Source organism: Microbispora sp. NPDC004025 (assembly GCF_053604425.1).
Map to the genome: position 1 here is coordinate 54,996 of NZ_JBSGHN010000004.1, position 54,398 is coordinate 109,393.

A 54,398-nucleotide genomic window follows, 5' to 3' on the forward strand; every position below is an offset into this window, starting at 1 on the left:
GTCGATCGTCACCCCGGCATCCTGCCATCGCCGGGCGAACAGCGGCACCAGCATCAGGTTGCACAGCTTGGTGTCGGCGTACGTCCTGACGGGGTGGAAGTCCAGTCCGGTCACCGTCCGGCCGGGGTCGGACCGGCCCTTGACGTACAGGCCCGCGCTGACCTGCACCACCCGCGCGCCGCTCGCCCGCAGCCGCTCCTCCAGCAGGTGGTTCAGCAGGAACGGCGCGAGATGGTTGACCGCGAACGCCCGCTCGACGCCGTCCCCGGTGATCTCACGCCGGACCGGCCAGATCCCCGCGTTGTGCACCAGCACGTCGAGCCGCGGGCAGGCCTCCAGCAGCGCGCCGGCCGCCGCGCGCACCGACGCGGTCTCCGCCAGATCGGCGGTCACGAGCACCGCGTCGCCCGGGAGGGCGGCCCGCGCCGCCTCCCCGCGTACGGGATCGCGGGCCACGATCACCACCCGGAACCCCTCGCGGGCGAGACGGGACGCGACCGCCTGCCCGATGCCGCGCGAGCCGCCCGTCACCACAGCGGTGGGTGTCATGCGGCGACTCTAATTAGAGCAACTCTCTAGATCAAGTCTCTAATTCTTCCCCGCCCGTTGCGCGCTACAGGTCGCGCAGCGCGGGGAGGAGCTCCTTCTCCGACCACTCGAAGAACTCCCGCTGCCGCTCCCGCCCGACCTGCACGAGCGCGAGGTGGGTGAATCCGGCGTCGGTGTACTGCCGCACGGCCTCGACCACGGCGTCCACGTCCGCGCCGCAGGGCACCTTCTCCGCCACGTCCTGCGGCCGTACGGTCTCGGTCGCGGCGGCGAAGTTGACCGGCGCGGGCAGCTCCGACATGACCTTCCAGCCGGTCACCGCCCAGCGCCACATGCGGTGCGCCCGCTCGATCGCGGCGTCCCTGTCGGGGTCGTAGCAGACGGCGAGCTGGCCGTAGACGGGCTTGGCCTCGCCGCCGGACGCGGCGAACTTCTCCACCAGCGACCCGTCCGGGTCGGTCGCCACGAGACCGTCGCCGAGCTCGGCCGCGATGTCCACCGACTGCTCGCCGGACGCGGCCACCGCGATGGGCACCGGCCGCTCGGGCAGGTCGAACAGCCGGGCCGAGTCGAGGTCGAAGTACTCGCCGCGGTAGTTGCGGTAGCCGCCCTGGAAGAGCTCCTTGATGACCTCGATGGCCTCGCGGAACATCTCGTGCCGGGTGTTGACCGGCGGCCAGCCGTGCCCGACCACGTGCTCGTTGAGGTTCTCGCCCGCGCCCACGCCGAGGGTGAACCTGCCGTCGCTGAGCGCCCCCATCGTGGCCGCCTTCTGCGCCACCACGGCCGGGTGGTACCGCATGATCGGGCACGTCACGTACGTCATCAGCGGCAGCCGTTCGGTGGCCTGCGCCACCGCGCCCAGCACCGACCAGGCGTACGGAGAGTGGCCCATCTCCTCCAGCCACGGGAAGTAGTGGTCGGAGATGACCGCGTAGTCGAAACCGGTCCGTTCGGCCGCGACCGCGTCCTCCACCAGCTCCTTCGCGGGCGTCTGCTCGCACATAAGGGTGAAACCGATCTCTGCCATACGGCCACCCCTACCCACGTCCGGGCGTTCAGACCGCCCAGCCGTACTGGTCGGGCCGGCGCACGGCCGCCCCCAGCTCGCGCGCCGCGTTGTGCGGCCAGTACGGGTCGCGCAGCAGCTCACGGCCGAGCATCACCGCGTCGGCCTGCCCGGAGGCGACGATCTCCTCGGCCTGGCGCGGCTCGGTGATGAGGCCGACGGCCGACGTGGGCAGGTCGGTCTCCGCCTTCACCCGGGCCGCGAACGGCGCCTGGTATCCCGGCCCCACGGGGATCCGGGCCTTCGGCGCGTTGCCGCCCGTCGAGACGTCGAGCAGGTCCACCCCGTGGGCGAGCAGCTCCTTGGCCAGCCGCACGGTGTCGTCGGCGGTCCAGCCCTCGCGGGGGTCCTCGGGGTTCTCGCTCAGCCAGTCGGTGGCCGAGATCCGGAAGAACACCGGCAGCTCGTCCGGCCACTCGGCGCGCACCGCGTCGACCACCTCCAGGGCGAAGCGAGCCCGGTTCTCGAAGCTGCCGCCGTACGCGTCGGTGCGCCGGTTGCTGAACGGCGACAGGAACTCGTGGATCAGGTAGCCGTGGGCGCCGTGGATGTCCACCACCTTGAAGCCGGCCGCGAGCGCGCGCCGCGCGGCCGCCGCGAAGCCTTCCACCAGCCGCCGGATGTCGGCCTCGCTCAGCTCGTCGGGCACCGGGTGGCCCTCCGCGAACGGGATCGGGCTGGGCGCGACCGGCCGCCAGCCGTGGTCCTCCGGGCCGACCGGCGCGCCGCCCCGCCACGGGCGGTCGGTGGACGCCTTACGCCCGGCGTGCGCGAGCTGGATGCCGGGCACCGCGCCCTGGTCCGCGAGGAACCGGGCGAGGCGACCGAACTGTGCTTGTTGGCGCTCGTTCCACAGCCCGAGGTCGGCGGGGCTGATCCGGCCCTCGGGGGACACGGCGGTGGCCTCGACCACGATCAGACCGGCCCCGCCCACCGCCCGGGACCCGAGATGGGTCAGGTGCCAGTCGGTCGGGACGCCCTGCTCCGGGCCCTCGACGGCCGCGCAGTACTGGCACATCGGCGACATCCAGACGCGGTTGGGGATGGTCAGGTTCCGCAGGGTCAGGGGCTCGAACAACGCGCTCACGCCGCGCTCCTCTCGTCGTCGGGACTCTTGTACGATAGCTCTCGTAGTACGCCATCTGTCAAACTACGAAGACCTTCGTACAAGGGAGGCCCGATGACCCCTCGGACGCTCGACCATCCGGACCGGTCCGAGATCCGGCTCGAGGACGTGCTGCACGCGCTGTCCGATCCCGTACGGCTCCAGGTGGTGTGCTATCTCGCCGGCAGCGGCGAGTCGTCCTGCTCGGCGATCGACCTCGCGGTCAGCAAGTCGACGAGCACCCACCACTTCCGCGTGCTCCGCGAGGCGGGCGTGATCAGGCAGGTCTACCGGGGGACCGCGAAGATGAGCTCCCTGCGCCGCGAGGATCTCGACGCCCTCTTCCCCGGCCTGCTCGACACCGTGATCCGGGCGTACGACACGCGGCGGGCGGCGACCCTGTAACTGTCCAAATTAGCTTGACCAGTTACGCTCCTTTGCCGTACCTTTGTAACTGACTAAGACAATTAGGACAGTTACAACGACCACCGGGGCGGCAATGATGTTCTACGACTATTCCCTGGCCACCGAGCGCATCACCGAGTTGCACCGCGAGGCCGACAACGCGCGCGTCGCCAGCCGACTGGTCGCGGCCCGGCGCTGGTCGCGTCTCGCGTCCTGGGCCCAGCGGCAGGCCCGGCGAGCGAGCCAGGACCTGGGCTGACGGGCCCGTCACCGCGTCGGCCCGGAGAGGAAGGGCCGATGCGCACGACACCCGGCAGCCGCACGGCGGTGGTGAAGCCGGCGACCGCCGACCTCATGGAGGACGCGGGCACCGGACTCGACTACGGCAGCCGGCCCGACCGCCTGCCCGGCCTGCTCACTCCGACCGACCGGTTCTTCGTCCGCAACCACGCCCCGACCCCCCGACTCGACGCGCGAACCTGGACGCTGCGCGTCGAGGGCGGCGGCGTACGCCGGACCGTCCGCTACACCTACGACGACCTGTGGCGCCGCTTCCCGCTCGTGTCCGTCGTCCGGACCCTCGAGTGCGCGGGCAACCGGCGCGCCCTCTTCGGCGCCGAGCACGGCCACCACTTCGGCGGAGTGCAGTGGGGCCGCGGCGCGATCGGCACCGCCGAGTGGACCGGTATCCCGCTGCGCGACCTGCTCGAACCGGCGGGGCTCACGGACGCCGCCGTCGAGGTCATGCCGGAAGGGCTCGACGCAGCGCGCGGACGCCGCCCGATGCCCCTCGCCAAGGCCCTGGCGCCCGACACCCTGCTCGCGCTCGCCATGAACGGCGAGATCCTGCCGCCCGACCACGGCTTTCCCGCCCGCGTGGTCGTCTCCGGCTGGCTCGGCGCGGCGAGCATCAAGTGGGCGGGCCGCATCGAGGTGTCCGACCGGCCGCTGCGCGAGCCGTGGAACACCGAGGACTACGTGATCACCGCACCCGGCCGACCGGCCGTGCCGATCACCTCCACGCCGGTCGCGAGCCTGGTCGAACTGCCCTGGCCCGCGCGCCTGGGCCCCGGCCCGCAGATGATCCGCGGCCGCGCGTACGCCGGGGAGGACCGCGTCACGGCCGTCGACTACCGGATCGACGACGGCCCCTGGCGATCGGCCGCCCTCGACGGACCGGACCTCCCCGGCGTCTGGACCCGCTGGCGGTTCCCCTGGGATCCCGCCCCGGGCGCGCACGTCGTGCGGGTGCGGGCCACCGACGAGCACGGCCGATCCCAGCCGGACGCCACCCCCTGGAACGACCTCGGCTACTGCCACAACTCGGTGCTCCCCCACCCCGTGCTCGTGGCCTGACGGGCTCAGGGCACGAGGACGACCTTGCCCGTGGTCGCGCGGCTCTCCAGCGCGGCGTGCGCGGCGGCGGCGTCCTTGAGCGGGAAGCTCTGCACCAGCGGGACCAGCGCGCCCGACCCCGCGGCCGCGAGCGCCCGCTCCTCCAGGCCCCGCAGGCCGCCCGGCCGCTTCAGCACCCGGGGGCCGACCGCCACCGCCGCCGTGATGCCCCGGGCGTACAGGTCCTCCGTGGTCAGCGCGGTCGGGCCGCCCTGCGCGTCCGCCCAGCCGAACAGCACGATCCTGCCGCCGACGCCGAGCAACTCCAGGGTCGCGCGCCCGAGGTCCCCGCCGACGCCGTCGAGCGCCAGCGTGACCTCCCGGTCGCCGAGAAGCGCCCGCACCTCGTCGGGCCAGCCGGAAGCGGTGTAGTCCACGGCGTGGTGCGCACCCAGCGCGAGCACCCGGCTCAGCTTCGCCGCGCCGCCGGCGAGCCCGACGACCGTGGCGCCGGCCCGCACCGCCGCCTGCACGAGCAGGTTGCCGATGCCTCCGGCCGCCGCCGTCACCAGCACGACGTCGTCCGCCCGGATCTCCGCGACGTCGAGGATCCCCATCGTGGTCCGGCCCGTGCCGATCATCGCCACCGCCTCGCCGTACCCGAGGCCGTCCGGGATCTCGTGGATCGCCGGCGCGTCCCGTACGGCCAGCTCGGCGTAGCCGCCGGGAGCCATGCCGAGATGAGTCACCACCCGCCTGCCGACCAAACCGGGATCGACCTCGGGACCGACCGCGTCGACGACCCCGGCGACCTCCCGGCCGGGGATCGTGGGCAGGTCGGGGACGGGGATCGGGCCGCCCGCGTACTTCCCTGCCCGCAACGTGGTGTCGACCAGGTGCACCCCGGCCGCCCGTACGGCGACGCGGACCTGGCCCGGCCCGGGCTCGGGATCCTCGACCTCCTCGTAGACGAGATTCTCGGCGGGACCGAAAGCATGCAATCTGATGGCGTACATATGCCCGTTATAGATTTCCGGGCCGCGCCTCCACATCGGGCGATGGTCCTAGGTCCCCATGAACCGTTCGGAGTAGACGGCGCGATAGACGAGACATGCGCCCCTTCCCCCTGCGGCTCCCCCGTGGACGTCCGCATCCGCCGCCCGTGGGCCCGTCGAGCGACGACCACGATCTGATCGCGGCGGTGGCGGCGGAACGCGTCGAGGCGCTGCGGCTGCTGCACGACCGGCACGCCCCCTGGCTGCGCGCCCGCCTGCTGCGCAGGTGCGCCGACTCCGACATCGTGGACGACGCGATACAGGACACGTTCGTGGCGGTCTGGCGTGGGGCGGGGCGCTACTCACCACAGGGCGAGGATGCCGCCGCGTGGATCTGGACGATCGCCGCCCGGCGCCTGGCGTCCGCGCTCAGACGCCCCGGCGGACGCTGGATCACCGGAACCGCGCTCGCCGGTACCGACGCCCGCCTGGCCTCCGCGGAAGACAGTGTGCTGCTCGGGATCGAGCACGGCGACCTCGGCGGCGCTCTGGCCCGACTGTCGCCCGAACTGCGCGCCGTGATCCAGGCGACCGTCCTCGACGGCCTGACCGTCCGCGAGGCGTCCCGGCTGCTCGGCATCCCGGAGGGCACCGTGAAGACCCGGCTCATGCGGGCCAAGGCCCGGCTGAGAGAGGAGCTGGCATGACGGCCGGCGACTGGCACATCCCGCCCGACCTGCTGGAACGCTATCTGGGCGGCACGCTCGACCCGGTGAACGTCATGTCGCTGGAGACCCACCTCGTCGGCTGTGGCCGGTGCCGTACGGCGGTGCCCGCCGACGAGGGGTGGCTCGCCGCGTCGTGGGAGCGGATCGCGGCGGAGGTCGCGGCGCCCAGGCCGCCGGTGACGGAGCACCTGCTGCGCCGCGCGGGGGTTCCCGGGCATCTGGCCCGGCTGCTCGCCGCGACGCCCGCCCTGAGCCGCGCGTGGGCCGCGGGCGTCACGGCGGCGCTCGCGTTCGCGGTGGCGGCCGCGCACCTGGCCGAGCACGGCTTCCTCGCGTTCCTGACGCTGGCACCCGTGCTGCCGACGGCGGGCATCGCGCTCGCGTACGGCCGGCGGGCCGACCCCGCCCACGAGATGTACGCGGCCACGCCCATGGCGGGGGCGCCGCTGCTCCTGGTGCGCTCCGTCGCCGTGCTCCTGACGGCCGTCGTGCTGACCGCCCTGGCCGTCCCGCTGCTGCCCGCCGCGGCCATGCCGTCCGTCGCCTGGGCCTGGTTGCTGCCCGCGCTGGCGGTGACCTCGGGCTGTCTGGCGCTGGCCACGCGGGTGCCGCTGTCCCTCGCCGCCGTGGCCCTGGGCGGCGGATGGCTCGGGGTCGTGACCGCGGTGGGAGCGATGACGGGTGACCATGCGCTGCCGTTCCGGCCCGCCGCGCAGGTGCTCTACCTCTGTGCCGCGGCACTGCTCGCCCTCGTCCTGTACGTCCGGCGCCACCGCCTCGATCCCGCCCTGGAGCCCGGATGACCCCCATCGTCACCGTGCGCGGCCTGCGCAGACGCTTCGGCCGCAGACCCGTGCTCGACGGCCTCGACATCGAGTTCGGCGCGGGCGTGACCGGCCTGCTCGGCCCGAACGGCGCGGGTAAGACGACATTGCTGCGCTGCCTGGCCACCACGCTCGCGCCCGACGCCGGGGAACTGCGCGTCCTCGGTCTCGACCCGGCCACGCCGTCGGGCCGGACGGCCGTGCGCCGCCGGCTCGGCTACCTGCCGCAGGACCCCGGGTTCTACCCTCATTTCACCGCCTTCGAGACGCTCGACTACGTCGCGATCCTCAAGGAGATGACCGACCGGCGCGCGCGGCACCGGGAGGTGACGCGGGTGCTCGACGAGGTCGGCCTCGGCGACCGGGCGCGCACGAAGACGCGCAAGCTGTCGGGCGGCATGCGGCAGCGGCTCGCGCTCGCGCAGGCCCTGCTGGGCGGGCCGGATCTGCTGGTCCTCGACGAGCCCACGGTCGGCCTCGACCCGGAGCAGCGGCTGCGGCTGCGCGCCCTGGTCTCCCGGCTGGGCGAGAGCCGTACGGTGCTGCTGTCCACGCACCAGACGGAGGACGTCGCGGCGCTGTGCGAGCGGGTGGTCGTGATGCACGGCGGGCGGATCCTGTTCGACGGCACCCCCGCCGGGCTCGCCGCCGTCGCCACCGGCCGCGTCGGCCTCACCGGCGAGCGCCCCGGCCCCGGCGTGCTGTTCTGGCGTACGGCCGACGGGCGCTACCGCACGATCGGCGAGGCCCCGGCGGGAGCCGCCCCGGCCGAGCCGACGGTGGAGGACGGCTATCTGCTCCTCGTCGGCCGGACCGAGGAGGCGGCGTGAACCTTGTGCGCCTCGAGGCCGCCCGGCTGCTGCGCAGCCCGCTGATCTGGGGAGCGGCGGTGCTCATGGTCGCGCTGCGCGTCTGGCAGACCTGGTCCCGCGCGCCCGCCTGGCCCGAAGTGACGATCGACACCGCGTACGGCTGCCTGCTCGTGGGGGCGGGGGTGCTGCTGGCGGCGAACCTCGCGGTGAACCGGGAGCGGCGTCACGGCATGCCGGAGACCATCCGGGCGCTGCCGGTCCGGGCCCCGGCCAGGACCAGGGCGCTGCTGGTCGCCGCTCCCGCCGTCGCCGCGGCGGTGGCCTGCGCGGCCACGGCGGTCCACCTGATGAGCCTGCTCCCCGCGCATCCGGCGGCCCGGTTCGATCCGTGGGAGGCCCTGACCGGGCCGGCCGGCGCGGCGCTCTGCGGTGTCCTCGGCGTCGCGGCGGGGCGGTGGCTCCCCGGGCCGGCGACGGGGCCCGTCGTGCTCTTCGCGGTCGCGGTGCCCGTGGAGTTGTCCAGGTCGGGCGGTTCGTGGGCGGCGCTGCTCCCGGTGATCCTGCACCACGACCTGCCCGTGGAGATCAACCCTCGGCCCTCGGGGGCCCATCTCGTCTACCTCCTCGCGCTGATCCCGCTGGTCGCCGCCCTGGGGATGGGCCGGTACGGCCTGCGTCCCCGGCGCTCGATCGCGGCACTGGCCGGGCTGGCGGTCGCGGTGCCCACGGGGGCCGTCGCGATCGGCGGCGTGCACGACGCGGTGCCCGAGGAGAGGCTGGCCCGGTGGATGACCCCCGAGGCGCAGCGCTGCCGGGAGGCCGAGGGGGTGCGTTACTGCGCCTATCCGGGCTACGAGGCGTGGATCCCTCTGTGGGCACGCGCCGTACGGCCCGTGGTCGCCGCGGTCCCGCCCGCCGAGCGGGACCTCGTGCCCGAGATCCGGCAGCGGGTCGGCGACGTCTCCCTCGGCCAGGGGCGAGGGACGATCATGAAGCCGGGGTGGCCGCACCCCACCGGGCCGTTCTTCCTGTGGGGCAGGAACGGGACCGCGGAGCTCTCGGAGGCCTGGCTCGGCGGTCAGGTGGCCGCCCGTGTCGCCGGCCTACCGGACCCCGACTACTGGTTCGTGTCGGTCACCGACCCGCTGTTCGGCGCCGAAGACCTCGGTTTCCAGCAGACCCGGCCCGACTGCGCCGATTGGGGACGGGCGCGCACGCTCGTCGCCCTGTGGCTGGGCGGCCAGGCCGGGCCGGTGCGCACCGCCGCCTCCTCCTGGGCCCAGACCAAGGACTCCGAGCGACCCGCCGCCGAGCGCCTCTACCGGTACGCCGAGCGGCTGGTCGCGCGTCAGGACGCTCGTTCGCGCGTGTGGACCCACTGGACGACGCTCATGGACCCGAAGACCACGATCGAGCGGGCGCTCCCGCTGCTCGGCCTCACACCGGACCCCGACGACAGGAAGGACTGCTCGTGATCCGTACGGCACTGCTCCTCGTGCGCCCGACCCTCCGGGGCGTCGCCTGGGCGCCGCTCGCCTGGACCTGGCTGGCGTCCACAGTCGTGATCGTCGCCGCCGCCCTCACCCGGGGCGCGGTGGTGAGCTGCGACGCCGTGGTCCTGTCGCGGCTGTCCGCCGGGGCGATGGGCGCGACGGCGGGGTTCGCCCTCGTCGATCCCATGGCGTACGACGCGCTGGCGACGCCCGTTCCGAGGTGGCTGCGGATGTGGCTGCGCACCGCCCTCGCCGCCGGGGCCGCGCTCGGGGCCTGGGGGACGGCTGTCGCCCTGATCGTCGTCTTCCTGCCCCAGGGCTCCCCACTGCTCACCGGCGATCTGGCGCTGGAGGCCGCCACCTGCGTCCTCACCGGGCTGTCCGGCGCCGCCGTCGCCGTACGGCTGCGGCCCCGGCACGGCCGTTCGGCGGCCCTCGCGGGCACGGCGGCCCAGTTCACGCTGCTCGCGCTCACGCTCTTCCTCACCGCCGAGCTGTGGCTGTGGCCGCTGCAGGACGACCCGCAGTGGCCCGTGGCCCATCGGCTGTGGCTCGTCCTCCTGCCGCTGCCGGTGGCGTGCCTCGTGTGGGCGAACGGCAATCCCGCGACAAGGTGGAGTCACAGAGTTATGGCGTTCTTCGTTGGGTTTCTCCCGCGCGGCCCTTATGCTCGCAGCACGTCCTCTTTACTGCCGTGAGTGAGGAGATGTTGCGTGGCCGATGACGCGCCGCCACCCCCTGGTATCGATTCGCGCGTCCCCAATCCCGCGCGCATGTACAACTACTTCCTGGGCGGGAAGGACAACTTCGCCGCCGACCGGGAGGCCGCGGAGCGGGTTCTGCGGGTCGCGCCCGAGGCCCGTGCGCTGGCCCGCCGCAACCGGGCCTTCATGCGCCGGGCCGTACGCCACCTGGTGGCCGAGGCCGGGATCCGGCAGTTCGTGGACATCGGCACCGGGCTGCCGGCCGAGGGCAGCGTCCACGAGGTGGCGCACGAGATGGACCCCGGCGTCCGGGTGGCGTACGTGGACAACGACCCGGTGGTGCTCGCGCACTCCCGGGCCCTGTTGTCGGGCACCGCGGCCACCACCGTGACCGTGCAGGGGGACCTGCGGCGGCCCGAGGAGATTCTGGACCACCCGGAGCTGCGGTCGCTGATCGACCCCGCCGAGCCGGTCGCGATCCTGCTCGTGGCCGTGCTGCACTTCCTCACCGACGACGACAAGCCGGCCGAGCTCGTGTCCCGGCTCAGGGAGTCCGTCGCGCCCGGAAGCCACCTCGTGCTGTCCCATGTCACCGACGAGGAGCGGTCCGGCGACGCCCACGACGGGGCGGCCGTCTACCGGCAGGCCAGCAGCGGCGTCACCCTGCGCAGCCGCGAGCAGATCCACGAGCTGTTCGACGGCTTCCGCCTCGTCGAACCGGGCCTGGTCCCGCTGGACGACTGGCGGCCCGACGACGAGAACCTGCTCGCGCGGCAGGCCCGGCGGCACCTGCCCACCTGGTTCCTCTGCGGGGTCGGACACGCGCCCTGAAAAGGCCGTGAATATTGTGTTACGTCCTGCCTGTACTGGTTTCTTCCTTTACATGCGATACGCCAGGCTATGCGGCATGCTCAAGCGCACCCGGCTGTTCGGGCAGAAGACCCGCGTCACCTTCACCCTGCCCGTTGACGACCCCACGGGGACGGTCAGCGTGGTCGGCGACTTCAACGACTGGCTGCCCGGCCGCCACGAACTGCTGCGGCGCCGGAACGGCACCCGCACCGTGTCGGTGATCCTTCCGCCCGGCGCGCACCGGTTCCGCTACCTCGCGACGGGCGGCGTCTGGTTCGACGACGACAGCGCCGACCACGTGGACGAGCAGGGCAGCGTGCTGCACCTCTGACCACCAGAAGGGCCGTTTCTCCCGGCAGAAGTAGGGCATACGGGAACGATCGCGACACCCCGGCCCTTTTCTGGAGGGGAAACCATGAAGGCAGTTACCTGGCACGGCAAGCGCGACGTACGGGTGGACGAGGTCCCGGACCCGGCCATCAAGGAACCCACCGACGCGATCATCCGCGTCACCACGACCGCGATCTGCGGGTCCGACCTGCACCTGTACGAGGTGCTCGGCCCGTTCATCGGCGAGGGCGACATCCTGGGCCACGAGCCGATGGGCATCGTCGAGGAGGTCGGCGCGGAGGTCACCCACATCAAGCCCGGTGACCGGGTGGTGATCCCGTTCAACATCTCGTGCGGCCACTGCTACATGTGCGACCGCGAGTTGTACGCCCAGTGCGAGACCACCCAGGTCCGCGAGTACGACACGGGCGCCGCCCTGTTCGGCTACACCAAGCTGTACGGCGAGGTGCCCGGCGGCCAGGCGGAGTACCTGCGCGTCCCGCAGGCGCAGTTCGGGCCGATCAAGGTGCCGGACGGGCCGCCGGACGAGAGGTTCGTCTACCTCTCCGACGTGCTGCCCACCTCCTGGCAGGCCGTCGAGTGGGCCGAGGTGCCCGACGGCGGCAGCGTCACCGTCTTCGGTCTCGGCCCGATCGGGCAGATGTCGGCCCGCATCGCGCGCCACCGCGGCTACCGCGTCATCGGCGTGGACATCGTCCCCGAGCGCCTGGAGATGGCCCGCAGGCACGGCATCGAGGTGATCGACGGCAACGAGACCGACGACGTGCCCGAGGCGGTCCGCTCGATGACCGGAGGCCGGGGCACCGACTCGGTCATCGACGCCGTGGGCATGGAGGCGCACGGCTACACCGTCGGCAAGTTCGCCCAGACGGTCACCGGGATGCTGCCCGACAAGGCCGCCGCCGCCATGATGACCCGCGCCGGCCTCGACCGACTCGCCGCCCTGCAGGACGCCATCGAGACCGTGCGCCGCGGCGGCACGATCTCGATCAGCGGCGTCTACGGCGGGATGACCGACCCCATGCCCATGCTGCGGATGTTCGACAAGGGCATCGCACTCAGGATGGGCCAGGCCCACGTCAAGCGGTGGATCGGCGACATCATGCCGCTCCTGACCGGCGACGGCGACCCCCTGGGCGTCGCGGACCTGGCGACCCACCGCCTGCCGCTCGAGCAGGCGCCGCACGGCTACGAGATCTTCCAGAAGAAGGAGGACGGCGCGATCAAGGTCCTGCTCAAGCCCTGACGGCCACTCTCCTCGCCAGGGCCCGTCTGACCCTGCCGTGTACGGCGGTCCCGAGGAAGACCGTCCCGAACACCAGGCCCACGAACAAGGCGATGGAGGCCCCGGTCGCGACGTTCCACTGCGTGGAGACCCACACGCCCGCCAGCGCGCAGGCGACCCCGATCGCCGCGGCGAGCGGGAACAGCGGCGCGAGCCTGTCGGTGAGCAGGCGGGCGGTCGCGGCCGGGCCCACGATCAGCGCCACGGCGAGGATCGTCCCCAGCGCGGGCACGGTGGCGACGACGGTCACCTCGACGACCGCGAGCAGGGCGAAGTCCAGCAGCAGGGTGGGCAGTCCGAGCGCCGCCGCCCCCACCGGGTCGAACGCCGCGAGCAGCAGTTCCTTGCCCACCAGGGCGAGCAGGAGCAGCACCCCCACGGCGACGGCGGCGGTCACCACCAGGTCGCCCGTGCCCACGGCCAGGACGTCGCCCACGGTGTACGCCGCCAGGTCCTTGGTGAAGCCGTCCTGCGCCGACACCAGCACCACACCGAGCGCGAAGCCGCCCGACAGCGCGATGCCGGTGGCCGTGCCGAAGTCCTGCCCGCGGCCCCGGCCGAACAGGAGGACCGCGGCGACCACCAGCAGCCCGAACAGCCCGCCGCCGAGGTAGAGGTTCACCCCGAGCAGGGCGGCGACGACGATGCCGGGGAACGTCGCGTGCGTGAGGGCCATCGTGAAGAACGGCAGCCGCCGCGCGACCACGAACACCCCGACCACCCCGCCGAGCGCGCCGACCAGGACGGCCTCGACCAGGGCCCGGTGCACGGTGGAGTCGAGCCAACTCATGCCGCGCTCTCCACTACCGTGCGGCGGCGGGCGCGGCTCAGGCCCGCCTTCCTGCGTACGGCCCCGGCGGCGTGGGCCAGGCCGTACAACGCGACCAGGACGAGCACCACGGTGGCACCGGAGGCGAGCCGCACTCCGTGCCCCACCGACGCCTCGTAGCTCACGACGAGCCCGAGCCATCCGCCGGCCGCCCCGACGAGGCAGGCCAGCGGCACGATGACGGCGAGCCGGTCGGACAGGCACCGGGCCGCCGCGGCCGGCACGATGAGCAGCGCGATCACGAGGATCGTGCCGACCGCCTTCACCGCGGCCACGACGACCAGCGCGACCGCGATGTTCAGCACGAGGTCGAGCAGGCCCACGCGTACGCCGGCCGCGCGGGCGCCCTCGGGGTCGAAGGCCCGCAGCAGCAGCGGCCGCCGCAGCACCGCCAGCAACGCCACGACCACGACCGTCACGACGGCGGTCTGCGCGAGTTGCTCCTCGCTGACCGTCAGCACCCGTCCGAAAAGGAACGCCGTGAGATCGGAGGTGAAGCCCGTCTGCCGCGACACCACCACGACGCCGACGGCGAACAACGTGGTCAGCAGCATGGCGAGCGCGGCGTCCTCGCTCACGCGGCGGCGGTGCGTCAGCAGCGTGAGCAGGACGGCCGTGAGGACCCCGGCGGCCAGCGCCCCCCAGAAGATGCCGCCGTCCCCGGCCATGAGGTGGCCGATGACCACGCCGGGGAAGACGGTGTGCGTCAGGGTGTCGCTGACGAAGGCGAGCCGGCGCAGCAGCACCAGCACGCCGACCGTGCCCGCGAGCGCGCCGAGGATGACCAGTTCGACCAGCGCCCGCGCCATGAAGGGCAACTGGAACGGCTCGAAGAACATCATGTCTGGGTCACGATCACCCGGTCGCCGCGCAGTTCGAGCGCGTGCCCGCCGTACGTCGCGCGCAGCCGCTCGGGCGTCAGCACGTCGCCGGTCGGACCGAAGCCGAACTGGTGCCGGTTGAGCAGGCACACCTCGTCGCAGGCCAGATGCGCGATGGCGAGGTCGTGGGTGCTGACGACGACGGAGGCGCCCTGCTCCTTCAGCGAGCCGATCGCCTCGAGCAGCGCGTGCTGGCTGACCGCGTCCACACCGTTGAACGGCTCGTCGAGCAGCAGCATCCGGGGCTTGGCGGCGATGGCACGGGCCAGCAGCACCCGCTGGCGCTGCCCGCCCGACAGCGTGCCGAACCGCTCCCGCGCCCGGTGGGCCAGCCCGACCCGCTCCAGGGCCTCGGCGGTCTCGGCCCGGTCGGCCGCGGAGGGGCGGCGCAGCCAGCCGATCCGCCGGTAGCGGCCCATCATCACCACCTGCTCGACCGACACCGGGAAGTCGGGATCGAGCGTGTCGGCCTGCGGCACGTAGGCGACGTCGCGGCGGGCCTGCGCCGGGGGCCTGCCCAGCACCTCGATCCGGCCGCGCACCACTGGCACCAGGCCGAGCAGCGCCCTGATCAGCGTCGACTTGCCCGCGCCGTTCGGGCCGATCAGCGCGACGGCCTCGCCCTCGTGGACGACGCCGTGCAGTTCCTCCAGGACCGGGACGTCGCCGTAGGCCACGCTCGCCCGGTCGAGCACCAGGGTGGGCGTGCGCTCGCTCATGCGGCGGTCCCCCTCAACGCGTTGACAATGGTGTCCGTATTGTGCTCCTCCATCTGGAGGTAGGTCGCACCGGCCGAGCCCTCGGGGCCGAGCGAGTCGCCGTACAGCGCGTCCTCGCCGGCCACGACCTTCACCCCGGCCTCGCGGCCGATCGCCTCGGCCGTCTTGGGCGGCAGCGACGCCTCCGAGAAGACGGCCGCCACCCCGGTCGTCCTGATCTCGGCGACGAGATCGGACACCTGCTTGGCCGACAGCTCCGCGGAGGTGTCGAAGCTCGGGATGATCGACCCGACGAACGTCAGCTTGTATCGGTCGAGGTAGTAGCCGAAGGCGTCGTGGTTGGTCACGAGCTTGCGCCGGTCGGGGGGCACGGACTCGATCTTCCTCGCGATGTCGGCGTCGAGCGCGTCCAGCTTCGCGTCGTACGCCACCCGGTTGGCCTGGTAGACCGCGGCGTCGGGCGGATCGGCGGCGGCGAAGGCGGTCTCGATCGTGGCGACCATCGTCTTGACGTTGAGCGGGTTGTGCCAGATGTGCGGGTCGCCCTCGGACTCGTCGTGATCGTGCCCCTCCTCGCCGTGTCCCTCCTCGTGCCCCTCCCCGGAGCCCATGCGGATCTGGACGCCCCGGGAAGCGTCGACGACGGTCCCGTCGAAGCCGGCGGCCGAGATCGTCTCGTCCAGCCACTTCTCCAGGCCCACGCCGTTCTTGACGAGCACGTCGGCCTCACCGATGGCCCGCATGTCGGCCGGGGACGGCTCGTAGTCGTGGGGATCGACGTTGGGCTTCAGCAGCTGGTGGACGGTGACCCGGTCGCCGCCGACGTTGCGGGCGAAATCGGCCACCTGCGTGGTGGTCGCCACCACCTTCAACGGCTGTGCCGGTCCCAGGGCGGGATCGGAGGAATCAGAAGGCTTCTGCGCGCCGCCGCACGCGGCTGCGAACAGCACCAGCAGCGCGGCGGACGAGAGCGTACGGGCAAGTGGCGAGAGCACGACGATTCCTCAAGTCGGTATCAGGGGAAACATCCCTTCCAAATGTCCCGCAAATGAAAATCATTGTCAACTTGCGGCGATCCGCCGGGAACGCCCCGAGAGCACGGCCCGGGCCGTGCCGGGATTGTCGGCGAAGACGCCGTCCACGCCGAGGTCGTAGAGCATCGCCAGCCAGCCCATCACGTCTCCCGTCGCCCGCGCGTACGCCGGGCCGGCCGGGTCTCCGCGCCGGAAGTCGGCCGGGAGCTGGGCGTTCTCGTCGCGGACGGTCCACACGTGCACGTCGAGCCCCACCCTGTGGGCGTCCCGCACGAGTGTCGTGGGGGCGAGGAGGCGACCGCCGGAACCGGTGGGAACGACCCGAGAGGTCGCCACACCGATGCCGTCCGCGTACGTCGCGATCTCCTCGAGCCCGGCGGACGTGACCATCCGGTCGTACGCCGCGCCGGAGCCGCCGATCAGCTGGATCAGCGGCAGCCGGGTCCTTCCGCGCAGCTCGCGCAGGTTGGCCGCCTCGAACGACTGGATGAAGACCGGGTCGTGCCGGTCGCGCCAGCCGTGCCGGCCCAGCACGTCGAGCAGCGGCTCCTCCAGCGGCAGGCCGACGGAGTCGAAATAGGAAGGGTGCTTGGTCTCGGGATAGACACCCACGCCGTGCCGTACGGCCAGCTCCACGACCTCGTCGAACGTCGGGATCGGGGCCAGCCCGTCGAAGGCGGCGTTGCCCGGGCGCAGGTCCGGGATGCGCTCGGTGGCCCGCAACGTGCGCAGCTCTGCCAGCGTGAAGTCCTCGGTGAACCAGCCGGTGACGGCCACGCCGTCGATGCTCTTGGTGGTGCGGCGGGCGGCGAACTCGGGATGGTCCGCCACGTCCGTGGTCCCCGAGATCTCGTTCTCGTGGCGGGCCACCAGGACGTGGTCACCGGTGGAGACCAGGTCGGGCTCGATGTAGTCGGCCCCGAGCGCGATCGCCGTCTCGTACGACGGCAGCGTGTGCTCGGGCCGCAGGGCGCTGGCGCCCCGGTGGCCGATGACGAGGGGTTCTGGCTGGTGCGGCACAGCGGCCACCGTACATGCACGACAAACGCGTACGGCTCCCGCGCCGGACGCGGGAGCCGTACGAGGACGGGGGAACCGTCAGACCTGGCCGGCCTTCTCCAGAGCCGTGCAGCAGGTGTCGACGATCAGGCGGGTGACGACGTAGGGGTCGACGTTGGCGTTAGGGCGCCGGTCCTCGATGTAGCCCTTCTTGTCCACCTCGACCTGCCACGGGATGCGGACGGAGGCGCCGCGGTCGGAGACGCCGTAGCTGAACTTGTCCCACCGGGCGGTCTCGTGGTGGCCGGTGAGGCGGTCCTCGACGCCGTGGCCGTAGTTCTTGACGTGCTCCATGGCGTTGTCGCCCAGGGCCTCGCAGGCGGTGATGATCGGCTCGTAGCCCTCGCGCATCGCCTTCGTGGAGAAGTTGGTGTGCGCGCCGGCGCCGTTCCAGTCGCCCTTCACCGGCTTGGGGTCGAGCGTGGCGGCGACGTCGAACTCCTCGGCGGTGCGGTAGAGCAGCCAGCGGGCGACCCACATGTGGTCGGAGACCTCCAGCGGACCGGCGGGGCCGACCTGGAACTCCCACTGACCGGGCATGACCTCGGCGTTGATGCCGGAGATCTTCAGGCCGGCGGCCAGGCAGCGGTCGAGGTGCAGCTCGACGATGTCGCGGCCGAAGACCTCGTCGGCGCCGACACCGCAGTAGTAGCCGCCCTGCGGAGCGGGGAAACCGCCCAGCGGGAAGCCGAGCGGGCGGCTGTCCTTGAAGAAGGTGTACTCCTGCTCGATGCCGAACCACGACTCCTGGTCGGCGAACCGCTCGGCCACCTCCGCGAGCGGGGAGCGGGTGTTGGTGGCGTGCGGCGTCATGTCGGTGTGCAGGACCTCGCACAGGACCAGCACGTTGTCGCCGCCCCGGATCGGGTCGGGGCAGGTGAACACCGGCCGCAGCACCAGGTCGGAGGAGTGACCGGTGGCCTGGTTGGTGCTGGACCCGTCGAAGCCCCACAGCGGCGGCTCGGCGCCGTCGGCAAGGATCTTGGTCTTGGAGCGGAGCTTCGCGGTCGGCTCCGTGCCGTCGATCCAGATGTACTCGGCCTTGTAGGTCACGTCGATCCCTTCGAACGAGGCGGCCTGGCGTTCGTCCGCCACGCCCAACAGTGCCGTTTCGGGATTTCGTAGCTTTTGCCCGTTTGTAACCAGAGTGTTAACGCGCATTCTTTGCCTTGGCGGTGCTGTGACCCGTGGCACATGATCTCCGCTCTCCTGGGCAGTCGGAGGGCGTCCACCAATCGCAACCGCACTGGGAGTGAGGGCAGATGGTCTTACTGGGCCTGCTTCTGGTCCTGATCGCGGCGGCGGCTGTGATCGAGGTGTCGGTCAACGACACCGCGAACACCCTGCCGATCACGGTCCTGGACCGCACGTTCAACCTCAGCCCGTTCGAGCTGTTCATCGCCGGTGTCGTGACCGCCGCCGTCTTCATCGTCGGCCTGCTGCTCATCACCGGCGGCATGCGCCGCGCCGCCGTGAAGCGCCGCCGGCTGCGTGAGGCCCGCCTGGCGGAGCGGGACCGCGTGTCCCGCCTGGAGGCCGAGAAGCGCGACCTGGAGCGCCGCCTGGAGACGACTCCGACGGCCTCCACGACCGCCTCCACGACGGCCCCCTCGGCGTCCTCGACGGCCGAGCGGCCGAAGGTCGACCGGGACCGCGACGGCGTCGACGACCGGGCCGAGCGCGCCGAGCGTCCCACCGCGCCGCACAACCGCGTGTCGGTGCCCTCGCAGCAGTCGTCCCCCGACCAGCTGGTGGCCGGCGGACGTCACGCGGCCGACGAGCGCCGCGTCTGATCCATGATGCCGGGGGTGACACTCGCCCGTCCGGTCATGGCCGGACGGGCTCGGGGGACCGCTCGGGAAGCCGTGCCCTGCTCACGTCCCTCCCCTGGGCGCGTGCCAGCTCCGCGAAGGTGATCGCGTTGCGTACGGCGGCGCCGCCGGGATCGTTGTTGAAGTAGACGTAGGCGTCCGGCACCTCGCCCAGGCGGTCCACCCAGCTGCGCAACGCATGTGACCCGTAGCTGGGCCAGGGCTCGGCCCGCCCTTCGTGGAAGCGCAGATAGACCCAGTCGGCCGTACGCCACAGGGGCCCGGCCGGCCGGCCGAGACGGTCCGCCCAGCACAACGCGGCCCCGAACTCCGTCAGCAGGGCGCGGATCTCGTCGGTCCACCACGAGGCGTGCCGCGGCTCGACCGCGACCCGTACGGCACGCGGGAACCGGCCCAGGCAGGCCCTCAGCCGGCCGGCGTCCACCTGCAGGGTCGGCGGCAGTTGCAGCAGGACGGGGCCCAGCTTCGGGCCGAGCCCCTCGGCCACGCCCATCAGCCGCTCGACCGGCTCCTCCGGGTCCTTCAGCCGCTTGATGTGCGTGAGGAAGCGGCTGGCCTTGACCGCCATGACGAAGTCGGGCGGCGTACGCTCCCGCCACGACTCGAACGTCTCGCGCTTCGGCAACCGGTAGAAGGCGTTGTTGTTCTCGACGGTGGCGAAGATCTCGCCGTAGCTCTCCAGCCACAGTCTCTGGGGCACGCCCCCGTAGACGAGGTCGCGCCAGTCGGCGTACTGCCAGCCGGAGGTCCCCACGAGCACGGGCATATCCGTCCCCTACCCAGCGGACGGCATAGATCGCATCCCTCCGGGCACGCGACGTCAAGAACGAGCAAAAGAGGGGAGCAACGATGATCCAGGGTAAGACGATCGCGTTCCTCGTCGCCCCCGAGGGGGTCGAGCAGGTCGAGCTCACCGAGCCGTGGAAGGCCGTCGAGCAGGCGGGTGGCACGCCGAGACTCGTCTCGGTGGAACGCGGGGAGATCCAGGCGTTCAACCACCTCGACAAGGCCGGCACCTTCCCGGTGGACGCCGTGGCGGGAGAGGTCTCCGCGGCCGACTTCGACGGGCTGGTCCTTCCCGGCGGGGTCGCCAACCCGGACTTCCTGCGGATGCGGCCGGAGGCCGTACGGTTCGTCAAGGAGTTCTTCGACGCGGGCAAGCCGGTCGCGGCGATCTGCCACGCGCCGTGGACCCTCGTGGAGGCCGACGTGGTGCGCGGGCGCACGCTGACCTCGTGGCCCAGCCTCCAGACCGACCTGCGCAACGCGGGAGCGACCTGGGTGGACCAGGAGGTCATGGTCTGCACCGGCGGCCCGAACACGCTGGTGACCAGCCGGAAGCCGGACGACCTGAAGGCCTTCTGCCAGGCCTCCGTGGACGCGTTCGGCGCCTGAGGGAGGGCTTTCCCCTGCGGATCAGGGTCTGTCATGCTTTCCGGGTGCAATTCCGCGGACTCACGGCATGACCGAGGTTTTCACGCTCGGAGAGGCATTGGGCGTCGTCTCCGGCGACCGGCTGCGGCATGACACGACCATCCGCCTCGACGTGGAGGGGCCCGAGCTGACGACGGCGGTCGGCCTGGCCCGGCTCGGCCACACGGTGAGCTGGCTGGGCCGGGTCAGCGCCGACGAACTCGGCACCCGCACGCTGACCGTCCTGCGCGGCGAGGGCGTGGACGTCTCCCACGTACGGGTGGACGAGACGGCGGCCACCGGGCTGATCCTCCGTCAGCGGCGCATCGGCCGCTCGTCACACGCCGTCCACTACCGGGAGGGCTCGGCCGGGTCCCACCTGTCGACCGGCGACGTACCCGGCGAGGCGGTGCAGTCGGCGCGGATCCTGCACGTCACGGGCGTCACCCTCGGCCTCAGCGGCCTCGCGTGGAGCGCCGTCCACCACGCCGTCAAGCTCGCCAGGGACGCCGGGGTGCTCGTCTCGGTGGACGTCAACCACCGCGCGAACCTCTGGGAGAGCGCGGAGGAGGCCCGCCAGGGTCTCACCGAACTCGCCGCCTCCGCCGACGTGCTGTTCGCGACCCAGGACGAGCTCATGCTCGTGGAGCACGTGCTCGCGTCCACGCCCGAACTGGTCGTGACCCGGGGCGCCAAGGGAGCCAGCGCCACCGTCGAGGGCCTGCGCTACGACACCCAGGCCGCCCCCGTGACCACGGTCGACCCCGCCGAGGTCGGCGGGGCGTTCGTCGCGGGCTACCTCAGCGCGATCCTCGACGGGCTCCATCCGTCGGACCGCCTCAAGCGCGGCATCTCGGTGGCCGCCTTCGCCGTCGCCAGCCACAGCTCCTGGCAGGGTTTGCCCACCCGCGGCGAACTGCCTCCGTGACGCTTGGAACTCCAGCATCGCGATTTACCTGTGAGGCGAGTCGTTTGCGGAGGTTTCAAAGTTGACGGAAGCGTAGCTACTCACCAGTAGAGATACTTGGATGTGAGTGGGGTGACCCACGGCATCCGGCGTCCAACTCGTCAGGCCCATACCGAGGCCGACACAACCGGATCTGCCCACACAGGCCCTGTGGCTCCGCCGTCTTCCTAGGCACGAACGGCCGATCCCGGCCTGCAAACCCTAGATCTCCGTCGTTCTGGAGGCAGAGCCATGAAGAAGAGGGTCCTTGTCGCGTCCACCTTCAGCGCGGTCACCTTCACCTTCGGCGTGATGCCGCAATCCGTCAGCGCGGCCCGGTGGTTCGCCAATCCCGCGCCTCCCTCTCCACCCGCCGAACGGGAGGCACCTCAGGCTCCGGACACAACGCCCCAGCCCTTACCGCCGCGTGATTCGGCTCCGCCGGCTCAAAGCCCGCTGGGGCCACCGACCAGCCCGCCCACGTCACCGACCAGCCCGCTCACGCCACCCTCCACCTTGCCAACCCCGTCTCCCTGTCCGTATCAGCCGTCCAGGTGTCAGGGCCCGCATCCGTCGTCCGACTGTCCGGTCCGGCATCCTTATTGCGGGAGGCCGGGCGACGGCGCGACACCACAAGGCCGCTGGGATAGGGCGCGGTCCGCGCCGTCCGGCTCCGACTGCTCGGCCGTGACCGGCACCGAGGCCATGGGCGAGCGGCCGGTGGCCACCGCGATCGCCGGCGTTCCCGACCTGTCGAAGATGGCGTCGGCCCTATCGCGAGGCAACCTGGCCCAGTACCTCGATTCGGCCAAGGACATCACGGTGTTCGTGCCGGTCAACGACGCGTTCGTCAAACTGCCGAAGTTCGAGCTGGACCGGATGTTCTCGGACGAAGACAAGGACTGGACGCGCCAGGTCCTCACCTACCACGTGACCGAAGGGCGCAAGACCAGGGACGAGTTGAGCAACGCCAAGCTCACCACCAAGGAGGGCCACGAGCTCACCACTCGCCTGTCCGGTCAGGACCTCATAATCAACAACGACGCCAAGGTCCTCTGCGGAGAGATCCAGACGGCCAACGCCACGGTTTACCTCATCGACAAAGTGCTGATCCCGTAGCGGTGACCACACCCACCGCTCGTGACGTGGGAGATCGGGCGACCGTCCAGCCGGACGGGCTCACCGGCCGAGGCAGACGCCGCGATCGTCATCGAGCACAAGGCAGCGCGGGCGTCTGCGGGAAGTTGCGACATCGGTACCGCCCTGTAACACCCGGCCCGGAAAATCTGATCAATGGTCTGAAGGCAGACCAAAGGAGCCGGGCATGCCAGATCCCGCCGCAGACGCGATGGCTCTCGTCACGGCCTGGGCCGGGCGGTCCCTCACCTTCCTGACGATCAAGGGCGGGTTCAGCCATCACGTTGGCCCGGATTCGACTATTCCGCCGAGGTCGCCGACACGTTCGCCCAACCCGTACGCGACCGAGGATCCATGCTTCGGCCGCCCGATCGACAAGATCGGCGGCTGGATACCCCGCACCAGTTAGAGCCGGTTAGAGGAGGCCTCAGTGGCGCAAGCCCTCGACGACGACGCCAAACGACTAGCGGAACTCGGCTACAAGCAGGAACTGGCCCGCACCTGGAGCGGGTTCTCCAACTTCGCCATCTCCTTCTCCATCATCTCGATCCTGGCCGGCTGCTTCACGACCTTCGGACAGGCGTGGAACAACGGCGGACCGCTGGCGATCTCCGTCGGCTGGCCGCTGATCTCGGCGTTCATCCTGATCATCGGCTTCTGCATGGCGGAGCTGGTCTCGGCGTTCCCCACGGCGGGCGGCATCTACTGGTGGGCCGCCAAGCTGGGCCGGCCCGTGCACGGCTGGTTCACGGGCTGGCTGAACCTGATCGGGCTGATCGCGGTGACCGCGTCCGTCGACTACGGCTGCGCGACGTTCCTGAACATCACGATCGGGCGCTTCAGCGACTCCTGGGCGAACGGCAACGCGCTGCACCAGACCTTCCTGCTGTTCGCCGTGGTCCTGGTGCTGCACGCGTTGATCAACATCTTCAGTCACCGGCTGATCTCGCTGTTGCAGAACGTCTCGGTGTGGTGGCACGTGTTCGGCGCCGCGGCCGTCGTGCTGATCCTGATCTTCGGTCCGACGGAGCACCAGAGTGTGGGCTTCCTGTTCGAGACGTTCAACAACTCCGGGTTCGGCGACGGCGACTCGGGCCCGGCGTTCTGGCTGTACGTGCTGCCGCTGGGCTTCCTGCTCACGCAGTACACGATCACCGGCTTCGACGCCTGCGCGCACGTGTCGGAGGAGACCCACGGCGCGGCCCGCACGGCGGCCAAGGGCCTGTGGCAGTCGATCTTCTACTCCGCGATCGGCGGCTGGATCCTGCTGCTGTCGTTCCTGTTCGCGGCCACGAACGTGGACGCCGTCAACGCCGAGGGCGGCTTCGTCGGCGCCATCTTCACCTCGTCGCTGTCGTCCACGCTCGCCACCGTCATCTTCGGCATCTCCACGATCGGGCAGTTCTTCTGCGGCATGAGCTGCGTGACCTCGATGTCGCGGATGACGTACGCGTTCTCCCGGGACGGCGCGGTGCCGGGCTGGAGGCTGTGGTCGAAGGTGGACCGCAACCGCACGCCGGTCAACGCGATCATCGCCGGCTGCGGGGTCGCGCTGTTGATCACGCTGCCCGCGCTCTACGCGCCCGAGGGGACGACGACTCCCGTCGCGTTCCTCGCCGTGGTGTCCATCGCCGTGATCGGGCTCTACCTCGCGTTCCTCATCCCGATCTGGCTGCGCCTGCGCGCCGGGGACTCGTTCCAGCCGGGGCCGTGGACCCTGGGCCGCAAGTACAAGGCGTTGTCCTGGATCGCCGTGGTCGAGATCGCGATCATCTCCGTCTACTTCGTCCTGCCCATCGCCCCGGCGGGCGTGCCGGGCAACGCGGACTTCACCTGGACCTCGGTGAACTACGCCCCCATCGCGGTCGGCGCCGTGCTCGTCGGCATCGCCCTGTGGTGGCACCTGTCGGCCAAGCACTGGTTCACCGGTCCCCGCCGTACCGTGGACGACCTTGGCGACGGCGTCGGTGACGACGTCGGCCGGCCCGAGCCCGTGACCTGATCTCCCGGTGTACGGCCCGCCCGCCCCGGCGGGCCGTACGCTCGTCTGATGATCGACGACACTCGGCGCAGGCGCCACCTGGCCGCGCTCGCCCGCACGGCCCTGACGGCCTACGACGTGCCGGTGGCCCGCCTGACCGCGATGGCGAAGGGCTTCAACACCACGTTCCGGGTGGACGGCGCGGACGGCCGGCGTTATGTGCTCCGCGTCCAGCGTCCGGACGGCCCGAGCCCGGAGATGGTCAGGTCGGAGGCTCTGTGGCTGCGGGCCCTGCGCCGCGACACCGCGCTGGCCGTCCCCGAACCGGTGCCCACCCGTACGGGTGACCTGCTGACCGTGGCCGAGCACGCGGAGGTGCCGGCGGCGCGCAGCTGCGTGCTGTACCACTGGGTGGACGGCCGGTTCCTGGACACCACGCTCACCACCGCGCACCTGCGCCGGGTGGGCGCCTTCACCGCGCACCTGCACCTGCACAGCGCGGAATGGACGGCGCCGGCCGGCTTCGCCCGGGGGCGCGTCGACGCCGTCACCGAGTCTGGCCGTCGCACCGCGACCCCGCCGCAGGAGGAGGCCGAGCAGGCGGCACACCTGGTGGAGCGGGTGCATTCGGCGGCGGGCGCCGAGATCGTGCGGACGGTGACGGAGCGCGTCCGGCGCATCCGGGACACCCTGGGCCAGGGCCCGGACGCCTACGGGCTGATCCACGGCGACCTGCACCAGGAGAACTATCTCTTCCACCGCGGCGAGGTCCGCGCCATCGACTTCGACGACTGCGGGTACGGCCACTTCGTCTACGACCTGGCCGTGACCACGGGCGAACTCGCCCACCTGCCACACGCCGCGGATCTGCGTGCCGCGCTGCTCGCGGGATACCGCGCCGTACGGCCGCTGCCCCCGAGCCACGAGGACGCGATCGGAGACTTCATGGCGTTGCGGCGTCTCCAGCTCACGCTGTGGGTGCTGCAGGAACGGGCACAGCCGATGTTCCGCGACGACTGGCGGGACCGGGTGACCCGCGGCCTGGAGAGCGCGGCCCGGGCCCTGTGACCGCCGGCGTCAGGAGGCCTCGAACGCCTCCGCGACGACCGGGCGGGTCTCCTCCATGGAGGCCCGTCCGAGCTCGCGGGCGATCGAGGTCATGTCCACGTCGGGCATGCCGCAGGGGATGGCGAGGTTCCACGGCGTGAGGTCGCCGTCCACGTTGAGCGCGAAGCCGTGACTGGTGACGGACCGGCTCGACCGCATGCCGATCGAGACGATCTTCCGCCCGGTGTCCCGCGTCCACACTCCGGTCAGCAGCTCCGACCCGGGCGGGGTGTCGCGGCGCTCGGCCGGGACACCCATCCGGGCCAGCGCCTCGACCAGTCGCAGCTCCACCTCGCGGATGTAGTCGACCACGCCCTCGCCGTCCCGCAGCTTCACGATGAGATAGCCCACCAGCTGCCCGGGGCCGTGATAGGTGAGCTGCCCGCCGCGGCCGGTCGGCACCACGGGGATGCCGGCCGACGGGTCGGGCAGGTGGGTCTCCAGCGTCCGCTTGCCGACCGTGAAGACCGGCGGGTGGCTGAGCAGCCACAATGTGTCGGGCCGCGCGTCGTCCTGCCGTTCCTCGACCAGCGCGGCCATCCGCTCCATGGCCTTCTCGTAGTCGACCAGCTCGTCCTGGATCAGCGTCAGGGGCCGTTGCCGCATCATCGCTCACCTCTTCCGATGTGAGCATAAACGCGCCCGCGCCGTGCGGCGCAGCCGCCTACCTGCGTCCGTACGAGTAGTCGTAGTCCGCCGACGTGGGGGCCGGGGCCTTGGGGAAGAGCACCCACATGATGATGTAGGCCACGAACTGCGGGCCCGGCAAGATGCACGACAGCAGGAACAGCAGGCGTACGACCGTCGGCGACATGCCGTACCGGTCCGCGATACCCCCGCAGACGCCAGCGATGATCTTGTGCTGCCTCGATCGGTACATCGATCGGCTCCTTTCGTCATCCTGTTCAACGGACGGCCTCACAAGTCACGTTCCGCGAGGAACCCTGAGAAAACCCCGATCCCCCGACCCTGAGGTGACAGGGACCTATCCGCACTGCCAGGGCGCGCCCGGCACGACCAGCGGACCGCCCGTGACCGGGTCGGACACCACGACGGACGTGAGCCCGAAGACCTCGTGGACCAGATCGGCGGTGATGACATCGCCCGGCGCACCCCGCGCGACGATCCGTCCCGCCTTCATGGCGATGAGGTGGTCGGCGTAGCGGGCGGCCTGGTTGAGGTCGTGCAGGACGGCGACGACCGTCCGGCCACGCTCCCGGTTGAGCCGCCGGACCAGGTCGAGCACCTCGACCTGATGCGCGATGTCGAGGTAGGTCGTCGGCTCGTCCAGCAGCAGGAGGTCGGTGTCCTGGGCGAGGGCCATCGCGATCCAGGCCCGCTGCCGCTGGCCGCCGGACAGCTCGTCGACCGGCCGCTCCGCGAGATCGCCGGTCGCGGTGCGCTCCATGGCCTCGCCGACGGCCTTCTCGTCCGCCTCCGTCCACTGCTGCCACCATCTGTGGTGTGGCTGCCGCCCGCGCGTGACCAGTTCGGAGACCGTGATCCCCTCCGGCGGCACCGGGGTCTGCGGCAGCAGCCCGATCTTCTGCGCGACCCGCTTGGTGGGGATGCGGGACAGCTCGGTGCCGTCCAGCAGGACCGCGCCGCGTCGCGGCTTGAGCAGCCGGCCCAGCGCGCGCAGGAGGGTGGACTTGCCGCAGGCGTTGGGCCCGATGATGACGGTGACCTGCCCGTCCGGGATCTCCAGGTCGAGGCCGTCGACCACCGTGCGGTCCTCGTAGGTGAGCACGAGCCCTTCGGCCCTCAGACGGTTGCCGGTCATGCGGCGCCTCCGGAACGGCTGCGAGTGCGGACGATCAGCCACATCAGATACGGTGCGCCCACCGCGGCGGTGAACACGCCGACCGGCAGCTCGATCGGGGAGAACAGCGTGCGGGCCAGCAGATCCGCGACGGCCATGATCAGGGCGCCGGTCAGGGCGGAGCCGGCCAGCGGGATCTGAGCGGTGCGGGTGAGGCGGCGGGCGATCTGCGGGGCGAGCAGCGCGACGAAGTCGACCGGGCCGACCGCGGCCGTCGCCACCGACGCCAGGGCGACGCCGAGGACGATCAGGCACAGACGGACCCGGCCGAGCCGTACGCCGAGAGCGGTCGCCGTATCGTCGTCGAACGACACGGTGCGCTGCGCCCGGGCCGCCCAGAGCAGCGCCGGCATCAGCACGAGCCCGATCAAGGCGAGCGGCACGGCGTGGTCGTAGCCGCGGCCGTTGAGCGATCCGGTGAGCCAGACCTTGGCCTGCTGGGCCACCAGGTAGTCGCCCTTGGTCACGAACAGCTGCGTCAGGGAGCCGAGGGCGACCGAGATGCCGATGCCGATGAGCACGAAGCGGGCGGCGTGCAGGCCCTTGCGCCAGGCGAAGACGTAGACCAGCCCGGCGGCGGCCATGCCGCCGAGGATCGCGACGTACGGCAGGGTGGTGTGCGCGGTGAGGCCGAAGGTCATCGCGGCGACGGTCGCCGCGCCCGCGCCCTGTGTCACACCGATCACGTCCGGGCTGGCGAGCGGGTTGCGGGCCACGGTCTGGATGAAGCCTCCGGCGAGGCCGAAGGCGGCGCCGGCCAGAAGACCGACCACGAGGCGGGGCATCCGCAGGGTGCCGACCACGAACTCGTCGGGGCTCGGCCGCCCCCCTCCGCCGGCAGAGGAGAGCACGCGCACGACCTCCGCGGGACTGACGAAGGACTCGCCGACGCACAGATAGACGACGGCGGTCACCGCGAGCGCCGCGCCGAGCACGGAGGCGACGAGGGTCGCCCTGCGGTGCAGCAGGAAGCTGCCCCGCCCCGCGCGCAGGACGGAGAAGCCCGTGGGGCGCACCCTCACGCCGCCACCACCGCCTTCCTCCGTACCAGCGCGATCAGGAACGGCACACCGAGCAGTGCGGTCATGACGGCCACCGGCACCTCCGAGGGCGGGAAGACGACGCGGCCGAGGACGTCCGCGACCAGGATCATCACGGGACCGAGCAGGGCCGCCGCGGGAAGCACCCAGCGGTGGTCGGTGCCCACGAGCGCTCGCGCGATGTGCGGGACGGCCAGGCCGGTGAAGGCGATCGGACCGGCGGCGGCGACCGCGACGCCGGTGAGGACGGTCGCGCCAAGCCCTCCGAGGATCCGCAGCAGAGGGACGTTGTGGCCGAGCCCTCTGGCCACGTCCTCACCCAGCGCGAGCGCGTCCAGTCCCCGGGCCGTCGCGGCGACCAGCAGCAGTCCGGCGAGCAGGAACGGCCAGGTCTGACCGGCGATCTCGACGCTCCGGCCGCTGATCGAGCCGACTTGCCAGAACCGGAACTCGTCCAGGGCCCTGGCGTCGGTCGTCACGATGCCGGAGACCACGGAGGCGAGCAGGGCGTTCATCGCGGTGCCGGCCAGAGCGAGCTTGACCGGGGTGGCGCCGCCGCGCCCGCCGGCGGCGATGATGTGGACCGCGACCGCCGCGATCCCGCCGCCCGCGAAGGCGAACCACACATAGCCGCTGAGCGAGTGCACTCCGAAGAACGTGATCGCGCACACCACGCCCACCGAGGCGCCCTGGCTGACGCCCAGGATGCCGGGCTCGGCGATGGGGTTACGGGTGACGCCCTGCATGACCGTACCGGCCACGGCGAGGGCGACGCCGACCATCACCCCGATGAGGGTGCGAGGCGCCCGCAACGACCGTACGACCTGGGCGTCGTCGCCCGCGCCGCCGTGCAGCAGGGCGTCCACCACCACGCTCGGCGCGATCTGACGGCTGCCCAGCGCGAGGCTGAGCAGTACGGCGAGGACCAGCAGCCCGGCGAGGAGCAGCAGGAGCGCGGCCCCGGCCGTCCGGCCGACGCGCCGTCGGGTGGCACGCGACATTCGTTCGCTTTCTGGGAGTACGGGACCACGTGCGCCTATCGGGCGAGGTACCTGTCCAGATCCGCGACGACCTCCATGGCGGCGGTGACACCGAGGCCGAGGTACCAGGTCTCGTCCGGAACCTCGTAGGCGTGGCCGGCCTTGACCGCCTTGAGGTTCTTCCACAGCGGGTTGCCCTGGACCGCCGACTTGTCGGTGGCCTTCGGATCGCCGTAGACACCGGTGAAGATGACGTCCGCGTCCGCCTGGTCGATGTTCTCCGCGCTGACCTCGGCAGCGAGGTCGGGGATGTTCTGGTTGTCCGGGCGCGGGATGCCGGCGTCGTCGAGGATGGTGCCGATGAAGGAGGCCTTGGCGTAGAGGCGGATCAGGCCGTCGGGCAGGAAACGCACCATCGAGACGACGGGCTTGTCGTCGCCGAGCTTCGCGCCGAGGTCCTTCACCGCGCGGTCGTAGTCGGCGAGTTTCGCCCTGGCCTCCTCCGTCTTGTCGAAGGCGGCCGCGTTCAGCAGGTAGTTCTCCTTCCAGGTGAAGCCGGGGCGGATGGAGAAGACGGTCGGGGCGATCTTCGACAGCTCGTCGTACTGGTCGGCGGCGCGCAACTGGCTGCCGAGGATCAGGTCCGGGCGCAGCCCGGCGATCGCCTCCAGATTGAGGTTGTTGATGGTGCCGACGTTCTTGGGGATGCCGGCGTCCTGCTTCAGGTAGGACGGCAGTTCGGGTGACCCCTCGCTGGGCGCGAAGCCGACCGGCTTGACGCCCAGGGACACGACGTTGTCGAGCTCTCCGACGTCCAGGACGACGACCCGCGTGGGCGGGGCCTTGATCTCGGTCGTGCCCATGGCGTGGGTGAGGGTGCGCGGCCACTCGCCCGGCTTCGCGTCGGTGCCCATCGCAGCGGTCTTGGCGGCGGCGGTGCCGAAGTCCGCGCCGCCCTTGGCGACGGCCTTCTTGGCGGCCTCGCCGGCGGGCTTGCCCGCGTCCGCGCTCGTGCCGGAGGAGGTGCCGCAGGCGGCCAGGGAGAGCGCGACCGCGACGGCGCCGATACCGAGACCGATACCGCGGTGCCGGAGAAACATACAGGGGCCCCCTGCTCGACAGTAAAGATTAGGTAAGGCTTACCTTATAGGCATTATCCCTGTTTTCATCAAGCCCGAAAACTGTGGCCATGGTCACCAGCGGGTCGATTGAGGGGTGTCCGGCTGGTGATCTTCCGCCGGAAGAGGGCATATAGGGAGGCAACAGACCGTCTTTGGAGACTCATATGGATATAGCGACCTTGCAGGCGCAGAGCCGCCTGTACCTGCGCCAGAAGATCACCATGATGGTGAACAGGTACGTCGTCCATGTGGCTCTCCCCGACGGGTCGGAGGGCGAGGCCGTGGCGTTCGCCGAGCAGAAGCGGATGGCCCTCAAGGAGCAGGTGACTCTCTACACCGACGAGTCCCGGCAGGCGACTCTGGCCGGTTTCAAGGCGCGCAAGGTCCTCGACCTCGCCGGCGAGTACGACGTCGTCGACCACGGCGGGGCGTCGATCGGCATGTTCCGCAAGGACTTCGGCCGGTCGCTGCTCCGCTCGACCTGGCATGTCCAGCAGCCGGGGCTGCCGACGCTGACCGGCCAGGAGCGGAACCTGGCGGTCGCCCTGCTGCGCCGGTTCTCCGACTCTCTGGAGTGGCTGCCGTACCACTTCGACTTCAGCATCGGCGCCTCGATCGCGTTCTCCGTCGACCGCAGGTGGGGGCTGCGCGACCGGTACGCCATCGAGATCCGCGATCCGCGCATCGACCGCCGCCTGGTCATCGCCATGGCCGTGGCGCTCGACGCCCTCCAGTCCCGATAGATCTCGAGGAATCGCCGCGACAGGTGAGACTGTTATAGTCGAGGAAAGCCGTATGGTTCTGGCTCCATCTCGAGCCCATACGCGCACAGCATGCCTGGTCGACTGCCTGGTCAACCGTCATCGTCCAGCTGAACGAGACGCCGCGCCGGGAGCCCCACGCTTCACTCCAGCCGGATGAACGCGCCACGCGCGAACTCCCCCAGACCTTTCTCAGCCTAGGAGTCCCATGACCACCACCACTCTCAGCGTTCCCAAGCCGCGCAGCGTCTCCCGCGCCACGTCGGCCCGTACGAAGAACACCCGGACCACCGAGGTCACCGGCCTGCTCGACCGGGCCGGCCGGAACACGGTCATCCGTACCAACGGCTACCTGCCCGGCCCGAAGGACGTGGCCGTCCCGGCCGCCCTCGCGGACGCGCTCGACCTGCGCCGCGGCGACCACGTCCGCGGCATCGCCCAGAACGGCACGCTCACCTCCGTCACGACCGTCAACGGCGGGCCGGCGGGCGCGGCGCGGCCGGACTTCGCCGACCTCGTGCCGATCCACCCCGACGAGCGGCTGCGCCTGGAGACGGCGCGAAACGTCCTGGCCACGCGCGTCATCGACCTGTTCGCCCCGATCGGCAAGGGCCAGCGCGGCCTCATCGTCGCCCCGCCGAAGGCCGGCAAGACCACGCTGCTCAAGGCCGTCGCGAACGCGATCGCGACCAATCACCCCGAATGCCACCTCATGGTCGTCCTGGTGGACGAGCGGCCCGAGGAGGTGACCGACATGCGCGAGTCGGTCCGGGCCGAGGTGATCGCCTCGACCTTCGACCGGGCGCCGCAGGACCACATCACCGCGGCCGAACTGGCCGTCGAGCGGGCCAAGCGAATGGTGGAGACGGGCCGTGACGTGGTCGTGCTCATGGACTCGATCACCCGCCTCGGCCGGGCGTACAACATGGCCGCGCCGAGCGGCGGGCGCGTGCTCACGGGCGGCATGGACGCCCGTGCCCTGCACCTGCCCAAGAAGGTGCTCGGCGCCGCCCGCAACATCTCCGGCGGCGGCTCGCTCACGATCCTCGCCACCGCGCTCGTCGAGACGGGCTCGAAGATGGACGACATCGTCTTCGAGGAGTTCAAGAGCACCGGCAACATGGAGCTGAAGCTGAGCCGGAGCCTGGCCGACCGCCGTGTCTTCCCCGCCGTCGACGTCGTCGCCTCCGGCACCCGCCGCGAGGAACTGCTGCTCCACCCCGGCGAACTGCCGCTGGTGTGGCGGCTGCGCCGGGCGCTGCAGGACCAGGAGGCGTTCGACCGCTTCCTCACCACGCTGAAGAACACGGGCACGAACGCCGAACTCCTCCTGGCCCTGGCGAAGGGCTAGATCCCGATCGGATGCCAGACGGTCTTGGTCTCCAGGAACGCCGTCATCCGCTCGATGCCGGGGTCCGCGAGCCAGTCCACGGGACCGGCCGGCGGCCGGAGCACCCGCTTGAGGTTCTCCGCGGCCAGTTCCTCACACGTGACGGCCAACTCGGCGTCGGCGCCCGTCAGGTCGATGCCGTTGACGTCCATGTGGCCAGCCAGCCAGGGGGCGATCTCGGCGGCCGAGCCGGTGAGGATGTTCACCACCCCGCCCGGCAGGTCGGAGGTCGCCAGCACCTCGGCCAGCGTGATCGCCGGCAGCGGCGCCCGCTCGGAGGCGATCACCACGCAGGTGTTGCCCGTCACGATCACCGGGGCGAGCACGCTGACCAGCCCGAGCAGCGGTCCCCCCTGCGGGGCGACCACGGCCACCACGCCGGTCGGCTCCGAACTCGACAGGTTGAAGTACGGCCCGGCCACCGGGTTCGCCGACCCGAGCACCGCCCCGATCTTGTCGGACCAGCCCGCGTACCAGACCAGCCGGTCGACCGCCGCGTCCACCATCCCGCCCGCCTGCTTGGCCCCCACGCCGCCTACAGCGGTGATCTCCGCGACGAACTGCGCGCGGCGGCCCTCCAGCATCTCGGCGATCCGGTACAGGATCTGACCCCTGTTGTACGCCGTGGCGCCCGACCAGCCGGGGAACGCCTTCCGCGCGGCGCCGACCGCGTCCCTGGCGTCCTTGCGCGAGGCCCTGGCCGCGTTGGCGAGGAAGTCGCCCTTGGAGGAGGTCACCTCATACGACCTTCCGCTCTCCGAACGCGGGAACGCGCCCCCGATGAACAGCTTGTACGTCTTGCGCACGGCCAGCCGCTCACTCATCGAAACTTCCAATCTCCAGTGGACGGGCCGGCTGGTAGGTCTGACCGCACCGGCACACGCCGCCGCGGTGCGCGAACCAGCCGTGCCGTACGGCGAAGCGGCCGGAGCGGCGGCCCCGGGAGAAGCCCTCACCCGCCCCCGCGCGGACACGGCGGACGAGACGGCGGCGACGCCCGGAGTCGCACCTGCAGGCCGGGCGGCCGGCTGGATGATCACACCGCAAGGTAGGCCTCCAGACCGTGCCGCCCGCCCTCGCGGCCGTAGCCCGACTCCTTGTAGCCGCCGAACGGCGAGGTGGGGTCGAACCGGTTGAACGTGTTGGACCAGACGACGCCGGCCCGCAGCCGGGACGCCATCCACAGCATGCGCGAGCCCTTCTCGGTCCACACGCCCGCCGACAGCCCGTACGGCGTGTTGTTGGCCTTCTCCACCGCCTCGGCGGGGGTGCGGAAGGTCAGCACCGACAGAACCGGCCCGAAGATCTCCTCCCGGGCGATGCGGTGCGACTGGGCCACGCCGGTGAAGAGGGTGGGCGGGAACCAGTAGCCGCGGTCGGGGATCGGGCAGGCGGGCGACCACCGCTCGGCGCCCTCGGCCTCCCCGGCCTCCGACAGCTCGCGGATCTTGGCGAGCTGCTCGGCCGAGTTGATCGCGCCGATGTCGGTGTTCTTGTCCAGCGGGTCGCCGAGCCGCAGCGTGCCGAGACGCCGCTTGAGCGCCTCCAGCAGGTCGGCCGCGACCGACTCCTGCACCAGCAGCCGGGATCCGGCGCAGCAGACGTGGCCCTGGTTGAAGAAGATCCCGTTGACGATGCCCTCGACGGCCTGGTCGAGCGGCGCGTCCTCGAACACGATGTTGGCGGCCTTGCCGCCCAGCTCCAGCGTGAGCTTCTTGCGGGTGCCCGCCAGGCTCCTGGCGATGAGGCGGCCGACCTCGGTCGAGCCGGTGAAGGCGACCTTGTCCACGCCGGGGTGGTCGACGAGCGCGGCGCCCGTCCCGCCCGCGCCGGTGACGATGTTGACGACCCCCGGCGGCAGGTCGGCCTGACGGCAGATCTCGGCGAACGCCAGCGCGGTCAGCGGAGTGGTCTCGGCCGGCTTGAGCACGACCGTGTTGCCGCAGGCCAGCGCGGGAGCGATCTTCCAGGCCAGCATGAGCAGCGGGAAGTTCCACGGGATGACCTGCCCGGCCACGCCCAGTGGACGGGGATCGGGGCCGAACCCGGCGTACGACAGCTTGTCGGCCCAGCCCGCGTAGTAGAAGAAGTGGGCCGCGACCAGCGGAAGGTCCACGTCGCGGGACTCCCGGATCGGCTTGCCGTTGTCGAGCGTCTCCAGGACGGCCAGCTCACGCGCTCGCTCCTGGATGATCCGGGCGATCCGGAACAGGTACTTGGCCCGCTCCGCGCCCGGCATGGCCGACCACACGGGGAACGCCTTGGCGGCGGCCTGGACCGCGCGGTCGACGTCGGCCTCCCCCGCCCACGCGACCTCCGCCAGCACCTCCTCGGTCGCCGGGTTGACGGTCTTGTGGCGCTCCTCGCCCTGCGGCTCGACCCACTCGCCGTTGATGAACAGGCCGTACGACGGCCGGATGTCGACGATGTCCCGCGACTCGGGCGCGGGTGCGTATTCGAACATGCCTCAGTCCAGCCCTCAGTCCAGCGTGAAGTAGTCGGGACCGGCGTACCGGCCGGTGGCCATCTTCTGTCGCTGCATGAGCAGGTCGTTCAGCAGCGAGGAGGCGCCGAGGCGGAACCAGTCGGGGTCCAGCCAGTCCGGCCCGGCGGTCTCGTTGACCAGCACCAGATACTTGATCGCGTCCTTGGTGGTGCGGATGCCGCCGGCGGGCTTCACGCCCACCTTTCGGCCGGTCGCGGCCAGGAAGTCGCGCACGGCCTCCAGCATGACGAGCGTCACCGGGAGGGTCGCGGCCGGCGACACCTTGCCGGTCGAGGTCTTGATGAAGTCCGCTCCGGCGATCATCGCCAGCCAGGAGGCCCGCCGCACGTTGTCGTACGTCGCGAGCTCGCCGGTCTCGAGGATCACCTTCAGATGAGCACCCTGCCCTTCCTGCGCGCCTCCGGCACGACCGCAAGCCTCCTTGGTGGCGACGATCTCCTCGTACACCTTGAGGTAGTCGCCGGCGAGGAACGCGCCGCGGTCGATGACCATGTCGATCTCGGCGGCTCCGGCGGCCACGGCGAGGCGGGTCTCGGCGACCTTCACCTCCAGCGACGACCGGCCGCTGGGGAAGGACGTGGCGACGGACGCCACCTTCACCCCCGACCCGGCCAGCGCCTCGACGGCGGTCGCGACCAGGTCGGGGTACACGCAGACCGCGGCGACGGGCGGCACGGAGGAGTCGGCGGGGTCGGGCCGCATCGCCTTGGCGCACATGGCCCTGACCTTGCCGCGGGTGTCCGCGCCTTCGAGGGTGGTGAGGTCGACCATCCCGATGGCCATGTCGATGGCCTGCTTCTTGGCGGTCGTCTTGATGGATCGCGTGCCCAGCATCGCGGCCCGGGCGTCGGCGCCGACCCGGTCGACCCCGGGAAGTCCGTGCAGGAACGCCCGCAACGTCGAGGGTGAGGAGGCGACCTCCGCGAGCGGAGTAGTCATAGTTGGCACGGAACCAGCATCCCCGACCAGCCGGATTGATTCCAAACCCGGAGACCCCCGGCGCTCCTAAGGCATCGCCTTAGAAGCCTTAGAAGTCCTACGCCGCCGGCCCATGCCAGAGATAGGGCATCCGCCCGATGTGCCGCACCACGCCTTAGACCGAACCTTGAGGAGTACGGAAAGAGACCCGAACAAGGAGACACGAGATGGGTCCGGAACTGCAGTACCAGGTAATCCTCAACCGGGCGGCCGAGCTCCAGGAGGAGGCCGCCGGCCACCGGCGCGCCCGCGAGGCGCAGGCGGCGCTGAAGGGCCGGCAGCGCTCCGGCCAGCGCCGGCTGCGTGCGGCCTTCGGCAAGCTCCGCACCTCATGAGACGCGTACGAAGGCCCGGCCGGACCCTCCCTCCCGGCCGGGCCTTTGCGCCCCCTTGAGCCGTCGTGAGCCCCGCCAGTCAGTCAGATCTGACCGTAAAACCAGGCGAACCGACGTAAAGGGTCATGACATGCTTGACGACATGACACGCCGGGCGGTGAGCCCCGTTTTCGTCGGGCGGGGCGCGGAGTTGGAGACCCTGGGCGAGGCCTACGACCAGGCCCGCAAGCAGGCCACCGCGGCGGTTCTCATCGGTGGCGAGGCGGGCGTGGGGAAGACCCGCCTCGCCGTCCGGTTCGCCGAGCAGGCCGCGCAGGACGGCGCCCACGTGCTCGTCGGGGGCTGCGTGGAACTGTCCGCCGAGGGCCTGGCGTACGCGCCGTTCACCGCCGCGCTGCGGCAGCTCGTCCGGGAGTGCGGGGCGGCCGAGGTCGCCGCCCTGCTGCCCGACGGCGCCGCCCGCGACCTGGCGAGGTTGCTGCCCGAGTTCGGCGAGCCGAGCGGCGACGGGGAGACCGAGTCGGCCCGCGCCCGGCTGTTCGAGCTGATCCTCGCCCTGCTGGAACGTCTCGCCGAGCGGCGGCCGGTGGTGCTCGTCATCGAGGACGTCCACTGGGCCGACCGCTCCAGCCGCGACCTCATCGCCTTCCTCAGCCGCAACCTCAGGTCGGCTCCCGTTCTGATGGTCATGACGTACCGCTCGGACGAGTTGCACCGCACCCATCCCCTGCGGCCGGTGCTGGCCGAGCTGGGGCGGGTCGACGGCGTGGTCCGGGTGGAACTGCCCCGCTTCACCCAGGACGAGGTCGCCGAGCAGATGGCCGGCATCCTCGGGGTGACCCCCGAGTTCGCCAAGGTGGACCGGGTCTTCGAGCGCAGCGGCGGCATCCCGCTGTTCGTGGAGGCGCTGCTCGACTGCGGCGACGAGTGCTCGTTCCCCGACTCGCTGCACGACCTGATCATCGGCTCGGTCGAGCGGCTGCCCGAGGAGACCCAGCGGGTGCTGCGGATCGCCGCCGCCGGGGGCGTGCGCGTCGGGCACGACCTGCTCGCGGCGGTCGGCGGGCTGTCCGACGTGGACCTGGAGAACGCGCTGCGGCCGGCCATCGCCGCCAACGTGCTGCAGGTGGCCGACGGCGGGGCGTACGCGTTCCGGCACGCCCTGATCCGCGAGGCGGTCCACGACGAGCTGCTGCCCGGCGAGCACGCGCGGATGCACGCGCGGTACGCCGAGGAGATCGACCGCGACCGCACCCTCGTGCCCCCCGGCCGTGCGGCCATCGAGATCGCTCACCACTGGTACTCCGCCCGCGACGACCTGTGGGCGCTGATCTCGGCCTGGGAGGCGGCGGAGAAGGCGGCCAAGTCGTTCGCCTACACCGAGCAGATCCAGCTGCTCGACCGCGTGCTGACCCTGTGGGACAAGGTCCCCGACGCCGCCGAGCGCATCGGGCACGACCACTGCACCGTGCTCGAGCGGGCCTCCGAGGCGGCGTACGTCGGCGGCGACATGGAGCAGGGCACCAAGTACGTGCGCGGCGCCCTGGCGGAGCTGGACGAGCGGACCGCCCCGGCACGGGTGGCCGAGCTGCTGGTCCGCCTGGCGAACATCAAGATCCAGAAGGGCAAGACCAGCGGGCTGGAGGAGTTGCGGCGCGCCGAACGCCTGGTTCCGCAGCCCGGCGACATCCGCACGCTCGTGCTGACCCGGCTGGGCACGGTGCTGATCAACTCCGACGAGATCGCCGAGGGCACCGCGCTCACCGAGGAGGCCCTGCGCACCGCCCGCGAGAAGGGCGACGAGGTCCAGGAGGCCGACCTTCTGATGAACCTCGCGCTCGGACACTCGATCAACGGCGACCTGGAGACGGCGTTCGCGATGAACGAGCGCGCCCTGGCGATCGGCACCCGGCTCGACTCACCCCGCATCACCCTGCGCGCCCTGGCGAACAACGTCGACGCCCTCGACAACCTCGGCCGCTCGGAGGAGGCGGCGCGGCTCGCGCTCGAAGGCGAGAAGCTCGCCCGGCGGTTCGGCAGGTTCCGCCACCAGGGCACGTTCATCGCCAACAACCGCGCGGAGGCGCTGGAGTCCCTCGGCCGGTGGGACGAGGCCATCGAGATCATCGAACGGTCGATGACGATGGGGCCGACCCTGCGCAACCGCTGGCACATGCTGCGGGTCCGGGCGGACATCGCGATCGCGCGCGGCGAGGAGGACCTGGCGCAGGACATCCTCGCCGAGGTCGGCGCGTTCTCCCCAAACCAGGACGGGCAGACGCAGGAGTGGACGAACAACACCCGCCTGGTCGTCGCGTGGCACCTGCTGCGCGGCGAGCCGCTGCAGGCCCTGGCCGTCCTGGAGACGGCGCTGGACGACCCGCCGCGGTCGGGCAAGGCGATGCTCGCCGGCCGGCTGCTCGCGTCGGTCCGCTACGTCTGCGACGCGGCGGCGCCGGTCGCCCCCGAACAGGTCGAGCGCGTACGCGCCCTGGGCGACCGTCTCGCCGAGAACCTGGGGGACGGGCCGGTGGACGAGGCGTTCGGACTGGTGTACCGGGGTGAGTTCGACGCCGCGGCCGAGGCGTGGCGGCGGCTCGGCCGTCCGTACGTGCGGGCCAAGGCGCTGCTGCACGGAGCGATGGCCGCGGCCGCGAGCGGCGACCGCGACGGGGCTTCGGCGCGCCTGCGTGAGGCATCCCCGCTCGCGGTCGAGTTGCGTGCCACCCCGCTGGTCGCGCAGATCGAGACGCTGGCCCGCCGCGTCGGCGCCCCCCTCTCCCGTTCCACACCGTCCGGTCCCACACCGCCGGAACCCGTACGGCAGACCGACCTGACCCCCCGCGAGCTGGAGGTGCTGCGCCTGGTGGCGGCCGGGCGCAGCAACCGGGACATCGCGGCCGAGCTGTTCATCTCGGCCAAGACCGTCAGCGTGCACGTGTCGAACATCCTGCCCAAACTGGGGGTGTCGACCCGGGGCGAGGCCGCCGCCGCGGCCCATCGCCTGTCTCTTCTCGACTAGGCGATCCTCGCTCAGGCGAACAGAGGCTCGATCAGCAGCAGCACGCCGAAGACGGCGAACGCGGCGGCCGCGCCATACTTGATCCACTTCTCGGGCAGCCGGGTGCCGAGGAACCGGCCGACCAGGATGGCCAGCGCGTCGGCGGCGACCATGCCCACGGTGGAGCCGACCCACGTGCCGAACCAGCCGTGCTGGGTGGCCAGCGTGATCGTGGCGAGCATGGTCTTGTCGCCCAGCTCGCTGAGGAAGAACGCCACGGCGACGGCGATGAACGCGTTGCGGGTCGTCTTGGCCGCCTTGCCCTTCTCCTCCTCGGTGAGTTCGTCGCCGCGCAGCGTCCAGGCGGCGAAGGCGAGGAACGCGACACCGGCGATGATCGAGATCGCGGTGGTGGGGAGGGCGTCGCCGACGAGCCGGCCGAGGCCGACGCTGAAGAGGTGGACGAGCGCGGTGGCGGCGGTGATGCCGGCCAGCACCGGCCACGTCTTGAACCGGGTCGCGAAGGTCAGGGCCATGAGCTGGCTCTTGTCGCCCAGCTCGGCTACGAAGATGACGACGAGGGAGATCCAGAGGGCTTGCACGGGTCGCCTTTCGTCCCTTTCGAGGGGAATTTGCGACCGGGCCGCCGTACAACACCCGGGGAGTTCGGGCACGACTTCGGCCCGGCAGCATGCGGTCATGACTGTCGGGCCGAAGGTCTCGTCCGCCACGAGGGCTCCACGACCGGGCGGACGAACCGCCAGTGTGTCGATCAGTGGATTTCGGACTACTCCCCTTCGGTGTTGTCCTAGTTTAACCCGAGCTAAAGACTTACTCCCACCAGCACGGGCTCGTTGACGAGCCACACTCCGAACTTCTCGTGCACGCCGTCGCGCACCTCGCGGGCCAGCGCCAGCAGTTCGTCCGCGCCGGCCTCGCCGGTCGGGTTGGTGAGGGCCAGCGTGTGCTTGGTCGAGATGCGGGCCCGCCCCTTCTCGTAGCCCTTGGGGAAGCCGGCGTTCTCGATCAGCCACGCCGCCGGGACCTTGACCGTGCCGTCGGGCATGTCCCAGCGCGGGTGTCCGGGGGCCCGCAGCGCCAGGGCCGCCGCCTCGTCCGGACCCAGCACGGGGTTGGTGAAGAAGGACCCGGCGCTGCGCGTGTCCGGGTCGCCGGGGTCGAGGACCATGCCCTTGCCCCGCCGCAGCCCCAGCACCCCCTCGCGCGCGTCGGACAGCGGCACCCGCTCACCGAGGTCCACACCGAGGCGGACGGCCAACTCCCGGTACGCCACGGGACCCGACAGCGGCGAGCGCTCCAGGGCGTAGGTGACGGCCAGCACCACGTGCCGGCCCGGGTCGTGCTTGAACGCGCTGTGCCGGTAGGCGAAGCCGCACTCGGCCGCCGTGAGGTCCCGCACCTCGCCGGCGATCCGGTCGTACACGCGGACGCCGGTGACGGTCTGCGAGACGTCCTGGCCGTACGCGCCGACGTTCTGGATCGGGGTGGATCCCACCAGCCCGGGAACGCCGGACAGGCACTCGACCCCTGACCAGCCCTCGGCGACGCAGCGGGCGACCAGGGCGTCCCAGTCCTCCCCCGCCTGCACGGTCACCCGCACCCGGTCGTCATCGGAGGTCACCTCGACGCCCCGGGTGGCGACGCGCACCACGAGCCCGTCGAACCCGTCGTCGGACACCACGAGGTTGCTGCCGCCGCCGAGCACCAGCACGGGCTCGCCCGCGCGGTCGGCCTCTGCCATGGTGGCGACCAGCTCGTCCTGCGTCTCCGCCTGCGTGAACGCCCGGGCCGGTCCGCCCGTCCGCAGTGTGGTGTACGGGGCGAGCGGCACCCCTGCCAACCGGTCAGCCATCGGTCTCCTCGCACGCGGAACGTCCGACGAACAGGATAGCTATCCGCGGTCCTCGCGCTCCGCCTCGGCTATCGACTCGTCGATCCTCGACGTGGCCGAGCTGCCGTCCCACAGGAGCTGGGAGGCGACCATCGACGGCTCGCCCGAGGGGGTCAGCGCGGTCTCGATCGTCCCGCCGGGCGCGACGTCCTGCTCGACCTCGTCGATCTCTTCGGGCCCGGCGGCCTGGGCGGCCCGCCTGGCGTTCTCCACTCGCGGCCGCGGCATCCCGCCGCCGTGGGCGTCGCCCGCCTTGCCGGGGTCCTGGGTCTGTGCGGCGACGCCTGCGACGTCACCGGTCCGGTCCGCTGCGTTGTCCCGATCTGGGTTGTCTCGATCGCTCACGATCCGACCGCTACCCAGCACCGCCGCGGTCAATCGGCCGGTCAGGCGAGCTGGACCACCGCGCGGGCCTTGGACAGGACGCGGGAGTCGCCGGACTTAGCGGTCAGCGCGACGACGACCCGCTTGTCCTCGCGCTTCTCCTCGACGATCCCGCTGATCGTGATCGTCGCGCCGTTGTCGTCGTCCGGCACCACGACCATGGACGAGAAGCGGACGCCGTACTCCACCACCGCGCCGGGGTCGCCCGCCCAGTCCGTCACGAACCGGCCGCCCTGCGCCATCGTGTACATGCCGTGCGCGATGACGTCGGGCAGGCCGACCGCCTTCGCGTACCGCTCGTTCCAGTGGATGGGGTTGAAGTCGCCGGAGGCGCCGGCGTACCTCACCAGGTCCACCCGGCGGACCCGGTACTCGACGGCCGGGATCTGCTGGCCGGCCTCCACCTCGTCGTACTTGACCGTCGCCGCCATGTCAGGCCGCCCCTCCCCGCTCCACGATGACGTTGTAGGTCCGGCAGACCAGCTCGCCGGAGGTGGTGGAGACGTCGCTGCGCAGAGTCAGGAACTCGTTGCGCCCGACGCTGCGGATCTCCGCGATGGTCGAGGCGCACACCAGCTCGTCGCCCGCGTGGATGGGCCGCTCGTACTCGAACCGCTGCTCGCCGTGCACCACCATCGAGAAGTCGAGCCCGAGCTCGGGGTCGGCGAGCGCGTCACCGGTCCCGAGAAGGCTGAACACGATGGGGAACGTGGGCGGCGCGACGACGTCCGGATGTCCGGCCGCCACGGCGGCCTGCCTGTCGTGGTAGATCGGGTTGGAGTCGCCGATCGCGGTGGCGAACTCGCTTATCTTCACGCGGCTGACCTCGTAGGGCGCGGACGACGCGTACGTCCGCCCGACGAAATCACGGTTCAAAGCCATCGGGCCGGGCTCCTTCTGCTGAGCGGGTAGGCCGTACCGTAACAGAACCCGGAATCGAAGTGCGGACACGACAAACCGGCGTCCCCGTGGGGGAACGCCGGTGTCGGAAGTGCGATGGGGTTCCGAAGTGATGCCTGCGCGGGACCGCGCCGCGTGCCGGAGCCGCGTGCCAGAACCGGCCGCGTGCCGAAACTAACGGGTCTCGCGGTGCGCCCGGTGCGTCTTGCAGTTGGGGCAGTACTTCTTCAGCTCAAGCCGATCCGGGTCGTTGCGCCGGTTCTTCCGCGTGATGTAGTTGCGGTGCTTGCACTCCTGGCAGGCCAGCGTGATCTTCGGCCTAACGTCTGTGGCAGCCACGTGGGAGTGCCTTTCTGCGTTCGGGACTACTGGACAACCCACGCCGGGGCCGCCTTGTGCAGGTGACCCGGGAGGGTAGTAGCGGAGGCCGGACTTGAACCGGCGACACAGCGATTATGAGCCGCTTGCTCTGCCTGACTGAGCTACTCCGCCTCGGCCGGAAACTGGATCCGGCCACGCAAGGATACCCGACCTGTACGGCTATTCGCGCATCGGGATCAGCCATGATCGAAGTCGGTCTTCCCCTGGAGATGAGGCATCCCCACCAAGCCGAAAGCCCCACCCGGCAGCATCAGTCAGAAACACTGCTTGGATAGGACTTCTCGACTAGAGCCCCCAAACGGAATCGAACCGTTGACCTTCTCCTTACCATGGAGACGCTCTGCCGACTGAGCTATAGGGGCGGGTCCGCCAGCCGCTCTCGCGTTGCGGACAGGTGTAACCATACACGGCCACGGCGGCCTACGCGAATTCGAATCACCCCGCGCCGCGGGCCGCTCAGGGCGCGCTCAGGGTGTCGGCAGGACCCCGGACAGGTCGGCCTCCGGCCGGTGCCGGACGGGCACGTCGGCCGTGACGGCGTAGCGGCTGAAGTAGCCCTTGCCCTTGACCGGGATCACGCTGCTCAACGTCACCGTGGCGTCGTACGGCGCGTCCGCGCACTCGGGCAGGCACCAGGTGCCGCTGAGCTTGCCCGCGCCGGTCGCCCGGGTCGGTCCCCAGGTCCGCCAGGTGACCGCGCTCATCGTGCTGAACTCCGAGAGCACGAGGTTCGCCGGCCGCTGGTCGGGCCTGCCCCGCTCGGAGTCCCGGAAGTTGAGCACGTACACCGGCGTCTCGGCCACGGGCTCCGTGGGCGCCGACCCGCAGCCGCCCAGTGCGGCGGCGAGTGCGGCGGCGAGCGCGGCGGCGAGTGCGCTGACGGTGACGAGCAGACGGGCAGGCAGGCGCATCGATTCCCCCTCGGCACTGTGAGTGCCCAGGGCCCGCGCCTGTTACGCCTGTGACCTGGCTACCTGACGGGCGTCGCCGGTCCGGGCGGTCAGCGGGATCACCTCGCACAGGTCGGCGAGGTCGACATACCGGGCGACTTCCTCGACCGACAGGCAGTCGGCGACCACCTGGCCGTGGCGCCGCACCCGCAGCACCTGGCGGTCACGGCGGTACGCGGGAACGATCTCGTAACCGTCCGGTCCCACCCATCGGCTGTCCATGACGGAACAAACTATCGGGTTTTCCCCACGCCTATCTCTCGTCCCACAAGAATCGGCCTTAAGTAGGGTCTTAACCGACCCCAAGTGCCCGGCCGCACAGTGAGCGTGACACACCGCCGTTCCCCCGCTCACGAAGGGCCCCCGATGTCCGACACCCCCAACCTGCTGGGCTTCCGTATCACGCACCGGGCGATGCGGGCCGACTCCCGGCGCCTCGCCGACGTCACCGCCGAGATCGCCGCGGGGCGGCAGCCGTGCGGGCCGGAGCGCGCCGCCGCCATCCGCGAGTACGTCACCAAGCTGTGCCGCGGCATCCACCACCATCACAAGGCGGAGGACGACCGTCTGTGGCCCCTGCTCGTCCGGTCCGCGGGCGCCGAGGTGGACCTGAGCGAGCTGAGCGAGGACCACTCCGAGCTCGACCCGCTGCTGGAGGAGATCCAGTCCGTCGCGGGCGACCCGGCCGAGCTGGCCAAGCCGCTGCGCCGGCTGGCGGACCTGCTCGACGAGCACATCGAGGAGGAGGAGCGCACGATCTTCCCGATCATCATGCGGCACGTGTCCGGCAAGGACTGGGAGGAGCTGGAGCAGTACGTCCGCAAGGGCGGCGACGTGCGCTTCGAGCTGCCGAGGATCGAGCAGCACGCGCGGCCGGAGGAGATGGCGGAGCTGCGCGCGCTGGCCGGGCCCGTCCTGGTCGTCATGCTGGCGGTGCTGCGCCGCGCCCACCGGCGCCGCGAACGCCTCATCTTCGGCGCCGCGTGAGCGCCGCGTCGTCAAGCCCGCGGCGGGCGGCCTCCTCCCAGTGCGGGGAGCCGACCTGCCGGGCGACCTCGGCGGCCCGCAGGTAGTGGGTCTCGGCGTCGCCGGGCCGCCCCAGGAACACCGCCAGGTCGCCGAGCGTGTGCGCCACCGGCCCCAGCGTGACCGAGCCCGAGTGCAGGCCGGCCAGCTCGCCGTCGTACGGCAGGAGCAGCCGGTAGCACTCCCCTGCCACCTCCGGGTCGTCCAGCTTGATCGCGTTGTCCGAGCGGAGAGCCATGAACAAGAGCCAGTAGTAGTCCCGGCGAGGGGCGCGTACGGGAGCCCAGGCCGCGCGGGCCTCCTCCGGGCGGCCGGCGCCGGTGAGCGCCCGCGCGTACAGCTCGCCGGCGTCCTGCGGCAGGCGTTCCCACAGGGCGGCGAGCTCCTCGACCGAGTCGTGGACCCGTCCCGCCGCCAGCTTGACCACGAAGCGGCCGACCACTCCCACCATCGCGCCGTTGGCGTCACCGGTGCTGGCCAGCTGCTCCCCGAGCTGCGAGTAGACGCTCTCGGCCCGCTCGAACTCCCCCCTCACCAGCAGGCGCAGGGCGTCGAGGAAGCCGAGGATGCCGAGGGCCAGGCCGAGCTGGCCGCTCGTCGACAGCTCCATCGCCTTGTCGGCGTGCCGGCGCGCCGTCGTCCAGTCGTTGCGGCCCAGCGCGACCATGAGCAGCGAGAAGTGGCCGAGCGTCTGATAGCCGAGGAGCCCTGCGGCGGCCGAGGCGGCCAGCAGATCGTGCCCGAGCCTCTCCAGTTCGTCCCGCTTGTCGGGAGTCAGACAGACCCAGTAGCGGCCGTTGAGCGCCATGCACCGCAGCCGGGGGTCGCCGAGGGCGTCCGCGATCGCCAGCGCCTCCCCACTGGCCGCCTCGATGCGCTCCGCGTCGTGTCCTTCGAGCACATGGCAGAGGGCGACGAGCATCCGGCAGCGCAGTTCCCCGGCCTCCGCGGGCAACGACTCCTCGATCGCCCGGATGAAATCGGTGTCGAGCACGCGGTCCGGCTGGATGGTCCAGATGACCGGCGCGTCGAGCGAGGACACCGCCCGCGCCACCGCGTCCCGTCCGCCCATCCGGCGGGCCACCGCCAGCGCCCTCGTCCGGTTGCGCACCGCCGTGATCACGTCGCCCGCGTGCGCCTGCGCGGACACCAGACGGCACAGGAGGTCGAGGCGGACGTCCCGATGCGCGTCGTCGGTCCCCTCGCTCAGCAGGTCGAGCGCGCCCAGCGCGCCCTCCAGCAGCGCGGCCGCCTCCCTGTGGGCGTAGAGCGCGGCCGCCTGCCCGGCGGCCCGCGCCGCGTACTCGGCGGCCGTGAGGGCGGTCGCGGTCGTCGCGGCGGCGAGCGCGTGGTGCCCGAGCGCCCCCACGTCGCCGGGGCGCACCCGCTCCAGCGCCGTCAGGACCTTGCCGTGCATCCGCGCCCGGCGCAGCCGCGGGATGTCCTCGTACAACGTCTCGCGGACGAGCACGTGGGCGAACCGGACACGGCCGGGGCGCGGCTCCTCCAGCAGCCCGGACAGCACGCCCGTCTCCAGGCCGTCGAGCACCGTCTCCTCGTCCGCCCCCGGCAGGGCGACCAGCACGTCCGCGTCGGCCTCGCGGCCGAGGACGGCGGCGGTGCGCAGCGTGGTCTGCGCCGTCGCGGGCAGCCGGGCGAGGCGGCGGCGGATGAGGTCGCGCACGCCGGGCGGCAGCGCGTGGGCCGCCGTGGGGCCGTCCACCGCGAGCAGCCGGGCCGTCTCGGTGACGAACAGCGGGTTGCCGCCGGTCCGCTCGGTGATCGTGCGCACCGTGGCCTCGTCGACCTCCGTGCCGGAGCGTGCCATGAGCAGACGGGCCACCTCCGGCTCGGCCAGGCCGCCCAGGGTGATGTGCTCCACCGTCTGCACGGCGAGCGCCGCGGCGGTGGCCGTGAGGTCGTCGCACGCCTCGGCGGGCCGATGCGTCAGCAGGACGAGGACCGGCGTCCGGGTCAGGCGGCCCGCCAGGTGACGCAGGAGCTGAAGGGTCTCCTCGTCGGCACGGTGCACGTCCTCCAGCACGATCAGCAGCGGTCCCGGCACGCCCTCCAGATAGTCGCCCGCCGCCCGCGCCAGCCAGAACTGGCCCACGGGCGCCGCGTCGTCGGTCAGCAGCGGCGCCAGCCGGGCCGCGGTCTCGGGCTCGGGCGGGCAGGTCGCGGACAGCTCCCGCAGCACCTCGCTCCACGCCCAGGCGGGCGGCACGCCGCCGGTCGTCTCGGGACAGCGGCCGACCACGGTCTGCCAGCCGTCCGCGGCCAGGCGCCGCACGAGCGCGTCGGCCAGGGTGCTCTTGCCCGAGCCCGCCTCGCCGCCGAGCCACACGATGCGGAACCCGGCCCCGCCCTGCTCGGCCGCGGCGGCCAACCGCGACAGCTCCGCCGTACGGCCGACCATGCGGGGGGAGACGGGGTCCGGGGCGGGAGCGGGAGCCGGGATCACGAGCTCCGGAACCACAGGCTCCGAGACCAGCGGGGCGGCGTCGAGCGACTCGGCCTGCGCGAGGATGTCCGACTCCAGCGCGCGCAGGGCGGGCCCGGGGTCGACGCCGAGTTGCTCGGCGAGCAGGGCGCGCGTCCGGCGCAGGGCCGCGAGCGCCTCCCCCTGCCGCCCGGCCCGGTAGTAGGCGAGCGCGAGCAGCCGTACGGCGTTCTCCCGCAGGGGATGCGCGGTGAGATGACGCTCCAGCTCCGGGACGACCTCGGCGTGCCGGCCGAGCGCGAGCCCGGCCTCGGCGCGGTATTCCACCGCGACCGCCCGCAGCTCGTCCAGGTGGACCACCTCGGGGAGGGCCCACTCCTCCTCGGTGAACTCCGCGTACGCCGGGCCGGTCCACAGCGCCAGGGCCTCGTCCACGATTTCGAGCGCGTTCGCGGGCCGCCCCTCGGCGAGCAGGCCGGCGGCGGCCTCGACCAGCCGGGGGAAGCGCCAGGCGTCCACGTCGCCGGGCTCCAGCGCCAGGCGGTATCCGGGGGGAGCGCTGACCAGCACGCGGGCGGCGGCGCGGGGGGCGCGGTCCGGCTCCAGGGCCCGCCGCAGGTTCGACACGTAGACCTGGAGCGCGGCCAGCGCGCGCGGCGGCGGCTGCCCTCGCCACAGGTCGTCGACGAACCGGTCGGTCGACACCACGTGCCCCTGGGCGCCCACCAGCCGGGCCAGCACGGCGCGCTGGAGCGAGGTCCCGAGGTCCGCGGGGCGCCCGTCGACCTTTGCCGCAATCCGCCCCAAAACCCGCACTTTTACCATGACGGAGCAAGCATAGGGATCAGGCCGGATAGTGGTAATAACCGAGCAGGTCGTCCAGAACGTTCACGTCGTCCATGCGGATCCGCGTCCCGGTCGCGAACGCGTTGATCATCTTTCCTCCGCCGACGTACACCCCGACGTGGTGGGTCCTGCCCGGCCTGCCGTAGAAGACCAGGTCGCCGGGTCGCGGCACGCCGACCCGGCGCAGCCTGCGGAGGTGGTCGTCGGTGTTGCCGGGGCCGAGCACGTCGTCGCCGAAGGCCAGGCCGTACACCCAGCGGGTGAACCCCGAGCAGTCGAAACCACGCGTCCGGCCCGCCGGGCAGGGCTTGATCGAGCCGCTGTAGCCGCGGCACGTCCCCTTCGACGGTCCCGGCCGCGCCGCGTGCCCCCCGCCCCACGAGTACGGAAGGGAGCCCTGCGCGGCGTACGCGACGGCGACGGCCCGGGACAGTTCCTCGTCGAGCGGCGCCGATCCGGCGGCGGCCAGCGCGACGATCCCTCCGATTAGCAGCCGGCGCTTAACCCCCATGAATCGGGACAATAGCCACCCGTCTTTTTAATGACCATAGAAGCTTTACCCCACTCGATCGACGCGCCGAATGGGGATTGTTACTCTGAGTGCGGCTCAGCTCGTACGTTCATCGGCGTGTCGGTCGAAGCGCTTCGTCGGTCGCCCCGGACCTCCCGTCCCGTTCCCCGGTGGTCCCCGGCGCCAAGGAGAGCGAAGGGAACCACCGTGGAGACGTGGACGGCACAACCCTCTTCCCCCACCCGCTGGTGGGTGCTGGGGCTGCGCGGAGAGCTGGATCTCCACGCGGTGCGGCACCTGCGGGAGCCGCTGCGCACGCAGATCGAGGCCCGCGGCCCGTGGCTGGCCATCGACCTGAGCGAGGTGCGGTTCATCGACACCACGGGCGTGGGGCTGCTCGTGCGTCTGGTGCACAACCTGCGCGAGAGGGACGGCGACCTGGCGCTCATCGCGCCTGGCGGCCAGGTGCTGCGCATCCTGCGCTGGACCAACCTGACCCGGCTGTTCCGCGTCCTCGACACCGCCGACGCCCTCGATTAGCCGACGCCCTCGATCAGTCGGGCAGGATCTGCACCGGCGTGTCGCCGCCTCCCGTCGGGCCGTCGCCGCCTCCCGCCGGACCGTTGCCGCCTGTCGGAGGCGTCACGGACACCAGGCCCCGGCAGCTTCCGCCGCAGCCGCCGAACCGCTCGGCGTTGATCGGCGTGAACTCCGTCGCGGGCACGCCGCGCAGCGCCCGCAGCATCGTGTCCTTCCAGATCGGACCGGGGATGCTGGCGCCGAACACCGAGCCGTAGTAACGACCGCCGATCGTGACGCCGTTCAGCTTGTACTTCGACGTGCCACGGGGGTCGCCGAGGCTGACCGCGCCCGCGAGGTCGGGGGTGAACCCGGCGAACCAGGCGGAGGAGGACATGTCATTGGTCCCCGTCTTGCCCGCCGCATCACGGCCGATGCCCCCCACCGGCGACATCGTGCCCTTGGTGAACACGCCCGACAGGATGTGCGCCGCCGCGTCGGCCACCTCGGGATCGAGGGCCTGCCGGCACTTCGGCTTGTAGTCGGTGCTCTTGCCGGTGCTGTCGGTGACGCGGGTGATCGCCATCGGCGCGCAGTACTTGCCGCGCGCGCCGATCGCGGCGTACGCGGTGGCCACGGTCACCGGGTCCATCTCGTTGATGCCGAGCGTGAACGTCTCGACCTCGTGAAGCGCGGCGCCGTCGGCGCGGTGGATGCCCAGCGACTTGGCCGTCTTGACCACCTCGCAGAGCCCGACGCGGCGCTCCAGCTCCATGAAGAAGGTGTTGACCGAGGCCCAGGTGCCGGTCTGCAGGGTCTTCCAGCCGGGCGACCCCTCGTCGTTGGTAACCGTCCAGCGGGTGTCGCCGACCGCGTCGCCCGCGCAGCTCTCGAACGCCGAGGGGGAGGGCGCGGTGTAGCCGGCGCCCGCGCTGAAGCCGTCGCTGATCTTCATGCCCTGCTTCAACGCGGTGAGCAGGGTGAACGTCTTGAACGTCGAACCGGCCTGGAAACCGATGCCGCCGCCGTGCGCGACGTCGGCCACGAGGTTGTAGGACATCTGGTGCTTGCTCTTGCGCGTGCCGTACGGGCGGCTCGCGGCCATCGCCTTGATCGCTCCGGTGCCGGGCTGGACCAGCGCCTCGGCGGCGACGGGGTTGTCGGACGGGTGGACCCACTTGCTGATCGCCCTGTCGGCGGCGGCCTGCATCGTGGGGTCGATCGTGGTCCTGATGGTCAGCCCGCCGCGGTTGAGGAACGCCAGACGCTGCTTGGCCGTCTTGCCGAAGTCGGCGTTGTTGAGGATCTCGTTGCGCACGTAGACGCAGAAGTACGGGTATTCGCTCGACTCGCAGCCGCCGGGCAGCGGAGTCCCCTTGTAGCCGAGCCTGGCCTTCTTCGCCTCGGCCGCCTGCTCCTCGGTGATCTTGCCGAGCTCGGCCATCCGGTCGAGCACGACGTTGCGCCGTTTCAGCAGCCGGTCGCGGCTGGTCTTGCCCAGGTTGGGGTCGGTGGCGTTGGGGTCCTGCACGGCCCCGGCCAGCGTCGCCGCCTGCGGCAGCGTCAGCTCGCTCGCGCTGATCCCGAAGAACCGCTTGGCCGCCGCCTCGACGCCGTACGCGCCCGCGCCGAAGTAGGCGATGTTGAGGTACTTCTCCAGAATCTGGTCCTTGGAGTACTTCTTCTCCACGCCCATCGCGTAGCGCAGCTCGTTGAGCTTGCGGGCGTAGCTGGCCTCCAGGGCCTTGTTCTTCTCCTCCTCGGTGTCGGCGGCGTTGAGCAGCACCTGCTTGACGTACTGCTGGGTGATCGAGGATCCGCCCTGGGCCACCCCGCCCGACTGCAGGTTCTTCGCCAGGGCGCGGACAGTGCCCTCGATGTCGATCGGGCCGTGGTCGTAGAACCGGTAGTCCTCGATCGAGATGATGGCGGTCTTCATGATGTCGGCCATCTCGTCGAGCGGGACGACCTCGCGGTACTGCTCGTAGAAGCGCGCGATCTCGCGGCCCTTCACGTCCTGGATGACCGAAACCTGCGCCAGCGGGGGTTCGGCCAGGTCCCGGGGCGCGAGGCCCACGTCCTCGACCGCCGACACCAGTCCGACGCCCGCGCCTCCCACCGCCGGCAGCGCGATGCCCGCGACCAGCACGCCCGCCGCCGCTCCCATGGCGGCAAGGCGCAGCACCTTCCCCGTGGCGTTCACTAGATCCTCCCCCAAATGGCTATAGACAAGGTTATGGGGCCGTAAAACGCGATCGACCCCGTAACGAGTGGTTACGGCAGCCGGCCGAGGCCGCGCGCGAGCACGGTCGCCGTCTTGGCGACGACCTTGTCGTCACCGGAGCCGTCGGCCGCCAGGCGATTGGTGTAGATCGCCATGATGATCGGGGCGGCCCCCTTGGCCGGCCAGACGACGGCGATGTCGTTGGCGGTGCCGTACGTGCCGCCGGTGCCGGTCTTGTCGCCGACGATCCACGTCTTGGGCAGACCGGCGCGGATGCGCGCGTCCCCGGTCGTGTTGTCGCGCAGCCACCCGAGCAACCGGGAGCGGTCCTTCGCGCCGAGCGCGTCGCCCGCGGTGAGCGCGCGCAGGTCGCGGGCGATCGACGCGGGCGTGGTCGTGTCCCGCCTCTCCTTGGGCGACCACTCGTTGAGCTCGGTCTCCCACCGGTCCAGCCGCGAGACCGGGTCCTTGAGCGTGCGGAAGTAGCGGGTGAGCCCCTCCGGCCCGCCGATGCGCTTCAGCAGCATGTTGCCGGCGGTGTTGTCGCTGTAGATGATCGCGGCCCGGCACAGCTCGGCGAGGGTCATGCCGTCCTTAACGTGCTTGGCGGTCTCCGGCGAGTACGGCTTCACCTCGTCGGCCGTCCAGCGGACGACCTTCCGCGTCAGCTCGCGGTCGGTGGTGCGGTCCAGCACCGCCGCGGCGGCCACCGCCTTGAAGGTGGACGCCAGCGCGAACCGCTCGCCCGCCCGGTAGCCGATCGTCTTCCCGGTCGCCGTGTCGATCGCGTACGCGCCGATGCGGCCCTTGAAGGACGTCTCCAGCGCGCGCAGCGCGGCGGCCACGTCCGTCCGGGGCGCGGCGGCGGCGGGGGTCGCCGGGGCGGCTCCGACCAGGACGAAGACCGTCATCGCGGCGGCTTTCACCGTCACCGGGTGTCCCATGGCATGTCCTCGCTCTCGTGCGTCGGTGATCTGTCAGACGCAGGAGCAAACCAGAGGGTTCGGAACAAGTCCAATATTCATATGGACACCCGGCCGATATCGGTTCACATATGAACCCAGCTCAGAGCGGCGGCGCGAAGTGGCGACCGGCCGCGACGAGATCGTCCACGGCTCGCGCCGCGGCGGCGAGCCGCTCCCCCGGCGATCCGGAGACGACGACGTGCGGAAGGCCGCGCCGGGACAGCTCGGCGCGCAGCCGCCGGTCCATCTCGTGCCTGACGTGCTCGCCGTCGCGCCAGCCGTCCTGCTCGAAGGGCACGCCGTCGACGGACGTGTGGATCCACAGGTCGTGCCGGGCCCGCTCGTGGACGCGCAGGACGTCCGCGCTCACTGTGCCGAGGTAACGCTCGTGCCACAGGGCGGTGGCGAGCGCGTCGGTGTCGCAGAACAGCACGGGCGACCCGACCCGCGCCGCCGCCTCCTCCCAGCCGAGCTGCCGGTGCGCGATCAGCGTGAACTCCTCCGGCTCCCACTCAAGGTCGTCGAGCCACGGCTCGGGCGCTCCCGCCCTCTTGGCCGCCCGGCGGGCCAGGGCGAGCTTCTCCTCGCAGTAGGTCCTGCCGTACTCGGGCACCCACCGGGTCGCGGACCAGACACCGCCGCGTGCGGCGTAGCGGGCGGCCAGGGCGCGGGCGAGGGTGGTGGTGCCGCTGGACTCGGCTCCGACGACGACCACCCGCCAGGCGAGGTGGGCGCGTACGGCGGGGCTCAGCCAGGGCCACGCGGCCACCGGGTCGTCGCGGACCATCGTCCCGCTGACCGGGTGGCGGTTCCGGTCCGGATCGACCGCCACGTGCGCGCCGCCGAACCTGCGGGCCAGCTCCGGCCCGTACGCCTCGGAGGAGAAGACGGCGTCGACGTCGGGCGCGCCGCCGCCGTGGGCGAGCGCCAGCGCGTGCCGGAACGCCTCGACGTGCGCGGCCCAGACGTCCGGGTCGTCGTAGTCGACCTCGACGTCGTCCACGACCGGCGCCACCACCACGTGCGGCTGCGGATGGGCCTCGCGCAGCCACGCCGTACGCAGGGCGAGCGGGATGCTCTCCACGCTCGAGGCGGCCACGACCACCGTGACCAGCGCGCAATGCTCGGCGGCCGTGTCGACGAGGTGATGGTGGCCGGCGTGCGGCGGATAGAACTTGCCGATCACCAGTCCGTGCGCGTAGCGGGCGCTCACCGCGCCACCGCCGCATCAGGGGTGGGAACCGGCCGGGCGGCCAGGTCGCGCCGCCAGGCGACCAGCCCGGCCACGCACAGCGCGAGGAACAGCACGTAGAGGACGCTGGTGAGATAGAGGTCCTTGTACGCGTAGAGGGGGATGTAGATCAGGTCGACCGCGATCCACAGCCACCACGACTCCACCCGCTTGCGGCACTGGCCGTAGGTCGCCATGAGCGACAGGGCGGTCGTCAGGGCGTCCCAGAACGGGACGGCCGAGTTGGTCCAGGCGGCCAGCGCGGCGGTGAGCAGCCCGGTGACTCCGGCGCCGGCGAGCGCGAGCCACACCCATTCGGCGCGGCCGGTCCTGGTGACCGCGAGCGTGGTCCGCCCGGCCCCGCCGTAGAGCCACTGCCACCAGCCGTACAGGCCGAGGACCACGTAGACGATCTGCAGGCCCGCGTCGGCGTACAGGCCCACGGCCAGGAAGACCAGGCCCAGAAGGACGACGTTCGCGACGCCGATCGGCCAGTTCCAGATGTTCTGGCGGGCCACCAGCCAGACGGTGAGCGCTCCGGTCACGAAGCCGAGCAGCTCCGCCCAGCTCGTCGACACGCCGCCCAGGGTGATGGCGGGCTCCAGGAGGGGCCCCAGCAGATCGGTCAGTGCCACCACGACCTCCTTAATCGTCAGTGTGACGATAACAAGGGATCGCGATCAGGGAAACATGGGTGACGTATCCGGCGGCGGCGCCCACGGCGTAC

Annotated in this window: 59 protein-coding genes and 2 tRNA genes (2 of these 61 cut by a window edge); 24 read left to right on the forward strand and 37 right to left on the reverse strand. The window is 71.6% G+C overall.

Annotated elements, in window-relative coordinates; translation table 11 throughout:
* The 3 genes from ACWEQG_RS12080 to ACWEQG_RS12090 all read right to left on the reverse strand — a co-directional run.
* A protein-coding gene (locus ACWEQG_RS12080) for an SDR family NAD(P)-dependent oxidoreductase (protein WP_452284037.1) crosses the window boundary here: on the reverse strand, positions 1-549 show its 5' portion. It extends 261 nt beyond the left edge of the window; the window shows 549 of its 810 coding nt (coding positions 1-549); its start codon is at positions 547-549; its stop codon lies beyond the left edge, outside the window.
* A 64-nt stretch (positions 550-613) separates the two neighbouring features.
* The gene (locus ACWEQG_RS12085; RefSeq protein ID WP_452284039.1) at positions 614-1,579 is read right to left on the reverse strand and encodes an LLM class F420-dependent oxidoreductase; all 966 of its coding nucleotides are present in this window, start codon (positions 1,577-1,579) and stop codon (positions 614-616) included.
* 28 nt (positions 1,580-1,607) lie between these two features.
* Positions 1,608-2,705: an NADH:flavin oxidoreductase/NADH oxidase gene (locus ACWEQG_RS12090; RefSeq protein ID WP_452284041.1), complete on the reverse strand. Its 1,098-nt coding sequence runs from the start codon at positions 2,703-2,705 to the stop codon at positions 1,608-1,610.
* A 93-nt stretch (positions 2,706-2,798) separates the two neighbouring features.
* Here ACWEQG_RS12090 and ACWEQG_RS12095 point away from each other — a divergent pair, with 93 nt between their 5' ends.
* The 3 genes from ACWEQG_RS12095 (at position 2,799) to ACWEQG_RS12105 (ending at position 4,484) form a co-directional block, all read left to right on the forward strand.
* Complete coding sequence (locus tag ACWEQG_RS12095) at positions 2,799-3,128, forward strand: ArsR/SmtB family transcription factor (protein ID WP_452284043.1); 330 nt, start codon at positions 2,799-2,801, stop codon at positions 3,126-3,128.
* 94 nt (positions 3,129-3,222) lie between these two features.
* Positions 3,223-3,387 carry a hypothetical protein gene (locus tag ACWEQG_RS12100; protein WP_452284045.1) on the forward strand — a complete coding sequence of 55 codons (165 nt, stop codon included), beginning with the start codon at positions 3,223-3,225 and terminating at the stop codon, positions 3,385-3,387.
* A 38-nt stretch (positions 3,388-3,425) separates the two neighbouring features.
* Positions 3,426-4,484 (forward strand): sulfite oxidase, encoded by a 1,059-nt coding sequence (locus ACWEQG_RS12105; RefSeq protein ID WP_452284047.1) that lies wholly within the window; start codon positions 3,426-3,428, stop codon positions 4,482-4,484.
* Between the two features lie 5 nt (positions 4,485-4,489).
* Here ACWEQG_RS12105 and ACWEQG_RS12110 read toward each other — a convergent pair whose 3' ends face one another.
* Positions 4,490-5,479, reverse strand: coding sequence for a zinc-binding dehydrogenase (locus ACWEQG_RS12110; RefSeq protein WP_452284049.1), 990 nt, complete (start codon positions 5,477-5,479; stop codon positions 4,490-4,492).
* Between the two features lie 95 nt (positions 5,480-5,574).
* On the opposite strand from ACWEQG_RS12110, the gene ACWEQG_RS12115 reads away from it, so the two are divergent.
* From ACWEQG_RS12115 to ACWEQG_RS12150, 8 genes are all read left to right on the forward strand, one after another.
* Positions 5,575-6,165 (forward strand): RNA polymerase sigma factor, encoded by a 591-nt coding sequence (locus ACWEQG_RS12115; RefSeq protein WP_452284051.1) that lies wholly within the window; start codon positions 5,575-5,577, stop codon positions 6,163-6,165.
* Complete coding sequence (locus ACWEQG_RS12120) at positions 6,162-6,989, forward strand: zf-HC2 domain-containing protein (protein ID WP_452284053.1); 828 nt, start codon at positions 6,162-6,164, stop codon at positions 6,987-6,989. Before ACWEQG_RS12115 ends, ACWEQG_RS12120 begins: the two co-directional genes overlap by 4 nt.
* Positions 6,986-7,840, forward strand: a complete 855-nt coding sequence (locus tag ACWEQG_RS12125; protein ID WP_452284055.1) for an ATP-binding cassette domain-containing protein — start codon at positions 6,986-6,988, stop codon at positions 7,838-7,840. The genes ACWEQG_RS12120 and ACWEQG_RS12125 overlap by 4 nt, the downstream gene beginning before the upstream one ends.
* Positions 7,837-9,297 (forward strand): hypothetical protein, encoded by a 1,461-nt coding sequence (locus ACWEQG_RS12130; RefSeq protein ID WP_452284057.1) that lies wholly within the window; start codon positions 7,837-7,839, stop codon positions 9,295-9,297. The genes ACWEQG_RS12125 and ACWEQG_RS12130 overlap by 4 nt, the downstream gene beginning before the upstream one ends.
* Positions 9,294-10,013 carry a hypothetical protein gene (locus ACWEQG_RS12135; RefSeq protein ID WP_452284059.1) on the forward strand — a complete coding sequence of 240 codons (720 nt, stop codon included), beginning with the start codon at positions 9,294-9,296 and terminating at the stop codon, positions 10,011-10,013. Before ACWEQG_RS12130 ends, ACWEQG_RS12135 begins: the two co-directional genes overlap by 4 nt.
* Before the next feature lie 15 nt (positions 10,014-10,028).
* On the forward strand, positions 10,029-10,850 hold the full coding sequence (locus ACWEQG_RS12140; protein ID WP_452284061.1) for an SAM-dependent methyltransferase: 822 nt from the start codon (positions 10,029-10,031) through the stop codon (positions 10,848-10,850).
* A 76-nt stretch (positions 10,851-10,926) separates the two neighbouring features.
* A complete protein-coding gene (locus ACWEQG_RS12145) occupies positions 10,927-11,202 on the forward strand; it encodes an isoamylase early set domain-containing protein (RefSeq protein ID WP_452284063.1) in 276 nt (91 codons plus the stop codon).
* Between the two features lie 84 nt (positions 11,203-11,286).
* Entirely contained in the window at positions 11,287-12,468 is a 1,182-nt protein-coding gene (locus tag ACWEQG_RS12150) for a zinc-dependent alcohol dehydrogenase (protein WP_452284065.1), read from the forward strand.
* On the opposite strand, the gene ACWEQG_RS12155 is transcribed toward ACWEQG_RS12150, so the two are convergent.
* The 6 genes from ACWEQG_RS12155 to glnII all read right to left on the reverse strand — a co-directional run bounded on the left by ACWEQG_RS12155 (position 12,458) and on the right by glnII (position 18,124).
* Positions 12,458-13,297 carry a metal ABC transporter permease gene (locus ACWEQG_RS12155; protein ID WP_452284067.1) on the reverse strand — a complete coding sequence of 280 codons (840 nt, stop codon included), beginning with the start codon at positions 13,295-13,297 and terminating at the stop codon, positions 12,458-12,460. The two genes, ACWEQG_RS12150 and ACWEQG_RS12155, sit on opposite strands and share 11 nt — an antisense overlap.
* Entirely contained in the window at positions 13,294-14,178 is an 885-nt protein-coding gene (locus ACWEQG_RS12160) for a metal ABC transporter permease (protein ID WP_363462578.1), read from the reverse strand. The genes ACWEQG_RS12155 and ACWEQG_RS12160 overlap by 4 nt, the downstream gene beginning before the upstream one ends.
* Entirely contained in the window at positions 14,175-14,936 is a 762-nt protein-coding gene (locus ACWEQG_RS12165) for a metal ABC transporter ATP-binding protein (protein WP_346224855.1), read from the reverse strand. The genes ACWEQG_RS12160 and ACWEQG_RS12165 overlap by 4 nt, the downstream gene beginning before the upstream one ends.
* Positions 14,933-15,931, reverse strand: a complete 999-nt coding sequence (locus ACWEQG_RS12170) for a metal ABC transporter substrate-binding protein (protein WP_452284069.1) — start codon at positions 15,929-15,931, stop codon at positions 14,933-14,935. Before ACWEQG_RS12170 ends, ACWEQG_RS12165 begins: the two co-directional genes overlap by 4 nt.
* A 66-nt stretch (positions 15,932-15,997) precedes the next feature.
* The gene (locus ACWEQG_RS12175; protein WP_452284071.1) at positions 15,998-16,990 is read right to left on the reverse strand and encodes a glycerophosphodiester phosphodiesterase; all 993 of its coding nucleotides are present in this window, start codon (positions 16,988-16,990) and stop codon (positions 15,998-16,000) included.
* Positions 16,991-17,068: 78 nt separating this feature from the next.
* Positions 17,069-18,124, reverse strand: a complete 1,056-nt coding sequence (gene glnII, locus ACWEQG_RS12180) for a glutamine synthetase (RefSeq protein WP_452284073.1) — start codon at positions 18,122-18,124, stop codon at positions 17,069-17,071.
* 167 nt (positions 18,125-18,291) lie between these two features.
* Between glnII and ACWEQG_RS12185 the strand changes: the two genes are divergently transcribed.
* Positions 18,292-18,822: a hypothetical protein gene (locus ACWEQG_RS12185; protein WP_452284074.1), complete on the forward strand. Its 531-nt coding sequence runs from the start codon at positions 18,292-18,294 to the stop codon at positions 18,820-18,822.
* Positions 18,823-18,856: 34 nt separating this feature from the next.
* Here ACWEQG_RS12185 and ACWEQG_RS12190 read toward each other — a convergent pair whose 3' ends face one another.
* A complete protein-coding gene (locus ACWEQG_RS12190; RefSeq protein ID WP_452284076.1) occupies positions 18,857-19,627 on the reverse strand; it encodes a DUF72 domain-containing protein in 771 nt (256 codons plus the stop codon).
* A gap of 83 nt (positions 19,628-19,710) precedes the next feature.
* Between ACWEQG_RS12190 and ACWEQG_RS12195 the strand changes: the two genes are divergently transcribed.
* The 6 genes from ACWEQG_RS12195 (at position 19,711) to ACWEQG_RS12220 (ending at position 25,406) form a co-directional block, all read left to right on the forward strand.
* A complete protein-coding gene (locus tag ACWEQG_RS12195) occupies positions 19,711-20,256 on the forward strand; it encodes a type 1 glutamine amidotransferase domain-containing protein (protein ID WP_452284078.1) in 546 nt (181 codons plus the stop codon).
* Positions 20,257-20,323: 67 nt separating this feature from the next.
* Positions 20,324-21,202 carry a sugar kinase gene (locus ACWEQG_RS12200; RefSeq protein WP_363462571.1) on the forward strand — a complete coding sequence of 293 codons (879 nt, stop codon included), beginning with the start codon at positions 20,324-20,326 and terminating at the stop codon, positions 21,200-21,202.
* Between the two features lie 705 nt (positions 21,203-21,907).
* Positions 21,908-22,339, forward strand: coding sequence for a fasciclin domain-containing protein (locus tag ACWEQG_RS12205; RefSeq protein ID WP_452284080.1), 432 nt, complete (start codon positions 21,908-21,910; stop codon positions 22,337-22,339).
* Between the two features lie 205 nt (positions 22,340-22,544).
* Positions 22,545-22,766: a hypothetical protein gene (locus tag ACWEQG_RS12210; protein WP_452284082.1), complete on the forward strand. Its 222-nt coding sequence runs from the start codon at positions 22,545-22,547 to the stop codon at positions 22,764-22,766.
* Positions 22,767-22,787: 21 nt separating this feature from the next.
* Complete coding sequence (locus ACWEQG_RS12215; protein WP_452284084.1) at positions 22,788-24,359, forward strand: amino acid permease; 1,572 nt, start codon at positions 22,788-22,790, stop codon at positions 24,357-24,359.
* A gap of 48 nt (positions 24,360-24,407) precedes the next feature.
* Positions 24,408-25,406, forward strand: coding sequence for a phosphotransferase enzyme family protein (locus ACWEQG_RS12220; protein ID WP_452284086.1), 999 nt, complete (start codon positions 24,408-24,410; stop codon positions 25,404-25,406).
* 9 nt (positions 25,407-25,415) lie between these two features.
* On the opposite strand, the gene lipB is transcribed toward ACWEQG_RS12220, so the two are convergent.
* The 6 genes from lipB to ACWEQG_RS12250 form a co-directional block, all read right to left on the reverse strand.
* Positions 25,416-26,054, reverse strand: a complete 639-nt coding sequence (lipB, locus tag ACWEQG_RS12225; protein ID WP_452284088.1) for a lipoyl(octanoyl) transferase LipB — start codon at positions 26,052-26,054, stop codon at positions 25,416-25,418.
* A 55-nt stretch (positions 26,055-26,109) separates the two neighbouring features.
* Entirely contained in the window at positions 26,110-26,325 is a 216-nt protein-coding gene (locus tag ACWEQG_RS12230; protein WP_452284090.1) for a PspC domain-containing protein, read from the reverse strand.
* A gap of 105 nt (positions 26,326-26,430) precedes the next feature.
* Positions 26,431-27,228 carry an ABC transporter ATP-binding protein gene (locus ACWEQG_RS12235; protein ID WP_363462566.1) on the reverse strand — a complete coding sequence of 266 codons (798 nt, stop codon included), beginning with the start codon at positions 27,226-27,228 and terminating at the stop codon, positions 26,431-26,433.
* Entirely contained in the window at positions 27,225-28,289 is a 1,065-nt protein-coding gene (locus ACWEQG_RS12240; protein WP_452284092.1) for a FecCD family ABC transporter permease, read from the reverse strand. The genes ACWEQG_RS12235 and ACWEQG_RS12240 overlap by 4 nt, the downstream gene beginning before the upstream one ends.
* On the reverse strand, positions 28,286-29,308 hold the full coding sequence (locus tag ACWEQG_RS12245) for a FecCD family ABC transporter permease (protein ID WP_452284094.1): 1,023 nt from the start codon (positions 29,306-29,308) through the stop codon (positions 28,286-28,288). Before ACWEQG_RS12245 ends, ACWEQG_RS12240 begins: the two co-directional genes overlap by 4 nt.
* Before the next feature lie 35 nt (positions 29,309-29,343).
* Positions 29,344-30,387 carry an ABC transporter substrate-binding protein gene (locus ACWEQG_RS12250; protein ID WP_452284096.1) on the reverse strand — a complete coding sequence of 348 codons (1,044 nt, stop codon included), beginning with the start codon at positions 30,385-30,387 and terminating at the stop codon, positions 29,344-29,346.
* 185 nt (positions 30,388-30,572) lie between these two features.
* Here ACWEQG_RS12250 and ACWEQG_RS12255 point away from each other — a divergent pair, with 185 nt between their 5' ends.
* Together ACWEQG_RS12255 and rho are read left to right on the forward strand one after the other, a co-directional pair.
* Entirely contained in the window at positions 30,573-31,151 is a 579-nt protein-coding gene (locus tag ACWEQG_RS12255) for an LURP-one-related/scramblase family protein (RefSeq protein WP_363470744.1), read from the forward strand.
* Between the two features lie 226 nt (positions 31,152-31,377).
* Positions 31,378-32,520 (forward strand): transcription termination factor Rho, encoded by a 1,143-nt coding sequence (gene rho, locus ACWEQG_RS12260; RefSeq protein WP_452284098.1) that lies wholly within the window; start codon positions 31,378-31,380, stop codon positions 32,518-32,520.
* On the opposite strand, the gene ACWEQG_RS12265 is transcribed toward rho, so the two are convergent.
* The 3 genes from ACWEQG_RS12265 to deoC all read right to left on the reverse strand — a co-directional run bounded on the left by ACWEQG_RS12265 (position 32,517) and on the right by deoC (position 36,004).
* A complete protein-coding gene (locus tag ACWEQG_RS12265) occupies positions 32,517-33,383 on the reverse strand; it encodes an aldehyde dehydrogenase family protein (RefSeq protein ID WP_363470750.1) in 867 nt (288 codons plus the stop codon). The two genes, rho and ACWEQG_RS12265, sit on opposite strands and share 4 nt — an antisense overlap.
* A gap of 212 nt (positions 33,384-33,595) precedes the next feature.
* Complete coding sequence (locus ACWEQG_RS12270; protein WP_452284100.1) at positions 33,596-35,023, reverse strand: aldehyde dehydrogenase family protein; 1,428 nt, start codon at positions 35,021-35,023, stop codon at positions 33,596-33,598.
* 15 nt (positions 35,024-35,038) lie between these two features.
* Complete coding sequence (gene deoC, locus ACWEQG_RS12275; RefSeq protein WP_452284102.1) at positions 35,039-36,004, reverse strand: deoxyribose-phosphate aldolase; 966 nt, start codon at positions 36,002-36,004, stop codon at positions 35,039-35,041.
* A gap of 206 nt (positions 36,005-36,210) precedes the next feature.
* Between deoC and ACWEQG_RS12280 the strand changes: the two genes are divergently transcribed.
* Together ACWEQG_RS12280 and ACWEQG_RS12285 are read left to right on the forward strand one after the other, a co-directional pair.
* A complete protein-coding gene (locus ACWEQG_RS12280; protein ID WP_363470758.1) occupies positions 36,211-36,378 on the forward strand; it encodes a hypothetical protein in 168 nt (55 codons plus the stop codon).
* 130 nt (positions 36,379-36,508) lie between these two features.
* Positions 36,509-39,400, forward strand: coding sequence for a helix-turn-helix transcriptional regulator (locus ACWEQG_RS12285; protein ID WP_452284104.1), 2,892 nt, complete (start codon positions 36,509-36,511; stop codon positions 39,398-39,400).
* A gap of 11 nt (positions 39,401-39,411) precedes the next feature.
* Here the strand turns inward: ACWEQG_RS12285 and ACWEQG_RS12290 are convergent, their stop codons facing one another.
* From ACWEQG_RS12290 to ACWEQG_RS12335, 10 genes are all read right to left on the reverse strand, one after another.
* The gene (locus ACWEQG_RS12290; RefSeq protein WP_452284106.1) at positions 39,412-39,981 is read right to left on the reverse strand and encodes a TMEM165/GDT1 family protein; all 570 of its coding nucleotides are present in this window, start codon (positions 39,979-39,981) and stop codon (positions 39,412-39,414) included.
* A 221-nt stretch (positions 39,982-40,202) separates the two neighbouring features.
* Positions 40,203-41,252, reverse strand: a complete 1,050-nt coding sequence (locus tag ACWEQG_RS12295; protein WP_452284108.1) for a UDP-N-acetylmuramate dehydrogenase — start codon at positions 41,250-41,252, stop codon at positions 40,203-40,205.
* Between the two features lie 39 nt (positions 41,253-41,291).
* Positions 41,292-41,636: a hypothetical protein gene (locus ACWEQG_RS12300; protein ID WP_452284110.1), complete on the reverse strand. Its 345-nt coding sequence runs from the start codon at positions 41,634-41,636 to the stop codon at positions 41,292-41,294.
* A gap of 41 nt (positions 41,637-41,677) precedes the next feature.
* Positions 41,678-42,106, reverse strand: a complete 429-nt coding sequence (locus ACWEQG_RS12305; protein ID WP_363470773.1) for a MaoC family dehydratase — start codon at positions 42,104-42,106, stop codon at positions 41,678-41,680.
* Between the two features lies 1 nt (position 42,107).
* A complete protein-coding gene (locus tag ACWEQG_RS12310) occupies positions 42,108-42,557 on the reverse strand; it encodes a MaoC family dehydratase N-terminal domain-containing protein (protein ID WP_182907225.1) in 450 nt (149 codons plus the stop codon).
* A 192-nt stretch (positions 42,558-42,749) separates the two neighbouring features.
* Positions 42,750-42,914 carry a 50S ribosomal protein L33 gene (gene rpmG / locus ACWEQG_RS12315; RefSeq protein WP_036325591.1) on the reverse strand — a complete coding sequence of 55 codons (165 nt, stop codon included), beginning with the start codon at positions 42,912-42,914 and terminating at the stop codon, positions 42,750-42,752.
* Positions 42,915-42,993: 79 nt separating this feature from the next.
* Positions 42,994-43,067, reverse strand: a tRNA-Met gene (locus ACWEQG_RS12320).
* A 178-nt stretch (positions 43,068-43,245) separates the two neighbouring features.
* A tRNA-Thr gene (locus ACWEQG_RS12325) sits at positions 43,246-43,318 on the reverse strand.
* Between the two features lie 105 nt (positions 43,319-43,423).
* The gene (locus ACWEQG_RS12330) at positions 43,424-43,867 is read right to left on the reverse strand and encodes a hypothetical protein (RefSeq protein WP_452284112.1); all 444 of its coding nucleotides are present in this window, start codon (positions 43,865-43,867) and stop codon (positions 43,424-43,426) included.
* A gap of 42 nt (positions 43,868-43,909) precedes the next feature.
* Positions 43,910-44,128, reverse strand: coding sequence for a transposase (locus ACWEQG_RS12335; RefSeq protein ID WP_452284114.1), 219 nt, complete (start codon positions 44,126-44,128; stop codon positions 43,910-43,912).
* Between the two features lie 144 nt (positions 44,129-44,272).
* Between ACWEQG_RS12335 and ACWEQG_RS12340 the strand changes: the two genes are divergently transcribed.
* Positions 44,273-44,893: a hemerythrin domain-containing protein gene (locus ACWEQG_RS12340; protein WP_452284115.1), complete on the forward strand. Its 621-nt coding sequence runs from the start codon at positions 44,273-44,275 to the stop codon at positions 44,891-44,893.
* Here the strand turns inward: ACWEQG_RS12340 and ACWEQG_RS12345 are convergent.
* Positions 44,874-48,191, reverse strand: a complete 3,318-nt coding sequence (locus ACWEQG_RS12345; protein WP_452284117.1) for a BTAD domain-containing putative transcriptional regulator — start codon at positions 48,189-48,191, stop codon at positions 44,874-44,876. The two genes, ACWEQG_RS12340 and ACWEQG_RS12345, sit on opposite strands and share 20 nt — an antisense overlap.
* 28 nt (positions 48,192-48,219) lie before the next feature.
* On the reverse strand, positions 48,220-48,732 hold the full coding sequence (locus tag ACWEQG_RS12350) for a C40 family peptidase (RefSeq protein WP_452284119.1): 513 nt from the start codon (positions 48,730-48,732) through the stop codon (positions 48,220-48,222).
* A 207-nt stretch (positions 48,733-48,939) separates the two neighbouring features.
* Here ACWEQG_RS12350 and ACWEQG_RS12355 point away from each other — a divergent pair, with 207 nt between their 5' ends.
* Positions 48,940-49,272 carry an STAS domain-containing protein gene (locus ACWEQG_RS12355; protein WP_452284121.1) on the forward strand — a complete coding sequence of 111 codons (333 nt, stop codon included), beginning with the start codon at positions 48,940-48,942 and terminating at the stop codon, positions 49,270-49,272.
* A gap of 13 nt (positions 49,273-49,285) precedes the next feature.
* Here ACWEQG_RS12355 and ACWEQG_RS12360 read toward each other — a convergent pair whose 3' ends face one another.
* The 5 genes from ACWEQG_RS12360 to ACWEQG_RS12380 form a co-directional block, all read right to left on the reverse strand.
* A complete protein-coding gene (locus tag ACWEQG_RS12360; RefSeq protein ID WP_452284123.1) occupies positions 49,286-51,454 on the reverse strand; it encodes a transglycosylase domain-containing protein in 2,169 nt (722 codons plus the stop codon).
* Positions 51,455-51,525: 71 nt separating this feature from the next.
* On the reverse strand, positions 51,526-52,386 hold the full coding sequence (gene bla / locus ACWEQG_RS12365) for a class A beta-lactamase (protein WP_452285083.1): 861 nt from the start codon (positions 52,384-52,386) through the stop codon (positions 51,526-51,528).
* Between the two features lie 154 nt (positions 52,387-52,540).
* Complete coding sequence (locus tag ACWEQG_RS12370) at positions 52,541-53,653, reverse strand: AAA family ATPase (RefSeq protein ID WP_452284125.1); 1,113 nt, start codon at positions 53,651-53,653, stop codon at positions 52,541-52,543.
* Positions 53,650-54,306: a nicotinamide riboside transporter PnuC gene (gene pnuC / locus ACWEQG_RS12375; protein WP_452284127.1), complete on the reverse strand. Its 657-nt coding sequence runs from the start codon at positions 54,304-54,306 to the stop codon at positions 53,650-53,652. The genes ACWEQG_RS12370 and pnuC overlap by 4 nt, the downstream gene beginning before the upstream one ends.
* A gap of 10 nt (positions 54,307-54,316) precedes the next feature.
* On the reverse strand, positions 54,317-54,398 hold the end of the coding sequence (locus ACWEQG_RS12380; RefSeq protein WP_452284129.1) for a ribosomal maturation YjgA family protein. It continues 320 nt past the right edge of the window; 82 of the gene's 402 nt are visible here — the last part of the coding sequence; its start codon lies off the right edge, out of view; it ends in the stop codon at positions 54,317-54,319.

Bases quoted from the DNA above. Each gene is read 5' to 3' on its own strand.
- ACWEQG_RS12265 (WP_363470750.1), bottom strand. From the start codon at position 33,383: ATGAGTGAGCGGCTGGCCGTGCGCAAGACGTACAAGCTGTTCATCGGG.
- ACWEQG_RS12110 (WP_452284049.1), bottom strand. From the start codon at position 5,479: ATGTACGCCATCAGATTGCATGCTTTCGGTCCCGCCGAGAATCTCGTC.
- ACWEQG_RS12310 (WP_182907225.1), bottom strand. From the start codon at position 42,557: ATGGCTTTGAACCGTGATTTCGTCGGGCGGACGTACGCGTCGTCCGCG.
- ACWEQG_RS12230 (WP_452284090.1), bottom strand. From the start codon at position 26,325: ATGTACCGATCGAGGCAGCACAAGATCATCGCTGGCGTCTGCGGGGGT.
- ACWEQG_RS12155 (WP_452284067.1), bottom strand. From the start codon at position 13,297: ATGAGTTGGCTCGACTCCACCGTGCACCGGGCCCTGGTCGAGGCCGTC.
- rho (WP_452284098.1), top strand. From the start codon at position 31,378: ATGACCACCACCACTCTCAGCGTTCCCAAGCCGCGCAGCGTCTCCCGC.
- ACWEQG_RS12270 (WP_452284100.1), bottom strand. From the start codon at position 35,023: ATGTTCGAATACGCACCCGCGCCCGAGTCGCGGGACATCGTCGACATC.
- ACWEQG_RS12085 (WP_452284039.1), bottom strand. From the start codon at position 1,579: ATGGCAGAGATCGGTTTCACCCTTATGTGCGAGCAGACGCCCGCGAAG.
- ACWEQG_RS12305 (WP_363470773.1), bottom strand. From the start codon at position 42,106: ATGGCGGCGACGGTCAAGTACGACGAGGTGGAGGCCGGCCAGCAGATC.
- ACWEQG_RS12120 (WP_452284053.1), top strand. From the start codon at position 6,162: ATGACGGCCGGCGACTGGCACATCCCGCCCGACCTGCTGGAACGCTAT.
- ACWEQG_RS12195 (WP_452284078.1), top strand. From the start codon at position 19,711: ATGATCCAGGGTAAGACGATCGCGTTCCTCGTCGCCCCCGAGGGGGTC.
- ACWEQG_RS12125 (WP_452284055.1), top strand. From the start codon at position 6,986: ATGACCCCCATCGTCACCGTGCGCGGCCTGCGCAGACGCTTCGGCCGC.
- ACWEQG_RS12210 (WP_452284082.1), top strand. From the start codon at position 22,545: ATGCCAGATCCCGCCGCAGACGCGATGGCTCTCGTCACGGCCTGGGCC.
- ACWEQG_RS12350 (WP_452284119.1), bottom strand. From the start codon at position 48,732: ATGGGGGTTAAGCGCCGGCTGCTAATCGGAGGGATCGTCGCGCTGGCC.
- ACWEQG_RS12235 (WP_363462566.1), bottom strand. From the start codon at position 27,228: ATGACCGGCAACCGTCTGAGGGCCGAAGGGCTCGTGCTCACCTACGAG.
- bla (WP_452285083.1), bottom strand. From the start codon at position 52,386: ATGACGGTCTTCGTCCTGGTCGGAGCCGCCCCGGCGACCCCCGCCGCC.
- ACWEQG_RS12105 (WP_452284047.1), top strand. From the start codon at position 3,426: ATGCGCACGACACCCGGCAGCCGCACGGCGGTGGTGAAGCCGGCGACC.
- ACWEQG_RS12255 (WP_363470744.1), top strand. From the start codon at position 30,573: ATGGATATAGCGACCTTGCAGGCGCAGAGCCGCCTGTACCTGCGCCAG.
- ACWEQG_RS12280 (WP_363470758.1), top strand. From the start codon at position 36,211: ATGGGTCCGGAACTGCAGTACCAGGTAATCCTCAACCGGGCGGCCGAG.
- ACWEQG_RS12190 (WP_452284076.1), bottom strand. From the start codon at position 19,627: ATGCCCGTGCTCGTGGGGACCTCCGGCTGGCAGTACGCCGACTGGCGC.
- ACWEQG_RS12185 (WP_452284074.1), top strand. From the start codon at position 18,292: ATGGTCTTACTGGGCCTGCTTCTGGTCCTGATCGCGGCGGCGGCTGTG.
- ACWEQG_RS12160 (WP_363462578.1), bottom strand. From the start codon at position 14,178: ATGATGTTCTTCGAGCCGTTCCAGTTGCCCTTCATGGCGCGGGCGCTG.
- ACWEQG_RS12220 (WP_452284086.1), top strand. From the start codon at position 24,408: ATGATCGACGACACTCGGCGCAGGCGCCACCTGGCCGCGCTCGCCCGC.
- ACWEQG_RS12250 (WP_452284096.1), bottom strand. From the start codon at position 30,387: ATGTTTCTCCGGCACCGCGGTATCGGTCTCGGTATCGGCGCCGTCGCG.
- ACWEQG_RS12100 (WP_452284045.1), top strand. From the start codon at position 3,223: ATGATGTTCTACGACTATTCCCTGGCCACCGAGCGCATCACCGAGTTG.
- ACWEQG_RS12165 (WP_346224855.1), bottom strand. From the start codon at position 14,936: ATGAGCGAGCGCACGCCCACCCTGGTGCTCGACCGGGCGAGCGTGGCC.
- ACWEQG_RS12285 (WP_452284104.1), top strand. From the start codon at position 36,509: ATGCTTGACGACATGACACGCCGGGCGGTGAGCCCCGTTTTCGTCGGG.
- ACWEQG_RS12095 (WP_452284043.1), top strand. From the start codon at position 2,799: ATGACCCCTCGGACGCTCGACCATCCGGACCGGTCCGAGATCCGGCTC.
- ACWEQG_RS12150 (WP_452284065.1), top strand. From the start codon at position 11,287: ATGAAGGCAGTTACCTGGCACGGCAAGCGCGACGTACGGGTGGACGAG.
- deoC (WP_452284102.1), bottom strand. From the start codon at position 36,004: ATGACTACTCCGCTCGCGGAGGTCGCCTCCTCACCCTCGACGTTGCGG.
- lipB (WP_452284088.1), bottom strand. From the start codon at position 26,054: ATGATGCGGCAACGGCCCCTGACGCTGATCCAGGACGAGCTGGTCGAC.
- ACWEQG_RS12295 (WP_452284108.1), bottom strand. From the start codon at position 41,252: ATGGCTGACCGGTTGGCAGGGGTGCCGCTCGCCCCGTACACCACACTG.
- ACWEQG_RS12145 (WP_452284063.1), top strand. From the start codon at position 10,927: ATGCTCAAGCGCACCCGGCTGTTCGGGCAGAAGACCCGCGTCACCTTC.
- ACWEQG_RS12335 (WP_452284114.1), bottom strand. From the start codon at position 44,128: ATGGACAGCCGATGGGTGGGACCGGACGGTTACGAGATCGTTCCCGCG.
- ACWEQG_RS12115 (WP_452284051.1), top strand. From the start codon at position 5,575: ATGCGCCCCTTCCCCCTGCGGCTCCCCCGTGGACGTCCGCATCCGCCG.
- ACWEQG_RS12245 (WP_452284094.1), bottom strand. From the start codon at position 29,308: ATGTCGCGTGCCACCCGACGGCGCGTCGGCCGGACGGCCGGGGCCGCG.
- ACWEQG_RS12340 (WP_452284115.1), top strand. From the start codon at position 44,273: ATGTCCGACACCCCCAACCTGCTGGGCTTCCGTATCACGCACCGGGCG.
- ACWEQG_RS12330 (WP_452284112.1), bottom strand. From the start codon at position 43,867: ATGCGCCTGCCTGCCCGTCTGCTCGTCACCGTCAGCGCACTCGCCGCC.
- ACWEQG_RS12200 (WP_363462571.1), top strand. From the start codon at position 20,324: ATGACCGAGGTTTTCACGCTCGGAGAGGCATTGGGCGTCGTCTCCGGC.